This window comes from Peribacillus sp. NPDC046944, assembly GCF_050272735.1.
Classification (GTDB): domain Bacteria; phylum Bacillota; class Bacilli; order Bacillales; family DSM-1321; genus Peribacillus.
Window position 1 is genome coordinate 115,344 of the sequence record NZ_JBNNML010000005.1, and the last position, 57,671, is coordinate 173,014.

Genomic DNA, 57,671 nt, shown 5'->3' on the forward strand with positions numbered 1-57,671 from the left:
ATCTTGTATAAAAATAAGGCGTATAGATTTTTGTAAAATTCTTTCTTTTCTGTTTGATTTAATTTTTCTTTATTGTTTTGTTTAATATAAGGATATAGTTTATTTGCTTTTTGAGCTATGTAGATATTTTCTATAATTCTAAATAATATTTGAATTGCTAATGTTAAGATGTAACTATTAGAAATTAACAATATTATAATTTGAAATAAATTAGATAAAATAATAAAAACACTATGAATTTTAGAGATTATGTGATTCTTCTGATCAGCAATAATGATCGACTGTTTATAAATAAAATAATAGGATGAAACAGAATTAACTAAAAATAATAAATAAATAATATTTATATGATCCACGAATTCTTCACCATTTATAAAATAAGGTATAAATGGAAAAATTATTATCCCTAACAAAAATACAACTAACCCAATGATTCTATATGCCCTTTGATATAAATTCATTAAAGCCTTGATTTTCTGTAAATCATTGTTCGCTAAAGGCTTATACAGACTATAAATCATTGCAGTGTCAAACCCTAAGTTTGCTAGAGAAAGCATAATTAGTATGCTTGAAAATAGACCTTCAACTCCTATATATTCAATACCAAGGGTATATATAAATACCGTTCTTACTACAAAACCCATAAAGACACTAATGAGTTGGCCTGACAAACCGAAAAACATATTCATAATACTATTTTTTATTCTCATAATTTTAGTAACTCAATAACCACTTTCAAAGATTTTATCTATTTTGGTACTGATTTTTCTTTTTAATATAGGAAAAAATTTTGTAATCCTATATTTTAATAAGGAGTTTTTTCGTTCTGTTACAAAATTATAAGATAAAAACCAATCAAATCTATATTCTGAAGAGATATTATTATGATTTTCTTTAATTCGTTGTTTAATTGTATTCCAATACATAATATTTATTTTTGTAAAAAATTTTATATTATCATATAAGAACTTTTCCACATGATATGACAGGTTATTTGGAATATTAAACCCAAAGTCTTTTGGGTTTTTTCCTTCTGCAACAATTCCTAAGATAGTTCTTAAACATTTTTCACAATTACAGCAATTCTCTTCATTTTTAAAACACACTCTAATATTAATAGTCTCTTCTATATTTGAAAAATAGTCGACCACAACTTTTGTTTTATCTTGCCTTGTAAGTTCAAAGGCATCATGAAATACTTTGCCTGAGGCAAACCTTATTTTATTATCAGTCGTGGGGTCAGATGCACAAGGAACTTCTAAACCTATAGAATTTGAACTTGCAATATATATATATTCTACCTTTAGTTTGAAAGCTATTGGGATTGCAGATGATATTATTGCCAAACTATGATGTAATCCATGCCACCATGAATCACCTAATTTTTTTGAAAAATCTTTGTCAATATTTCTTGCGTTAATAAAATTCCCGTAATTTGATTGAACCAATATATTTTCCAAGCCATATTTCTCAGCAAATTCTACTGCATTTTCTTTATCAGCCTGCCACACGTCACTATACTCTATATCACTTTCATGCCATCCAAACTCTGTAATTAATAATGGATTTTTATCTTTAACCCTAATAAATGTTGTAATTGCATCAAGACCACCACTAAATAAAGAAGCTACCTTATGAATTGGCTCATATGAGTTATCAATAATTTTCTCAACTATGATTTTTCCTTGAAAATTTATATTCGGAAACATTTTCTGATATGCTTCTTTCAAATTGTTTAAACATTCATAAAAAGATTTATCTAATTCATTTATCTCTACAGTAGAATTAGTGATCCAGGCAAGGGGGATAACATTCGATAAAAAAGGAATGGTAAGTATACTCTCTGGAATGTCGGTTATATCATAATTATATTCAATAAATAAGTTATTATTAGCATTAAAAAATTTTTTTAAATTTTTAGTAGTATCGAAAAAATAATCCACTCTATTATTTTTAACTATAATTTTATCCAGCACAATGCTTTTCATTAATGTCACACTTCCTTCTTCAGTTTTCGAATTGTTTTAACCATGCATTTACCCGCTTATAATTCACATTCACTTTAGTAATAATTTGGGAGTTGATCATATTCTCTAGTTGATTAAAATTATCTCTATGAATGGTATTTATATTATAAGTTTCGGCCATTCCTTGAGCTCTTTCATCGATAGAAATAATAATAGAACGTTTTTTGTTTCTCATAGCAAATATTCCACCATGTAAACGTGTTCCAATATAGTCAATTTCTTTATCTAGTATTTTTTCATACTCTTCCACTGTTGGTGGGATAATTTTTATTTTTTCAATATTATTAAAAACCTTAAAATATTCTAAATCTTTTGCATCTTGGACCCAAAAATAAATATTTTTATAATTTTTATTTAGAATGTCTATTAATAATTGATCTTTCTCAATATCTCTAGAATGATGTGTAAGAGTAAAAACTACTTCATTAGCTTTTGAAGTAGGAATGTCATTGCAAAATTCAGGTGTGAGTAACCATAAGGAGGCACAGCCTGTATTTATAGCTTTAAATCCCATATCTTCTACAATTTTTTTAGTTCTTTCATCTCTCACACTATGAATATATTTATGCGACAACACTTTAGAATATAATACTTTTGTATAAGTATTTACCTTAGTACCTTTCCCAGCGCCCACCCCTACTAAAATACTCCCTTTTAAAGGGTGATAATTAAATATATTTATATTCCACTGCGGAAAATGTGTGACCATATTCATAGTTAATAAATTTGAACCACCAACAAACTTATATTTTGCTTCACTGTATATTTTCACTCTACTCGATCGTCTAGCCACTTGGTACCAATGAAAAGGTGATACATGTGTAGGAAGTGTTAAAGTAAATCTATTGTTTGTTATTCCTAATAATTGATGTCTAATACATTTCATAATTATGTCATCACCTTTATTAAGAGACCCTACCGATGTGTCTAGTAATAGTACATTATCCATATTGAAAATCCTCACTTTATTATTATATTTTCATCTTTAAAACCTTTATTTTTATTTACTAATGAGTAATAAAATACTAAAATTACCTTTTATGCTGTCTTATTCAATCCAATATAATTTATAAGGGTTTGATCCCCAATTAACCCTCGCAAATTTAACTGTTTGTTAGTCTAGATAGTTTGCTTAATTAACTTCTTTTTTATTAAGCTAGAAGAATTGGTATAGGCATTATTATATGGTCTTGTGTTATTTATTTACTTCAACCGTTAATAATTTCATATAATTTTTCTAATTCATTTTGGTTATTATAATTATTTCTTTGACAGTTTTTACTTAGACAAATTCTTTGATCAAAATCCTTGTATAATACCTCTATATTTTTAGCCAATCCTTCCACTGTTAAATCGCATATAATACCATCTTTTCCATTTTCAATTTGACTCTTGGAGGAAGGGTAGTTGGTTATTATAATTGGTTTCCCTAATATTTTTGCTTCGGTTACGGTAACTGCTTTACCTTCATAGCGTGATGGTTGTACGTACAAATCACATGCTTTTATATAAGGATATGGATTTGTTTTTTTACCTAATAAAAAAAAACTTTCGGTTAGGTTATTTTCATTAATTAACTTTTTAAGTTCTCCCTCGTATCCTCCATAGCCAACTACATACCACTTTATATCAGTAAAACCATTATCATGTAATTGCTTCAAAGCTCTAACAGCCATATCAAACCCTTTTACATAAGATAATCTTCCGACTGAAAGAATATTAAAGGTTTCTTCTTTTTTATTCTTGAATTCTATACTTTCCTCAGACATACTTTTTATGAATTCAGGAGAAGTAATATTTTCAATGAGAATTAGTTTATTCTTTAAGGAAGGATACTTAGTCAAGAATGACTTGGTTGTTTCATCAGAAACCGATGCGATATAATCGAACCTTTTCCATATGTTTAAATCTAGTTTATTGTCTATTTCTAATTTGCTAAAGTCAGTATGAATCCAGGCTATTTTTTTTATTGCAACTACCTTTTGTGCTAGAACGTCATGTGGCCAGGCATAACTAATAGCAAAATCATAGATTTTTTTAAATTTTGGCATTCCATATAAAGAATACTTAGTTGCAAGCTGCATTTGAATATATCCAGGTCCTTCTTCTAACTTTTCTTTTTTTGCTTTAATATTTGCTACACCCTTACTTACTAATCTGACTAAAGAGCTATAAAGGTGGCCTTCTTTTATACTTTGTCTAATAGATTTTCTAAACACTGTGTATGGTCCTATTTCTGGTAGTATATTCACTTCCTTAGGAATCAAACTTAGAAACTCTCCTTTATGATGAAGAATAAACAAATCTACATTGTAATCATCATAGTTGAAAATTTCTAACATATTAATTAAGCTTCTTTCCATACCGCCAATTTCCATATCATAAATAGATATCAAAATATTTTTTTTCATATAATCCCTCATTTGAAATATATTAACCTACAACCTTTTTGTTACGTTGAATATACTCATTTTCTCTTTTATTCAAAAATAAGGTATTTTCCGGAATATTCCCTTTCACTACACTTCCAGCTGCAATGACGGCATTATCACCAATAAAAGTATTCCTTAAAATCACCACATTAGACCCAATCCACACATTTTTTCCAATAATGACTTCACCAGTTATTAGATGACTGTCATCTATATATTTATAATTGTGATCATGGTCATTAATACTTACATTAGGCCCAATTTTAGTCTTAGTTCCTATTAAAATACTATTCACACAATTAATATTGCAATTATCGTTTATAAAAACTTTATCTTCTATAACTAACCTTCCATCGAAATCAAGACGAAGGCTGGCATTTTTTCTAATAAATACAAACTTACCTATAATGACTTTTGCCCCTTTATTAAAAATCTCTATTTTACTATTTGCCTGTAAAGTAAAAATAGTTGATTTAATATTTCTGAAGAACAAAATTTTATAAAAAAAACCTCTAGAGTAACCAATCATGTATGTGATATACATAATGATGGTATAGTATAGTCCTCTTTCACGACGTTCAGCGGATAACACCTTTATAACCTTTTTTAAAGTTTGTATCATCCAACATATCTCCTTAAAAATTCTGATATAGTTGCCTTAGTTTTGCAATGTTATTTCCACCTATCACACGAGATAACATTTTCTTTAATTTACTTTTGAATCGTACTCTAGCAGGCAGCCAACTTTTATAAAAATGATGCATGGCATACGTTTCACCTGTTATTAATGTTCTGCAATTAATATAATCATATGGTGAAAAGTAGGTTTGGGGATAAAATACACCCATATCCTGAAGTTCTTGGTACTCTCCATTTTTGATTAAACCTAGATTTTCTATTAATTTAGTGACAATTGCTACATTTGTTAACTGATCTAAGCTACCATCTTCTTTTATGAAACTTTTCTTCTCGTAGGAATCAAGAAACATTTTTATTAACTCATTCTCTTTAGTTGCACCAATCGTACTTGTCGCAATATAATTTTCCTGTTCAAATCCCCAAAATGAATCATGATGAAGTAGATCATCAAAAGATTTAAAGATTTCTACGTCAGTATCTAAGTAAATACCACCCATATGATATAAGGTATGAACACGAACATAATCACTGACAAAAGCAAATTTCTGTGTTGTGTATGCTTCTTGTACATAGGTATTTATATTAAGGTTAAAATTATCTTCATTCCATTCAATAATTTCATATTCAGAAAGGTGTTTTCTCCAACTGTCCATACATTTATTTACAATATCAGGCTTATCTTTTCCACCGAACCAACAATAGTGGATGACTTTCGGAATTTTATTATTTGAATTCATAAATTAATCCCTCTTATTTTGCCATTTAATAAACTCTATTAACGGTTTGTACTCTTTTATTTGGTCTTTTTTAAGACCATTTTTTTTAAGTTCTTCTACAAAATCTATCCATTCTTTTTCTAAGTAGCATGGATTAACCTTGGTAGTCTCTTGTTTTAGTAGTGTTACGAAATCAACATTTAAAACGTTCGCAATTTTCTCCATAACTTGCAATGAGGGATTTTTATTAAGGCTACGTTCTATATTACTTAGATAAGACTTCGAGATTTTTGCCTGTTGAGCAAGTTCCGATAAGGTATAACCTCTTTTCTTTCTTAACTCTGCAATATTTTTTCCAATCATATGTTTACCTCTTCACTGTTTTTTTCATTTACCAATTGGAGTAATGGATTAATGGAGTGTAACCATTCTTTATGTTAATAGTTTTTTTATTGAATGAATGACTCTCAGTTGATCGTCACGGGTCATATTGGACCCGGATGGCAGACAGATTCCCGTCTTGAAAAGTTGTTCAGAAACACTTGTTTCTCTAGTATGAGGATAGTAATTGTAAGTCTGAAAAAGAGGCTGCAAATGAAGGGGTTTCCAGACATGTCTTGCTTCAATATTTTCTCCTTCAAGAACATCAAGTAGTTTTGGTATAGGAATTCTTATTTCTTTTTCATTCATTGTCAAAGCTGTCAACCACCGATTAGATTGGGTATTTTCTAATTCGGGCATAAATGTAATTCCAGGTAGATAAGCCAGTTCTTGATAATATAAATCGTATATTTCTCTTCTGGCTTTAACTCTATCTGTTAACACCTCTAATTGACTTCTTCCAATTCCAGCAAGAATGTTACTCATCCGATAATTGTAACCTAGTTCACTATGCTGATAATGAGGTGCTGTATCTCTTGCTTGAGTGGCTAAAAACCGAGCTCGTTCCATTGCTGAAGTATTATTAGAAACAATCATTCCCCCGCCAGAAGTTGTAATGATTTTATTTCCGTTAAATGAATAAATACCTAAGTCTCCAAATGTGCCACTGGCTTTTCCTTTATAAGTGGCACCAAGTGACTCTGCTGCATCTTCAATTATTGGAACTCCATACTGATTACAGATTGATAGCAATTCATCCATATTGGCGGGTTGACCATATAGATTCACAATAATTACAGCCTTAGGAAGATTCCTTGAATAAGCAGCTTCTTTAAATGCTTTTTCTAAGGCAAGTGGTGACATATTCCAAGTTTCTGGCTCTGAATCAATGAAAATAGGTTCTGCATTCTGATAAAGAATTGGATTTGCAGTTGCAACGAATGTAAGACTTGAACAAAAAACCGTATCTCCTTTCTCCACATTTAATAAAGAAAGAGCCAAATGGATTGCTGCAGTTCCAGAACTAACTGCAACGGCTTCTTTCACTCCTACATATTCTGCTACTTCTTTTTCGAAAGCATCAATATTGGGTCCTGTAGGTGCAATCCAATTTGTTTCAAAAGCTTCATTAATATATTTCCATTCATTCCCACTCATGTGAGGTGACGATAAAAGGATTTTTTTCTCGTTCATTACTACACCTCCATAAAACTACAAATTTCCCCACATAATAATTCTCTTAATTTAGATATAGAAGTAATTTTATAATGAGCTTCATACTCAGTATCTACACTTAAATTTTTATATATTCCTTGTTCTGTTTGTATTTGTATTGTCAACCAACCAAGTTTTTTTGCTGAAATAAAATCCTTGGTTGCATTATCGCCAACATATAGCAGGTGAGGTCCATCTAATTTAAAATGCTCCATTACTTTTAAATATGGAACATTACTTGGTTTCCAATTCTCACGTCCATACTGATCACTATAAATTAAAACATCAAAATATTTATCCAATTCTAATGCCTTTACTTTTTTTTCTTGAGTAGTTAAAAAGCCATCAGTAATTAAACCCATTTTATATTTTCTATTTAACCATTTAATAATATTTATAGTTTCATCTGAAAGTGAAATATTTGGAGTGTGATTTCGGTATACAAAAACTAAGTTTTGAATATCAAGTTCACTATAACCAACATTAAGAAATTCTAGAGTTTTATTAAATAGATTATTTCTTACTCCTTTATTAAAAAGTAAGATCGCTATCTCATAAAAACCTTTTATATTATTAAAACTTAAATGATTATCAACTGCTTTAAGTCCACTCTTCACAAAATCATATTCCGGGTACAAAGTATCATCCATATCAAATATAACTGCACCTATCATTAAATTTTATCCCTATTTAGAAAAATAGCATCATCATATCTCAACATTAAAAGACCGTCATTCCAACTATCCATATTAATAGAAGAATCCGTATTAGTTAATGTTTCAATAATAAATTTAGGGAAATTAGCACCAGCTTCAATTGATAATGGTGAACCTCCACCGAAGCGAGGGTTTATTTCTATAAACTTTATATCTCCATGATTTGTATAGAAACATTGCAACGTAATACATCCAATTACGCCAGGTAATTTATTTATAACATCCTTTGCAGCATTCATTAGGAGTTTATTTTTTACAGTTAACCCCTTACTGACTTCACCAGCACGAGTCTCTATCCTAAGTCTAGGTACAGCTGTTAGATATTCCCCATTAAAATCAACAAATACATCTATTGTATATTCATTTCCAGATAAAAATTCTTGTAAAATTGGTTGAGATATATAGTCCTTAAAAAAATTCAGTTCTTTTCGATTATTAATTTTATATACTCCTATACTGGAGCTACCTTTTGCTGGTTTAATTAAGTATGGAAATACTGAATTTTCGTCTAATAGGACATCTTCAATATTGTATTCTTTAGGGCATTCAATATTATTTTCTTTAAAAAAGCGAGTTGTTTTACTCTTATCAAAACAAATTTCGTTTACTTTAAGAGATGAGGCTAATATAGTTACACCTAATTTCTCAAATTCCTTTTTATGTTTAGAAATTATACAAAGTTCTGAATCTATTAATGGGATTAATAGATTTACTTCGTTTTGTATACAGATTTCTTTTAGTTTAGAAATATAACTTTTAGCATAGACAGGAGGAACAATTTCATGATGATGAGAAACAAAAGCGGCTGGAGATGTACTTTTAACGTCACATGTTATTATCTTCCCAGCATTATTTAGTTCTTTAAGCTCTTTTTTAAAATGCTCAATTAAAGAAACCCTTCTTCCACTACTTGTAAACAGAATATTAATTTTTTTTGTTTTCACTTTTGATTTCTCCCTTGAAAATTGGCATAGTAACATTAACATCTTGATTTATTCCATCAGACATTAATACTTTTTTTATAGTGATAAAAAGTATTTCAATATCTAAACAAAAAGTATTATGATCTACATACCAAACATCCAATTTGAATTTTTCTTCCCATGTTATTGCGTTTCGCCCATTTATCTGTGCCCATCCAGTAATACCAGGGCGAACATGATGTCGTTTAGCTTGATCTTCTGTATATAACGGAAGGTATTCCATTAAAAGCGGCCGTGGCCCTACTAAACTTAGATCTCCTTTAACAACATTGACTAGCTGAGGCAATTCATCTAGGCTGAACTTTCTTAGTGAGTTACCAAATGAAGTTAATCTCAAGTGATCCGGAAGAAGTTTCCCTTGATTATCCTTTTGATTATTCATGGAACGAAACTTGTAAAGATAAAATGGAGTTCCGTTTAGACCTGGTCTCATCTGTTTAAAAAGAATAGGTGATCCAAGTCTAATCTTTATTAATGCACCAATAATTAAGATTAGTGGGCTTAAGCATAGTAATAAAATGATTGATATGAATAAATCAAACATTCTCTTCATATTTTCACTTCCAACGGATTTATTTACGGTTTGAAACAACTAATTGTTGTTTGATTTCTTCTATTAAATTAGAAATCTTCATGTTTTCTGATTCCGTACCCAATTTGTATGCATGTAATAATAGGTTTTTGAACTTCTCCTTATTTAGTTCTTCTTGTTCCATTCTTTTCACCATATTTCTATTTATTTTGTATTAAAAAATCCTCACTTTTTTCCAAGCGAGGATTTTTCGTATCTTTGTTCTTTTTGTACCCATTGGGATTTCGAGATTGCCATCTCCAAGAATCTCGACACATATCACTGATGTTTTTCTTTGCAGTCCATTTCAACTCTTTTTCTGCTTTTGTAGGATCAGCATAGCAGACTGCAGCATCTCCTGGTCTAGGGAGTGTAATTTTAAATGGAATGTTAACTCCAGTTGTCGATTCAAATGCTGATAAGACTTCTAAGACGCTGTAACCTTTTCCAGTACCAAGGTTATAGATGTTTACTCCAGAAGCTTTTATAGTTTTATCAAGTGCAAAAACATGTCCTTGTGCAAGATCGACTACATGTATATAGTCTCTGACACCCGTACCATCGATAGTTGGATAATCTTCCCCAAAAACTTGAAGTTCTTTTAATTCTCCTACGGCTACTTTAGTGATATAAGGCATCAGATTATTAGGAATTCCACTAGGATCTTCACCTATCTCTCCACTTTCATGAGCACCAATCGGATTGAAGTACCTTAGAATTGAAATGCTCCATGCAGCATCTGAAATATATAAATCCTGAAGTATTTCTTCAATCATTAACTTGGTTCTTCCATATGGGTTCAATGCTTGTAAAGGAAAATCTTCTGAAATAGGTACACACTCTGGCATCCCATAAACAGTAGCAGAAGAACTAAATACAAGTTTTTTTACTTTGTATTTTTGCATGAGTTCACAAAGAATAATGGTAGACGTAATATTGTTTTTAAAATATTTGAGAGGATGATCGACTGATTCTCCTACTGCTTTAAGTCCAGCGAAGTGGATAACGGCATCTATTTTATTTTCTATAAACACCTTTTCGAAAAGATCTCGATTTAAAAGGTCGACTTGATAGATCTTTATTCTTTTCCCTGTTATTTTACAAACGCGCTTTAAGGATTCGGGTTTACTATTAGAAAAATTATCAACCACAATAATATCATAGCCCTCATTCAAGAGCTCTACACATGTATGGCTTCCTATGAATCCAGCTCCGCCGGTGACAAGAATGGTCAAAGCATACACCTCCATTATGAATTGGTTTAAAATAATCTACTTAATACATCACTTTCGTACAAAATATTCAAACTAATAACATTTTCATAATAATAAAAAATAAAAAACAAAAGAAGTATTAAATAATATAAAAGTTTTCGGTCTTTTTCACTGAAAAGCTCAATGATCCAAGAAATTAGAATCAGTTGATATAAATTAAAGTAAATAGAAACCCTTGCAAATATCCATTGTTGTGTTGAAATGATCATAAAGACTAAGCCTAACAAAGCCATATTTACTATATAGTCACTTTTGGGAAATATTTCTCTAAGTCTTTCCTTTCCCAAGTAGGCAATCAGTAATGGTGCAGCACTTACAGCTACTCTTATTAAATTAGCTCCCCCTTCATCAAATTCAGAATAATCACTGTATTGTGTATCTTCTAGAGCCGAAAATAATATAGAGGAAAATTGTCCAAAACTAAGAACGATAAGGACAGATAAAAATAACCATGCAAATGTTATTTTAGTCCATGCCTTAGATCTAACAAAAAAATAAATTGGAAGAAGGATGAGTGCGCTTTGGTGAAAAGTCGACGCAAATAGAACAATCATTGCATATCTCGGGAAATCTCCATTTAATAAGTACTTTGTGGCAGTAAAGAATATGGCCGCTGCTAGTACTTGGCGTATTCCATTCATCGATACTAAATGTAGTCCACCTGTAATATATACAAATGTACTTAGTTCAAAAAGTCGTGAATATTTATATAAAACTATAATAATTAGGACATTAGTTATTAAAGCTGTAGTAAATATCATGATCTGTGGATCATCAGAAACCTTTTTTAATAGCATCTGTAAAATTCCAAAGCCGATATCCTTTTGTGATGAAATATACTCCCAATTAAAATCATTTTTTATATAAGAATTCTTATAAGTAAAAGTATCTCCAATATTTGTTCTAAGTCCTGAGATGAAAACTAAACATACAATAGCACCGAGAACCAAGACCTTATTTGGTTTATAAATTTGTACGCCAGTTGTAGTTATAAGTGAATACGTAGAAAAGTACCTACCAAAATATGAAAAAATTAATACTATGGCGAGATTAATCCAAAGTATGGTCATATAATAATTCCTTTCAATATTTCCTGATTCTTCAATTAGACTGACCTAGTTTTACTAATTATGAGGACATATAATAGGAAGCCTAAAGGAAAGGCAAAAAAAGTAAGAATCTTCTTAGGTGTTTCCATAAATAGTTTCCAATTCTTCATAAGAAGATTGCTGGATACATAATGTGTTGCTTGCTTAAATTTATAGATTCTTCCTCCAAAAGGTAATTTCATAAGTTCTTTTCGAAAAAACGAAAATCCCATTGGATTTTTGCGATACTGGTTAAACATATTTAGTGAAGAACCGTCTGGAAGGTATTCAACATGACAAAGAACTTCATTCATAATTAATAATGGCTGTATTTGATCGATTAAAATATATTTGTAACTTAGAGGACAGTATTTTTCACCTGGAAATAATGGATAAGGAGGAGTTATCTTTGTTAATTCAGTTCTGAAAACTAATTTTTTATCCCCTTTTATCTGATGTTTTTCATATAGTTCTGTAAGAGTGGAGGCTTTAATCGTAGAAGGAAGGAAGGTACCAATAATTTCGCCTCTTTGATTTGCATCCAAACCTACTATTCCTGCATAGTTCGAATTCCCATTTTCTTTCCAAAATTTAATGATTTTTTCAACAGCATTATCCGACAAGTAATCATCCGAGTCTATACAAACATTCAGTTCCGTTTTTATTAAATCATAGGCTGTGTTATGTGCTCCATGCATACCTTGATTTTCCTGAAAGTAATACTGGATAGGAACTATATTTTCTTCTTTCCAATCGGCTACTAATTTCTTAGTATTATCTATGGATCCATCGTCAATGATCAACCAAATGAAGTCTTTACAAGTCTGTTTTTTTAAACTTTCGTAACATAGATGAAGTGTATAGGCTCTGTTATATGTTGGGGTGAAAATTGTAAGGATAGGGGACAAAAAATATCACCTCCGAAATTATTTTGCTTGATAATCTTTAGAGTAGTAATCTGAAAGCCATTCAGCCATGTACTTAGCATCATAGCCATTCTCTCTCAAGTCATTCAACGTATTTGCATGTTCATAATTGAGAGATAAAATTATATTCGCCCATTCAGACTGATGACTTCTAAGACTGACAAAATGAACTCTTCCAGTGACATCAGTTTCTTTTGTAATTGTATCTGATACTACACATCTTAATCCTGCAGCTTGACCCTCAACCAGGACAACCGGTAGTCCTTCGAATAATGAAGGAAATAGAAATAAATCCATTGCTTGCATCAAATCGGGAATATCGTCCCGAACTCCAAGAAATTTCACTTTTGATGATAACCCCAGATTCATTACTTTCTTTTCAATTTCGCTTCTTAAATGTCCATCTCCTATAAGCAAAAGAATCGATTCAGGAAGTTTATCATTCACAGATTTAAAAATATCTATAAGAAAGTTGTGATTTTTTTGTTTATTAAATCGACCGACGTGGCCTATGACCAGTTCATCTTTTATACCTAATTGGCTTCTTACATTATTTCTTGTAATTTGATTAAACGAAAACTCATCAGCATTTACTGCATTATTTAAAATAATAACATCATTCGTATTCTTCCCGAATAGCCATTTTCCTGCTTTTTCTGAGCATGCAAAGTAGTGATTCGGGGAATCTTTCATTAATAATCTAGCATATATACGAAATGGGAATTTAAAATCCATTCCTAAATCACTTAAATGGCTGTGAGCAATTCTTATAGGTATTCCAATTTTCTTTGCAGACCTTAATACAAAACTGCTATTCTCATTTATGTGTGAATGAACAATATGAAATTCAGGATGTTTTAAAAAAAATTGATCAAGCGACTTGAAGTATTTGCGGTAATTTCCTGGTTTTATCTGAGGCATGTGAAAGATCTGCCCTCCAAGCTTCAATATTTCTTCATCATAATGGCCTTTTTCTGTACGATGTACCATAAAATCAAACTGTATTTTACTACGGTCCATTTTTCTGTAGTAATTCATCAGCATGGTTTCAAGGCCACCTCTATTCATTATTGTTACAACTTGAAGAATACGTTTCGGTTCCAAAAAATTCACTCCTACTTTACAATCTTTCGTAGCTTTTCAATTATTAATAATTGAAGATAAAAACTAATTGAGGATTGTGTTTTTGCACAAAAATAAAACGCCTTCCAAACAATTGAAAAATGAGTTAACTCAAATTGTTTGAATGAACGCTGGATTCGACTATCATTAAGGATTAAGTTTAATTTTTCAATTTTTTTAAAAGAAGAGTCTTTATTACCTTTACAGACTGTGTTTAATCCAAGTCCTAATGTACCAAGACAGATACGATTATTAAGTGCAGAAAAAAAGTCTTCATTCATTTTTCCATTTTCAAGAAATATGTTAATTTTGCTGTATAGAGTAAACCATTGATTCATTAGATTTGGTTTATAATTTGATGTTTCAGATGAATCATTATTTCTCCAATAATGGTAATATGGAACATTTAAAAAGACAAAAGATTCCGCATAATAAAATGCTTCAATATTAAACAGTGAATCCTCATTTGTTCCTATTTCTTTTAAATCCGTAAAGTTAAGTTTATGCTGGAACAATAGGTCAGCTCGATATAACTTAGACCATACAGTTCCCCATGCATCGAGTAATTCAGGATTAGAAATCTCTTCATTAATTGGACCTATCAGTCTCCTCATTATATTATCTTTTATATCATTCCCACTATAGTGAACTTTTTGGGGCATATTAAATATCTTTTCCTTAGAATGAGACCCAAACTCTCTAATATAGGAACACATAACGATATTCGCACAATGTTCAATTGCTTCATTATACATATTTTCATACATACAATGATCTATCCAATCATCAGGATCTACAAACCCAATAAACTCTCCTGTGGCATTATTTATACCTAAGTTACGAGCTGAAGACACTCCACCATTCAATTTATTAATTACCTTTATGCGTTTATCTTTTTTTTCATACTCCTTAATAACACGATAACTTGAATCGGTAGAGCCATCGTTTACGGCGATAATTTCTATTTCTTTTATGGTTTGATTTAGTAAACTATCGATGCACCTATTCAAATATTTTTCCACATTATATATAGGCACGATAATACTTATCTTTGGTCTCATTAGAATCCTCCACCATATACCTTAAGTAAATTTCACTCAATTCTGTACCAACTCTGTTAAGATCATATCCTTTGATAATCATCTCACTTTTCCTGCCCATCTCTTTACGAAGATCATTTAAGTGAAACATTTCAATTATTTTTTGACTGAATAATTCAACATTTCCAGTCGGGACCACAAAACCATTTTCTTTATTGCGGATTAGTTCAAGATGTCCCCTGTTAACATTGCCAACGACAGGTAACCCACATGCCATTGCTTCCATAATATTAACCGGTAATCCTTCTCTCAAGCTAGATGCTACAGCAAGATCACTTATCTTCAGTAACACATCAATATCATTCCGAAAACCTAGAAAGTCGACATTTTCACTTATACCTAGAGTCTCTGCTAGTTTCCGGCATTCATCTAACAAAGGACCTGCTCCAGCCAGTAGAAGTCGCGCATTTGGTACCTCACCCTTTATTAAGGAAAAAGAACGCAATAGTAATTGTTGGTTTTTATTTTTATTAAATTCGGCCGCGTAGAACATAAGAAAATCATCATCACGATACCCTTTCTCTAATCTAAGTACAGATCTGTAAAAAGGAGAAACTGGATGAAAACGTTCTGTATCAACTCCAACACCATGAACATGTTTAATCTCTTGTGCTTTGAAGTTTCTTTTCCTTGCAAGTTGAAAATCCTCTTCATTGATCGTAATCAAACAATCTGTTAGTTTTGCCAAGTATTTTTCAATAGGATAGTAGAGCAGCCAGTTTATTAAAGGAGAACCTTTACAAAAATGGAAGCCGTGTGCCGTATAGATCATCTTTGTTCCTTTTTCTCTTGCTTTACGTCCAGCAAGCCTAGCAAGTACTCCTCCCATTGGGGTGTGACAATGAACAAGTTGAAAGTTGTTACTTTCAATGAGCTTTTCTAGATCTTTGTAGGCTTTAAGGTTATCAATTTTAATAGGAGACCTTTGAATGGGTAATATATGCTTTTTATCAACAAAAGGAAGAACTAAATCACCATGTGCAGCTGTATGAACTTCATATCCTTGCTCTTTAAACCATTTAAAGTAAGGTAGGTGAAACGCTTCAAAATGATAATCCTTTGTTGCACAAAACAGGACTTTCTTCTCCATGAGTCACCGTCCTTTCTGTATCCTTTTCAAGTTTTTCATTTAATTAACTCTCGATTCAATACTGTTGTTAAGTAATTCAATAAATTTTCTCTTAATTCCCCACGTTGTAGAGCCATTTCAATAGTTGTTTGGATAAAGCCCATCTTTTCACCGACATCATATCTGATGCCTTCAAAATCATACGCATAAACACTTTCATATTCATTCAAGCGGCTGATTGCATCTGTTAACTGAATCTCGTCACCAGCACCAGGTTTTTGGTCTCCAAGAATTTTGAAAATTCCAGGATTCAAAATATATCTTCCCATAATAGCTAAGTTGGAAGGTGCATCTTCTTGTTTTGGCTTTTCAACTAGACTTGTAACATTGTATAAACGGTTTCCAATCTCATTGGCTTCAATAATTCCATATCTGGATACTTCCTCAGTAGGAACTTTTTGTACTCCAAGTATTGATGCCTCAGATATTGCATACTGTTCAATCATCTGTTGTAGACACGGTTTCTTCGCATCTACAATATCATCACCTAGCAAGACGGCAAATGGTTCGTCACCTATAAACTTACGCGCACACCAGACAGCATGTCCTAATCCTTTAGGTTCTTTTTGCCGAATATAATGGATATCAACTAACTTAGAAGGTTTCTGAACTTCCTTTAATAATTCGAACTTTCCCTTTTCGAAAAGGTTTTGTTCCAATTCAAAGGAATGATCGAAATGATCTTCTATTGCTCGTTTCCCCTTCCCAGTCACAATAATGATATCTTCGATACCTGATTCGATTGCTTCTTCTACGATATATTGTATGGTAGGTTTATCAACAATTGGCAGCATTTCTTTTGGCATAGCCTTTGTTGCCGGAAGAAATCTAGTTCCTAATCCTGCAGCCGGTATGATGGCTTTTCTAATTTTCAAGACGATTCCCCCTTAGTTTGAGATTGGTACCAGCGAAGGTGTGGTGACACGCTCATTGGCCAAATCAACAAGTTTTTTTCGTAATGATTCTTTTTCCATATCTGAATAATTATTTATGATATCCTCAATTTCTTTAGAATAAAGTTTGCCTGTCTTGCCTACATATATATTGGGGTAGATTTGCTGTTCATGAATTTCTTCTTTATTTAATAATTCTTCAAATAGCTTCTCTCCCGGTCGCATTCCAGTAAATTCTATTGATATATCTTCTTCCGAATGCCCGGAAAGCTTGATCAAGTTTTTAGCCAAGTCGACTATCTTCACAGGATGTCCCATATCTAGCACGAAAATTTCGCCCCCTTTTGCAAGAGCCCCCGCTTGGATGACCAGTCTAGATGCCTCTGGGATTGTCATGAAATAACGAATCATATCAGGATGAGTTACAGTAATGGGCCCACCTTTTTCGATTTGCTTGGTGAATAAGGGGATGACACTTCCACGGCTACCCAATACATTCCCAAAACGAACTGCAACAAATTTAGTGTCACTGTCCTTATTCATTTGCTGAATCGTCATCTCCGCGAGTCTTTTGGTAGATCCCATTACACTTGTAGGATTAACGGCTTTATCACTTGAAATCATCACAAAGGTTTTTACTCCACTCCAACTGGCTGCATTGGCTGCATTCATCGTCCCAATCAGATTATTTTTGACTGCTTCTTCCGGATTTCGTTCCATCAGGGGTACGTGTTTATGTGCAGCTGCATGATAGACGACATCTGGTTGATATGTAGCCATGACTGATAGCATTTTTTTATAATCCTGAAGATCAGCAATTTCTGTTATAAATTCTATTTTAGAGTTTTGATAGGTCTCTTTTAATTCCATTTCTATTGTATAAATACTGTTTTCTCCATGCCCAAGGAGAATTAATTTTGAAGGGTTAAACTTTGCAATTTGGCGACAGATTTCTGAACCAATAGAACCGCCAGCCCCAGTGACTAAGATGACCTTTTCGGTTACATATTCTGAAATTCCGTCGATATCCAGCTCCACCGGCTCTCTTCCAAGAAGATCCTGTACCTGTACATCTCTAAATTTGTTTACAGATACTTTTCCTGTCAGCAAGTCTTCTAACATAGGTAGGATTTGAGTTTTAGCATTTGTTTTTGCACATTCTTGAAATATTCGATTCATTTCCTGTTTTTTTAACGAGGGAATGGCAATAATAATATGTTCAATATTTAAGGCTTCAACTTTTCTTGCAATTTTGCTTACTCCTCCAACTACTGGAATTCCTAAAATATCGAGTTTTTGTTTTCGAGAGTTATCATCAATAAATGCTACAGGTAATAAATCCACCTCATTATTTTTTAGTAATTGCCTTGCAACCATCGTGCCAGCTGATCCTGCTCCTACAATTAACGTTCTTTTTTTATTTTCATCTTTAAGTAAATACTGATCTCTATACATTCTCCAGAAAAATCTAGAACCACCTATCAACAACATATGAAGTAGCCAAGTTACCGCTAATAAACGGTTAAAAACGTCTTGAAAAAGAAGTGCCTGCACAAGTCCTGTTATAAAAATTGATGCCGTAACCGTCTTGAAAATAATGACTAATTCACCTATGCTTGCATACTCCCAAGCTTTTTTGTATAAGTTAAAAGAAATGGCAAATAAATGATGACTGAGTAAGAGTGTAATAGAACTGAGTACTATTGGAATCGTAAAAACATAAATACTAGCATTTACTAAAAAACGACCTAAGAAAATAGCTGATATGACAATACATGAATCTATTAATATAAATAATGATAGTCTTTGCTTATACGTCATATGAATTCACCTCACTTTTTCCTTTTTATCGATAAAGTACTAATGAATGCAGTCCTTACTTAAAAACTGCATTCATTAGTACTTTAATAGAAATATAGGGCATTTAACCCCACCTCACTCCACACTCTTGACGACTAGCGTCTAAGGTTTTTCAACCCACAGCATGATCGAGTGCCTCCGTTTATATTGGCAAGGAGACATCACCAAAATTTTATTTAATTGTTAAAACATTCGTTAGTTCTTAATAAAGAACATACAGGATAAAAAAATTTCTAATTTTGTTTAAAGGATTTTCTTAACCATATTGATAAATCGATTTTGTGGATTTTCATTTAAGATTACTCCAACAACCTTATCTTCAACAAACTCAAGGATTCTTTTCGTCGCTAGGGCATTTTTAAATTCCGTTTTTCCATAATTGAATACGAGGACAATTCCGTTACAATAATTTGCTAGAATTTTTGTGTCTGTGACCTCTAAGATTGCCGGAGAATCTATAAGTACTACATCATAAACCTTTTCACACTGAGTTAAAAAATCCTGCATTACTTTCAATCCAATAATCTCCCCTGGATTGAATGGTATAGGGCCACTTGTTAATACATCTAAACTTCCCATCCCTGTTTTATATACAGTATCTTCCAGTGATGGTTGTAACGACTCGGATAAAATGCTAGTCAATCCTACTTTATTTGAAGTCTTAAAAATTGAGTGGATGGAAGGACTTCTTAAGTTAGCATCTATTAGTAAAACCTTTTCTTTATTTTGTGCCATTGAAACTGCTAGATTTGCTGCAGTCGTTGATTTACCTTCTCCAGAATTTGGGGAAGTAACCATAATGATATTCCTTTTTATTGAAATAGAAGAAAATTTAATATTCGTTCGAATCGTTCTATATTGTTCGGAGATTAGTGAATCTGGGCTTGAATAAGCTATCAAATTTCTTTTTTTTAGTTTATGACCTGATTTTTGTTGAATTATCGACATTTTTTCCGCCTCACAATTCTACCTTTCCGTTTTTTGATTGTTTAGCTTGCTGACTTTCCTTGGATTTTTGTATATTCTTTTTATTAACATTTGAATTCTTTTTATTCATCTTGGAAATACGTCCTATAACTGGGAATCCTATAATATCCTCTATTTCTTGCTCGCTACGGACTGTATAATCCAGGGAATTTAATAGGAATGTTAGACCAATGCCAATAACTAATCCAACAATGCTACTCTTAATAATTGTCCCATTCCTGTCCCCATTAATTTGCGAGAAGTTTACTTTAGCTGGTGACAAATCTCTTATTTTTTTAAAGTTCACGATATTAGGCGCTTCCTCTTTAAATACTTGAGCCGTCTTATTGGCTATCTCGGCAGCCATATAAGGATCAGATGATATTACGCTTATACTTACAACTTCAGAATCTTCTACACTTGTAACGGTTATTGCTCCAGCTAAAGCCTCTGGAGACATTGGTAATTCCATCTCATTAATGACTTTTTGTAAAACCGTAGAATCTTTTATAATAACTTGAAGTGTTTTCATTTTATCTTGATTAGCCTCTATGATAATTCTAGTGGATGACTGATATAGAGGTGTAGTTGATAAGGTTTTAAGATAGCCTGCGAGAGTGAACAATAGTACTACAATAATAACAATCCATAATCGCCTACCAATGATTTCAAATAATTGTTTTACATTTATCTCTTTTGCTGATTTTTGATTTTCATAGATTGCATTGTATTTGTTTGACATAGAACCACCTTTTTTAATATTTTGTAAGGACTATATCGCTATTTTAGTTCGTTATAGAGAACAAGTCAACAAAACGTTACAAAAATATTAAAGTTTTAACATATTATTCTAATCTTTTTCAAGAAATAACTTCTAATTGATATCCTAATAGTTGGTTAAATAATCCTCTATTTTGGGCAAGTTCATGGAATCCTCCTTGTTGAATGATTTCACCTTGATCTAAAACAAGTACTTGATCAGCATTTGAAATGGTTGATAGACGATGTGCAATCACGACTATAGTCATATGACCTTTTAAGCTCTCTAGTGCTTTTTGAATTTTAGTTTCATTCTCGGTATCCAATGCACTTGTAGCTTCATCTAATATAAGAATTGCTGGTTTACGTAAAATGGCCCTAGCAAGGACAATTCTTTGGCGTTCACCACCTGATAGCCGTACTCCTCTATCTCCAATTTCGGTATCCATACCATACGGAAGTTGTTTTACAAAATCCGCAGCTGCGGAAAAGTGTAATGCCTCCCAGATTTGTTCTTCACTTGCATCAGGTTTCATTAATAATAGATTTTCCCTAATAGTAGCATTAAACAAAAACGGATCTTGAGAAATATAACTAATAGATTTTCTTAAGGATAATAAATTGTCGGAAGTAAGAGCTGCATGATCTATAAGGATTTCTCCTTTTTCAGGACGGTTTAAACCCAATATCATATCAATCAATGTACTTTTCCCCGCACCAGACCTACCTACAACAGCGGTCATTTGATTAGAGGGAATAAATAGATTAATATCTTTGAGCGCATATAAATCTTCTTTTGAATTATAACGATATGATACATGAGAAAATTCCAAACCCTTTTCGATTTTTAATGGTTTTATACTTTGATAATTACTCGTATTGATTTCTTTGGCCTCTGAACTTTGATTTTTGAGCTTTATTAGCGCCTTAAATGAAGGAATAACACTTACTAAATACTCCATATTAGATTGAATACCAGTGATTCTAGGCCATAATCTTGAAAAAATAACTAAAATCATTAGCATTTGTGCAGGTTGTGATTCGAAGTAACTAAAAGAAAAGAAAACTAAAAATGCTATGAGGAAAGCTGATACCAATTTATAAACCAAACTTGATAGAGTGTTTAGTTTTGTGAAATTGACATAATTCTTCTCCATTTTTTCACTTAAATTAAGAAAACTAGTTAATTGAGATTGTTCCATTGTATTGCTTTTTATATCTTTGATCCCATTAAAATGATCAGTTATTGTCCCTAAGTAATTTTGAGAAATTTGAAGGGTCTCTTCTCCTAAGGTTTGGGACTTCTTCAAAAAGGTTCTTGAGAAAACCATCAGTACTAACCCAAATAGGAGAATTAAACTAGTCATTTGATAGGATAACCAAAAGGCTAAACCAATTTGAATCATCGTAAATATTAACGAAGAAATAAATTGAAAAAATAAGCTAATTCCTCCACTCACACGAAACACTTCAGTAGTCATTAAATTGATAAGATCCGATTTTCGCTTATTTAGATAGAAAAACCAATTGGCCTGAATTAGGTTCCTATAAGTTTCCTCTCTTAAATACCTTGTAAAACTCTGTTGAATCCTAACATTTAAAATTAATTGTTGGCGTTGAAAGTAACCTTGGCCAATTATTAAAACGATAAAAACACTTAAGATAATAAGTAAGCTTATCATTTCAGGAATACCATCGAATAAATTAGAAGCCCATGATAATCTTGAATTTTCTCCTAGTTCTACAACACCAATGAGACCAAGTAAAGGTACTAATAAAAAAATGCCAATCCCTTCAAAAACACTAATTAAAAGCATGGCTATCATATTGACATATAAGATTTTACCTGCATATGAATGTATTTGTTTTGCGAAATATAGGAGTTCTTTCATTCCTTTGCCCTCCTAGAATAGGCACTTTTCTTTGTTATCCTCCATACTGTTAAGAAAGGACGTAAAGGAAAATATAAAAAATGAAGGTTCTTTGGCAATGGCAATGTCTCTAAATCAGTCGGGTAAGGATACATTATACTTAAGATATACAATGTTTTTTGTTGAAAGGACTGCAGAGAATATAAGTGTTTTTTATGGAAACGTGCAATATCATCAGGTAAGGGTTCTGTATGTAGGTTTACCATTCTTTCCAGATAGAATATAGATTCTTGAGCTAATGTTTGTGCCCGCGTCCCTCTTATCATAGATTCCATTTCTTTTTTTACTGATACACCCAACAGTTGAGAGGATAGAATGATTGCTTGACCACCTAAGTGTAGGCAATGATATTTTTTAAGTAATTTTGATAAAACCGACCAGTTTAATTCTTGGTCTAACAAGTGTTTAATGTCTAATAACCAACGAAGTCGTGACCAACCATGACGTGCTCCATGTGTTATCAAAAAAAAGCATAAGTCCTCTTTCCCTAACAAATTAATTGGAGAATTTGTGATTAGGTTAGTCCTTTTCCTTTCCCATAATTCATTAAAACATGGTTCCATTCCTGGTCCTGGATTTAATCTCCAATGTACTTCAATTTTCGTATTAGTTTCTTGATGAAAAAAGGCTATATGATGATGTCTCCATTTCCAGTCACCTAATACAGATTGAAAATAGTCATCTTTTACATATCCCATGCTAATAAGTAAATTCTCTACTTTACCAAGGTCTTCAAGCGGAACTAGAAAATCTAAATCACTTGATGTCCGAAGCGAAATATCACCATATAGCTCTAAACCTAACAGTGGTCCCTTTAAAAAGAGGGTGCGAATCTGATTGTTCCTTAAAGCATGACTTATATTTATCATGGTGGCAGTTAATTGCAACATATGAATAGTATTTTCTTGATATTTTGCCTGTAAGGTTTTTAAAACGAATGGTGGAACTTGTTCTTCTATCTTTTTCAACTTAGGATATAGTACAGGAAAAAGGCGATGATGCCATGTAAGATTTAAAAAAAGATCCCAATCAATCTCTTTTTTATTAAACCTTTTTAAAATGTCTTTATTATTTTCTATTTTCACAAGTTCAAGTAACAAACTTAATTCTTCAGGTATATTGGCTACATTAAGAGCATTACCCATTTTATTCACCTTCAGCCTTTTTATTCCTATTTTCCTTTGCAAAAGAAGCTACAACCGTAAATTTATTCATCGTTTCCGATCCTGATATATAATATGGACCACTACGCAACCATGCATGAGCAACTAAATTCCCTGTTTTTTCTTTAGCTGTCCCTAAATACAGAGTACTTTCAATCCTTCTTTTTTCAAGCATTTTCATTCCAGCAATTGCTTTTACAAGACATTCACTTTCCCAAAATGTATACGTACTCATAAGATGAATCGCTGCTGATACATTTTGTAAAGTTTGTTTATCAGATGTCTTAGTCGAACACGATGTTTCAGACATACTTTTTCCTAGAGTAGGAGCAACTCTTGAAAAATTCAACATTTTTAAATATCTTCCCCACGCTAAGTAACAGAATGCCTCTATAAGCATAACTTGCATTTGACCATCCAACTTAAAGAACGTTCTGAATTTATTGAATAAAATCATATTTCCCTCCTATGACTCTACATCTTAAATCTATGGAGCTTCCACTTGAACTAATCCTTCTTTTAATAATTGATTTAAAAAAATGGTTACTTGTTGCTCACATTCAGATTTATCTATTTCATATTGAGATTGAAGGGTTAAAATTAGTTTTTGAATGGAAATAGGTTTGCTCAATAATTCCCAAATTTCTCCTCCGATTTCTCCTAGATTATAATACTTTCCATTTTTAATACTCAGCATTACCTTTTCTCCAGCCATGTCACTCACTAGATTCCCAGGGACCTGTTGTATTACATATTCTTCCTTAATAGCCGCACTATTAATCATATACTTTTTCCTCCCTATTCAATGTTTCTAATAGTAAATCTGTTATATCCTCTACAGTAAAATGAGAAGTTGGTCTACCTAATTGATACAAATGTATCTGATCGATAATTTTAGCCGTAATACTAAAATGCCATTCTATTAAATCCAAATCTGCAAGAAAAAAGTTACGATATGTATGTGTTAACAATGTATTGAGTTTCTGTAAATTTCCTTGTAATGAATGTAATTTTATTTCATCAGTTTCTATTTTGACCAATTCAATGACTCCTGCAAGTGGAATAGATTCTGAAGCGAAATGAGATTTGACAGGAACAGTGAATTTTGTTTCCCTTTGAATAATTGGCTGAAAATTATCCGATTCCATTCCAAAATAATCTAAGCTTTCTTGCCATAATTTCTGTTGAGGATAAGCTGGTGTTACAACAGGAACATTTTCACTATTTAAGCTGACTGGAACCACGTCATCAGTAAGTAATTGATATCCCCTTCTTATAAAGGCAGATGCAAGGGTTGACTTTCCTGCTCCAGAATCACCTATAATCGCATAAGCTTTTCCATCTATTACAACAGCACTACCATGCAAAGGGAGAATTTTCCTTTGCAATAATATTGCACCCATACAAGTACCAAGTGTATATAATCGAATTTCATCTTCTTTAATAGGATCTAGAGGTGAAATAATAATCTTATTTCCACCTTGAATTAAAAAGATTGCCGTACCGGGAACAAAAAACATGACTGAATTTCTTTGAATGATAAATCCGTCGTTAATTAAATCTTCTTGTTCAGACCAAAGACTATATAACTCATCTTTTTCAATTACAATATCAATTTTCGGATTCAATTGTTCACTTTTATTTAATTCTGGAAATGAAATCTCACTAGAAAAAGTAAATCCGAATGCCTCATATATATTCATATCTTGCATGTAAATGTTCCCCCATTAGTTAAAGTAACTTTATTATGATATAAGGAGACCCCTATATAATCATACATATAGGGGATAACGATATATCATGATAATTTAACTTTTACTTCTTCATTAACTAAATGTTAGTTTGCCTCTTGGTGTGTCCGAAGGAAAAGTTGCGTCTGTAAAGTCCCCATCTTTTCCTAACATAGTCATATTGACATCAAGTAGTTCCAGTTTTGGTTTTTTCCATTCTTTTTTCATATTTTCACCCCCCCTCGGGTATTTTTTTTAGAAATCGATTAATAATTAGACTACGCATTAAAAGCTTGAGATTTGGGTCAATAGCTTGTTCAGGTTTAACCCCTGACTTAACCTTTGATAATCCATCTTGAATCACTTGAGCATCGACATATTTTAAAAGGCTTTTATCTGTATTCAATTGTTCCAGTTCAGTTTTATACGTTTCCCACTGAGGAATCATTCGATGCATCCAATCTACCCCTTGTACACCGCGAATAGTTTGATTTAGTCTCACATTATCTGGTAAGTAGTTTACAGTTGATCTCCGAATTAGAGCCCTATCTAATCCATTTTGAACATATTGATGCTCTGGTAGAGACAAACAAAACCGAACTACACGTATATCATTAGAGGGATCCCTCTTCCATAATGAATAACGTAATGATAGTTTCGTAGAAAGTGTATTTCCAGCATTCCAGTTAAAGACATCATCAAAATGTCTTTTTCTCATCTGATATATATTATCTGAGGAAGACATTTGTCCTCTTTGATTGATCCCTTGTTCACTGAATTTTTTATAAATTCCAGTATTCTCCGCAAATTCAGGATTAATAAGTTGAGGGTAACTAAAACTATTCGAGCTTTTATCTGGAAATATACGATCAATCATAGGAAAACCTATTCTTGCGATTAGAGGTAAATTTCTTAATCTAGCTCCACCTGCTTTTTTGCTATATTGGTTTAGTTCTTGAAAAAGCCGAACCCATTTAACCTTTTTTAATAGAATGGAGTAATAATCTAAAGCCGAACCCCAGGAAATAGTAAAATTCCCTCTATCACCATTTAGTAATACACCCACTCCTTCCTCATTGGCTTTTTCAAACATGCCTTTTAACCAAAAGGAATTTTCGAAAAATTTATAAGGCATTTCCATTATTTCAAGAAAATCGTCAATTTCAGAAAATGAATCTTTCCCTTGAAAGTTATAATAATGATCTTTAATTCCTCCTACAAACTCTACAGTTGATTTAATATATGGTCTCTCATCTGCTACATAATATCGTGGAGTGAAATCTTCAAAATCATCTGGAGGAATGTAACTAAAGGTATGTAGTTCTTTGTTCTGTTTTCTTAATGGTTGAGCAGCAAAACTAACAACGGCTCCTGAATCGAGACCACCACTTAGTTGAGAACCTACTTTCTTATGTGTCCTTAACCGTGATGTAACCGCCTCTTGAAAGATACTTTGAAATGCCTCGATATACTCTTCATTTGATTTTAATTTAAGTAATTCAACATCTGTTAAATACGAATACCTTTTAAAAGTTATTTTATTGTTTTCTATTGAAATGGTATGAGAAGGAGGTACTTGGTTAATAGTTAAATAAGGGGTAATAGAAGAATCTACAGCATCAATCATACCAGATATCACCAAATACTCAGCCAACCATTCCTCATTCAAGTTCGTCTCCACATAAGGTAATGCAAGTAGTGGTTCTATTGTTGTTGAAAATGCTAATTTATCTTCATTCTTGAAATAATATAGAGTCCGACTTCCTGAAAAGTCTCTTGCTCCGAAAAGCTTGCGTTGTTTTTGATCCCAAATCATAAAAGCGAAATCACCCACTAAATACTTTGGTGTTTCATCTCCCCATTTATGGTAGGCTAGCAGGATTAACTGGCTATCGGTCATATATGGTCGATCCGATTTCTCTACCTGTAAGCGATTGAACAATTGATCTCGATTATCAATGATCGCATCAGCTGTTATCGCAAGTTGTCTAGCATAATCATAGAATGGCAGAGTTTCATTCACCGATTCAGGAGTGATCCACTGATTGTGGCAACCAAGGAAGATTTTTTCATCATTCCAAACTTGAATGCTATCGGCCGGGAACTTACGAAATGAATTCATTAATAGCTCTCCATGCTGGAGATCGATTGGTTCTTGATTTAAATGATAGAGTCCCGCGATTGCACTCATGTTCTCTTCCTCCCAGCGATGATTAAAAAGCTTATTAAAGTCCTTTATTAACTACCTATCATAAAAAAAGATGTAAGATTCCTTTTTCGTTCTTTATAAAGAACTTCTATATGTACAAAGTAACATCTCTCTCTATTAAATGTCAATAACTTGTAAATTGATTTGTGCAATAATTAAATTTTTCCTTCTATTTCGACATTTACTTTATTTATCATGTATATATTTGGGTATAAAATTATTTAATATGTAGTCTTACAGAGATGAATTCACCAAGAGATAATAAGAACTCAAACCATTAAATTTTTTTACAAATTCTCTTTACTTTCATTGAATAAAGAAAAAGGCCATCTTATGAATTCCTCTTGAACTTGAACAATTTATATTTAATTTGGTTATCTTCACACCTGAGATTTTGCTAACAATCACAGAATAGCAGTCTTACCGCACTCTTCTCAACAAGGTGGGACCCATCCTTGAAGTCCTATACTCCAATACAAACATTTTTCGCCCCCCATTACATTTTAATACTCAATTCATCCCCATATTCCCAGTTATAAACCATTTACTTGGCATAATATAATATGTAATATTACTAAGGGTGTAAATATGGCTTTTTCCTTTAATCCTTTCATCCGTCTCTAGACTTATTTTTATCAAACTGTATTCTAGAATTTTTTATTCTCATAAAGGAGGGTGCATTTATTTGCATAACCTTTTACATTTTACTCAATCGATCGATACGGATATGACTCAATATATCACTGTTTACGGTAAACAAATTTATGTCATTTTATTCATCATCATTTTCGCGAAGACGGCTTATATTGTTCTGACTTTCTTGCCTGGGGATGCGACTTTGTTTGCCAGCGGTACGATTGCTGCGATCGGACACTTGAGTTTCCCTACACTTTTGTTCCTTTTCTTCCTTGCAACTGTTGCGGGGGACGCCCAGAATTATTTTATCGGGAACCTGATTGGGAAATCCACGAACAAAGAAAAGAAATACTCAGTATTTAAGTACATCCCAAATAAATCTATTGAAAAGACCCATCGATTTTTAACCAGTTATGGAAAATACGCGATTATGTTCTCCCGATTCGTTCCTTTACTTAGCACAACCTTACCTTTCATTAGTGGGTTCACACGCTATTCGTTCAAACGATTTATCGGACATAATATGGTCGGAGCGATGGTCTGGACGATCACTTGGGTATGTGCGGGTTACCTACTCGGCAACCTTACATGGGTAGGTAGTCATTTATTCCTCTCATTGCTCGGCATTACTCTTATCAGCTTTATCCCTCCATTCATCGCGTTTACCATTGAATATGCGAAAAAGAAAACAGCTGCCGCAAAAGTCCTTGAAATCTGACTTTTGCCGGCAGCCGTTTTGGCTTCAATTACTATTGTAAAGTTAACAAGTTATTCTTACCCAAGGTGCTAGTCTTACTTGGGTACCGGAACATTTGCCCCGTAAAAAATTTCATCCATTTCCGTTTGAAGCCTTTCGATAATTTCATCACGTTCAGCTGGTTTTAGTTTTTCCTCTGAATAACCAAATAGATAATTGTTTAGTTCGAATCTTTTCAGTTTACATTTAGTATGAAAGATATTTTCTTGGTACACATTCACATCGATCATATCGTATAATCCCTTTACTTCATCAGGGATATAATTTTGAATGGAATTTATATCATGATCGATGAACAATTTGCGACCATTTGTATCTCTGGTAAATCCTCGAACCCGATAATCTATCGTGATGATATCGGTGTCAAAAGAATGAATCAGGTAATTAAGTGCTTTTAATGGAGAAATTTCCCCACACGTAGATACGTCAATATCAGCCCTGAATGTGCTGATTCCCTCATTGGGATGAAACTCAGGGTATGTATGAACCGTAATGTGGCTCTTATCCAATTGCATGACAACATTGTTCGGCAAAGGTCCAGGCGTTTCCTTATAGGTATCGGTGGGTACTTCTACGACGGGCCCCTCAGAAATAAGCATCGTCACGCTTGCTCCCTGTGGTATGTAATCCTGTTTGGCTGTATTCAAAACATGAGCTCCAATTAAATCCGATACATTCTTCAATATGCTAGAGAGTCTTTCCGCATTGTATTGTTCATCAATATATTCTAAGTATGCTTCACGTTCCTCTTTTGTTTTCGTATAACAAATATCATACATATTAAAACTTAATGATTTAGTAAGATTGTTGAAGCCATGAAGTTCAATTCTTTGCTCAGGTGTAAGTTTCATGAACGATTCCCCTTAATTTTTTTACCAACCATATTTATAGTTACCCATTATTTGAGAATAAAAACTTTTAATTATCGTAGAGGAGTTTACCTATATATAACTTCTAAATTAAACTAAAATAGGTAATTGGAATTAAATGTATTTTTGATCGTTGTTTATATCTTAATAACTATTTAGATTTTAAATTGATATATTCTAGCGAGGTTGTTTTTGGAATAAATATTTAAGATATTTTAATATTCTATAAAAAAGGTAGTTTTATTAATTTTTTTCTGGAAAATAGTTTTTTCAGGAAAAAATCCATCCCTGTTTAATCGGAATGGATTCTTTACAGTTATAAGTTTCAAAGCCCGTCATTTAATAGTCACTATCATCTTCATTGCCATCTTCATTACCTTCGTTATCCTCATAATTCTCGTAGTCTTCATCCTCATCTTCATAGTCATATTCTTCATCTTCGTCTTCATAACCATCTTCGTCGGAATAATCTTCGCCATCCTCAGCCAAGTCTTCGTCTTCATAGTCCGAATAATAATCTTCATCCATATCTTCACTATCATCTTTGTCTATAATTTCCTCTTCATAGTCTTCAAAGTCTTCGTACTCATCGTAGTCTTCAAAGTCTTCCTCTGATTCTGACCATTCATCTGGGATATCATAATAACTGTCTTCTTCATCATTATAATCGCCCCCCTCGAAATACCACTCACCATCTGATTCGTCTTCGTAATAATAACTGCCGGATTCATTGTAAAACAAATCGCTAATTTCCTGCTCTGAGAGTGGTTGAGCGATCCAGCCTTCGATTAACAGGAATATATCCTTTATTGGTATGCTGAACCCTACGGATTCATCCGTTATTAACCTTGCTGAATTAATGGCCACAGCCTTTCCTGTTTCCATGGAAACAAGAGGTCCACCGCTACTACCTGGAGCAATATGAGCTGACATTTGATAAATATTATCATATGAACGCTCTCCAATAAAGAAACTGCGATCCACTCCAGTTATGGTCCCAAGCGTTGCTGTATTCTCAAGGCCCAATGGACTGCCAAGTGCGACTACTTCCTGACCAATCTTGGCCACTCCTGTTTTTTCAACATCAATTGGCTTTATCCCGGCTAATTTGGGAACTCTAATAATGGCTACATCTGTATCGGTGGAATAACCGATAACCTTTCCATTATACTCTGTGCCACCTTTATCTTTAATACTTGCTTCAAGATACCCTTCCACAACATGTGCATTTGTCAAGACATCACCTTTGTCATTAATTAAAAATCCAGAACCTTGGCTGTCCCCGGCAAAAATGGTATACACTTTTTTCTGAGATTCCTCGATGATCTGCGTGACACTTTGTTTTGTATCTTCTTTCATCTTCTCAACTGGCTTTGATGCAACCACCCTTGTTACTTCTTTCTTTTTCCCCGTTTCATTTTTATCTTTTTTGGTTTCTACTACAGTAGGTATAGTGGCTGTTTTTTTATTGTCCGCTTCATCCCAATAATATTTGATGGTAAACACAAAAGTTAATGTGCTTAAAATACTTAATATAACTAAGAATGGTATTAATTTAGATTTCTTTTTCTTATTCCCACAACTAGGACAATAGCGACCATCGCTTGATAGTTTCTTACCACATGTTGAACAAAACAAAATATCACCTATTCCTCTAAGACTTTATACCTATTATATTGAAAAATAAGGAACTTGTATATCAAAATTCATAAAAATAAAAACGAGCCTCATATAATTGGCCCGCTTTCGTTTTTTTATCTTATCAATCAAACTGCTAATATAGTTCTCTCTCATTAGCAAGTTCCTCAATTTCATTGGACTGGTACACATGGTTTCCTGAATTAACGGATTTTGCCGCAATACTCATGGCAGTAGCCACCGTTTCTACATGTATGGCGCGATATGGGCGAAGAGGTCCCACTAACAAAAATTTAAAAATCGAACTCAGTTTACCGGATATCTTTTCACCGATACGGAGTTCTTTTCGTTCTCCGATTAGTAACGAAGGTCTGAAAATATGTAAAGAATTCAATTTTAATTGTTTTAGTATTTCTTCCATATCTCCCTTTACTCGACTGTAAAAGAAACTTGATTTAGAGTCAGCACCGATAGCACTTATAACTAACACATTCTCTACATTTGCCGCTTTTGCCAATTTTCCCGCCTCTACAACGTAATCATAATCAACTTTCCGAAAAGCTTCTTTAGATTTCGCTTTTTTAATCGTAGTGCCTAAACATATGAACACATCATTGACATGAAACAAATCTGCAAATTCTTTCATATTATCAAAATCGACAATATGCACTTTACAGACGGAATCTTTATATTCTAGTTCTCTTCTCGTAAATAGATGTATGGTTTGATAATCCTTACTAGTACATAACCTTTTCAATAGTTGGGTGCCTACAACCCCAGTTGCACCTAAAACTAACGCAGTTTTTTTAGTCATGATTTCCTTCTTTCTCGTATAGGCTGCTCAATAGCAACCGAACTGTTAAATTAGAAAGGATTAGGACAAGTGATTCACTTGATTATAATCGGCTATAACCCATGAATTCAGTTCAAACTTGATTGTACTCAGGCAAGCATTTGATAATCTGGTTTCAGTTGATACAATCTTTTCATTCGACATCATACGTAAAATCATATGAATGACCGCCCCATGTGCAACTAAAATTACTTTCTTATCAGGATATTCTGCTTCAATATCCTGTAGGCCTTTCATAAGGCGTTCTCGTAAACTTTCCTGGTCTTCCTGATTAGGGTATTCTTTATTAAAAAATGTGGATTCCCTCTCATCAGCTGTCATTCCTTCAGCGTCCCCAAAATTCTTTTCAATGAATTCCTCTTTAATAATAATTGGGGAATCAATTATTTCACCTATAATATTGGCTGTAGCCCTTGCTCTTTTTAGAGGACTAGTAAAAATTACATCCCACTTGTCTTTGAATAAAAACTCTCCACACTTCCTGGCCTGCCTCTTCCCATTTTCATTAAGTGGTATGTCTGTTTGTCCCTGTAACCGTCCTTCTACATTCCAATCTGTTTCTCCATGGCGTACTATACAAATCGTTGTAATAACCTTCAACCCTTTCGTTTTAGAGTGGTGAACTTTTCACAGTTTTAAATTTCCTTTGCATGCTTTTGCAAGTGAACATGAAGTCGAACAACAAGTGAAAGCGAGACACCTCTTCTTCACATGTGATAAATAGTTAGAACAATAATACCAAATTTAAGATCGATTTAGTACCTAGAACTACTACCTAAAAAAGTGATAGGATGTGCATGCCCATGTTCATGCATAATATTTCCATAGCTTTATTGGGTCCCATATGTTTAGATTATGGAAGATGTTTCATATAAAATAGTTTATGGACTTAATTAAAATGGAGAGGTGCCCAATTGAAGGAAATATTATTAATCTTATTATTACAACTTATTTATGTTCCCATCTATACATTACGTACCATATTCTTAGTCAAAAACTTAACCTCTTTGGCCTCTATTTTAGGCATAGCCGAGATGTTAGTTTATGTATTTGGACTATCCCTTGTATTTGGTGGAGACCAAAGCATATTGGCCATGGTTGTATATGCAGTTGGTTTTGGAATAGGTATCATATTCGGGACGAAAATTGAGCAAAAACTTGCTATTGGTTTTATCAATGTTACCGTTAATACACAGACGAAAAACACCCAATTGATGGACACATTAAGGAACAACGGCTTTGGTGTTACTCTCTATACAGGCGAAGGAAGGGATAGTAACCGTTATCGGATGGAAATATTAACAAAACGTAACCGAGAACAAGAATTAATTGCTACAATTGAAAAATTCGAACCTAAAGCTTTCATCATTTCTTATGAACCGAGGTATTTTAAAGGTGGATTTTTACTGGATCGTTTAAAGAATAGGGGAAGCATGAATAGATAAATAATACGAAGGCCCATCTAATTCAAGATGGGCCTTCGTATTATTTAATTTTGGACTTTCTTGTTTTTACAGATTTGCTAGCAGGTTGCTTCTTGATCCATTTTATATATTTTTTCAAAGCTTCATCATCTTTTAACAAAATAACGGTATATAATCTTATGGCTAACTCCCGGTTTGAATATAAGGCATGAATTTGCTTGTGGCACGATTTACAAAGAAAAGCGGTTGGTAACTGACTGCCTCCTTCCTCCCTGGGCGTTAGATGGTGCACAGTCAGTTCTATCTCACTTCGAGAACAAAGCTCACACGTCCCTTGCATGGTTCCACCTCATCCATTAATGGTTCAATATTTTACCTTCTTCCACAATATGAAACATCAAATGTTCCATGTGATGAATTGGACCATACTCTTGCTCTTCTTCCTCCATCCCTTGCAAATAAAGAACCATGAATTCATAACAATCATTTCTTGAAAATGAATAACAATCACTAGGATCATTGTTTTCTTCAGGATATAGAAGGATGAGATGGGAAAGGAGTCCGTCTCCATTTTTGGTCAAAAAAGACAAAGCTACCTACATCTTTTTCAAGTTCGAATAACCTTCGGAAACCACTTGCCCCTGCTTCAATAAATTCACTGGCTGTAAGCTTTTGTACTTGCATGCTATCTATATGATTTTCTTGATGGAAGCTTGCAATAAACGTTCTCATCACGTCACCCCCCGTTAAACTGGATAACGGATAGTATATTCCCATACCATCAGATTTATCCTACTTAAAAGGCCGTTTCCAAGACAATTGGACAATGATCGCTACCCATTATATTTGAATGAATGCTAGCATCTTTTAAATCTACAGCCAACCGCTCCGAAACAATAAAATAATCAATCCGCCAGCCAATATTTCTTTCTCTTACCTTGCTCATATAAGACCACCAAGAGTATGAACCTTCTTTGTTTGGATAAAAATGACGAAAAGTATCAATGAAACCCGATTCTAACAAGTTAGTCATTTTACCTCTTTCCTCCAGGGTGAAGCCGGAGTTTCCAACATTCGTTTTGGGGTTTCTTAAGTCTATCTCGGAGTATGCTACATTAAGGTCCCCACAATAAATGACTGGTTTATTCATATCCAAGGCTTTTAGATATTCTATCATTTCATCTTCCCATTCCAAACGATAGTCCAGTCTCGTTAAATCTCGTTTGGCATTAGGCGTATACACGTTTACCATATAAAATTTTTCAAATTCAAGAGTTATTATTCTTCCTTCAGGCTCTTCATCTCGGTCACCAACTCCATATTTAACCGAAATAGGTTTTTCCTTCGTGAATATCGCCGTTCCTGAATACCCTTTTTTCAAAGCATAATTCCAATATTGATAATAGCCTTCTAAATCAAGTGTGATTTGCCCTTCTTGAAGCTTTGTTTCCTGCAGACAAAAAATATCGGCATCCACATCTTTAAAGTAATCTAAAAATCCCTTTTTTACACACGCTCTTATGCCATTTACGTTCCAAGATACCAATTTCATTTTTTATTCTATTCTCCTTATATCTATCTGTTTTGACTTCCAATCCTACTATACTATGATTTCTTAATGCATGCCCATCATAGAATATTGGAAAATAGTCGGGCAAATGATTCTTTTGAACGTTCCAATAGTGTCCTATTTTTATAGGTTAATGGATCAATCCTTTCACAATCTTTTATATCTTCTTGAAAATGAGTGGCTAAATCAGCAATGGAACTATTACCCATCAAGAAGACATTTACCTCAAAGTTTAAATGAAAGCTTCGCATGTCCATATTTGCCGTACCTATCGAAGCCATGTCTCCATCCACAATGATTATTTTTTGGTGTAGGAAACCTTTTTTATAGGAGTATATTTCTACGCCAAATTGTAGAAGCTCACCAAAATAGGAGCGGCTCCCATACTGGGTTAAGAACCCGTCATTTACAGCAGGAACCATAAGACGAACTTGTATCCCTTTTAAAGCAGCATTCTTCATCGCAGCTTTAATTGCTTGATTGGGGACAAAGTATGGACTTGCTATCCAAACTGATTTGGTTGCAGTCGTTATGAGGGAAAAATAATAATCGCTCATGATTCCCTGCTGGGTATCGGGTCCACTCGCAACAACTTGGACAGCTCCATCTCCCTTTTCAAATTTATTCATTTTTGGTCGTTCTTCTAAGACATCTTCTCCACTTACATATTCCCAATCCATCAGGAATACGGTATGGAGCATATAAACAGCTTCCCCTTTAAGAACCATGTGTGTATCACGCCAAAATCCAATGTTTTTATTTTTTCCAAGATATTCTTCCCCTACATTCAGTCCGCCAACAAAACCAATCTCTCCATCTATGATGATTATTTTCCGGTGATTTCTAAAATTGAATTTTTGATTAAAAAATCCGTGCTTTAACGGTGAAAATGGAAATATCTTCACACCTGCCTCTTTCATTCTATTGATTTCTTTATTTGCTAGACTTAAGCTTCCTGCTGCATCAAAGATAAATAATACCTCTACCCCTTCCTTTGCTTTTTCAATGAGGATATCGATGATTTCCTTACCAAGCCTGTCAGAACGAAAAATATAATATTCTATATGTATAAACTTTTCCGCCTTTTTTAACTGTTGAATGATTTCTGTAAATGTTTCATTCCCATTTTTCAATACTTTCGTTTCTGAAGATGTACTGATGGTTGTTTCTGAAGCATTCTTTGCAAAATCCGCAAAAGATTGCTGATGATTATTCAGAAACGATAAATCAGGAGCTGATATGTCATTGACAAGGTTCTTCCATTCTTCTCTATCTTTTCTTCTTTTAGATTGAAATAAATATCCTTTTAGATAAAGTTGACCTGAAAACAAATAGAAAATAAATCCGAAAACAGGAAAACAAAAAAGAACATACATCCATAAAAGTGTATCATGGGCAAATCTATTTTCTAGCATAAGTGAGATCATCGTAATAAGCATAACCAAGATATATAATCCCATAAAAAATAGCTTCACATTGAAGCTAGCATAGCTAAATAAAACCATATAAACAGATGCGATTAAAATAAATAAAAACACAATTTCCATTCTTCTTCTACTTTTCATTTTTCATTCTCCTATAAATAATTTATATCTATACATACCCATGAAGTATGATAAAAGAAACAAAAACACTTACGAAAATTAATCGTAAGTGTTTTATACTGTCTTATTTTTTGATTGTTAATAAGCTTTCATATAAATCTATATATTCGGAAGATGAGGAATCCCAACTGAAATCTTCATTCATGGCATTTTCAGTCAACTGCTTCCATCTTTTTGGTTGGAATTTATACATTCCTACCGCTTGTTCAATAGTATGAAGCATATCATGAGCATTATAGTTCGTAAAACTAAAACCATTACCTTCGCCTGTAAATTGATTGTAAGGGATGACCGTATCACGAAGGCCACCAGTCTCTCTCACCATCGGCAAAGCACCATAGCGCATTGCTATGAGCTGACCGATTCCACATGGTTCGAATTGTGACGGCATCAAGAAAATATCAGAGCCCGCATAAATCCTCCTGGCCATTCCTTCATCAAAATATGTGTTGGTTGATACTTGATTAGGATATTGCTCAGCCAAATTACGGAAAGCCCATTCATATTTTTCTTCGCCCGTTCCAAGTAATACGAATTGAATGCCTTGACCCATCATTTCATGGAAGACATGCAGGATAAGGTCTATCCCTTTTTGGTCAACCAATCGTGTCACCATTGATATAACTGGAACCTCATCATTGACTGGCAAATTCAATATTTCCTGTAATTCGCGCTTGTTTTTCATTTTCCCTTCATATGTGGAAAAAGGCACGGGTAGATATTCATCTGAAGCAGGATTATAGGATTCATTATCGATCCCATTTATGATGCCTTTAAGATCCCCGTTCCGTTTACGCAGATAGCCATCCAGTTGCTCTCCATAATAGGGAGTCTGTATCTCTTCTGCATAACTTGGACTTACGGTTGTAATATAGTTAGAGAAGGCCAGACCCGCTTTAAGATAACTCACATTACCGTGAAATTCAAGACCATCCATATTGAAATACAATTCACTTAAATCCAACAATTCCGCTAGGACAGTTTTAGGGTAGACACCTTGATAGAGTAAATTATGTATGGTGAATACCGTTTTAATATTTTCATATAATGGATGTTTTTGATAATGTGCTTTCAACAAGACACTCACAAGACCTGTTTGCCAATCATGACAGTGGATGATTTCTGGGTGATCGTCTAAAAAAGGTATGGATTCTAATATGGCACGGGAAAAAAATGCAAACCTTTCACCGTCATCAAAATATCCATAACTTCCGTGTCTTTTAAAATAATATTCATTATCAAGAAAATAATATGTAATCCCATTGGCAACCAACTTTTCAATTCCACAGAATTGTTGGCGCCAGCCTACAGGGACCTCGATACTGGTCACGTGTGTCATTTCCTGTTTAATTTGAAAAGGAAGGTCTTTAAACTTTGGAAGAATTACACTTACATTGATTCCCTGTTTTTTAAGTGCTTTTGGAAGTGCGCCTATCACGTCTCCAAGTCCTCCGGTTTTTATGAAAGGAGCGCATTCTGAAGCGGCAAATAGAACATTCATAGCTGTACCTCCATTAAATAACTTCTGCTTTCTTTATTACAGTTGGTTGTTGTAGGCCAATTACTTCTTTATCCCGTGTAATTCTAACTTCTTTATCCGTTATAATATTTTCTACGACTGCCCCTTCTTCTATCTCACCTTTTTGCATGATGATGCTGTTCTTTACGACTGCCCCTTTTTTCACCTTGACTCCTCTGAATAGAATACTGTTTTCAACTGTACCTTCAATATTACACCCATTGGCAATCAATGAATTAGTAACCTTGGAGGATTGTGTGTATTTAGCCGGAGCCTCGTTTTTAATTTTTGTATAGACATCCCATGTATCCCCAAAGAAAGTCCGAATGACGGCAGGATTCAAGAAATCCATATTACTCGAATGAAAACTTTCAATAGAATGTATGAACGGCATTTCTCCAGTGAAATGATAGCCTTTAACCGTAAAACGATGAAGATTGGCTTTAACCGCATCTTTCAAGAAATCGTATTCCCCATTGGCAACACAGCTCTTAATCAAATTGACCAAAAGGCTTTTACTGATAATGAAGGTTTCTAGACAAACATGGTCTCCCGGTTGAGGTATGGTAAAAAAGCTAATGTCGGTGATGGCGCCATCCGAATTCACTGAACATTTGTGGTAGATGGGTTTTTCAATGGACTCTCCCACATAATCTTTATAGACGACAGTGATATCCGCTTTCTCTTTTTTATGGTAAGCAAGCACTTCGTTAAAGTCCAATTTACAAACATGGCATCCAGGAGATATGATGACGGTGTCGGCATCTGCCCGTTCAAAAAAGCTGAGATGGTCATAAAATTGTTTCATGTCTCCAGTGACCGTTTCATCAGGATGTATAGGTGGCAAAATGAATAATCCACCTGAACGCCGGTCTAAGTTCCATTCTTTCCCTGATCCTAAGTGGTCCATAACAGAGAGGTATTTTTCCTTTGGAAAGACAGCGACCTTTGAAACATCCGCATGGATAAAGTTCGACATTGTGAAGTCGATTAGACGGTATCGTCCGCCAAATGGCACAGATGCCACATTACGGTGAGCAGTCAATTCTTTTAAATGTTGTTTTTCATTAATTAAATTGATGATTCCTAACACATTTTCCATTGCAGCTCCCCCTTGATCAATTAAGAGTTATCTTTTTTTTATTTGAATCAGTAATGGTCTGATTTTCTCCAATTAAGGTAATGTCAGAAGTCACGGTTGAATTACCTACCACTGCTCCGTCTTCAATCACGCAATTACTTGCTATGATACTTCTTTCAATGTGGACATTATTGCCAATGGTGACATTCGGCATTATGACCGAGTCTTTTATGGTTGAGCCAAATCCAACCTTGACATTATAGGATAAGACGGAATGGTCAATGTTCCCATAAATCATGCAGCCTTCATTCACGAGCGATTGTGTGACTTCCGCTTCTCTCGAAATATATTGTGGCGGATGATTAGCATTTCGGGCGAAAATTTTCCATTGCGGGTCATCTAACTGGAAATTAGGGTTTTCTTCCAATAAGTCCATATGGGCTTGCCATAGGCTCTCAACCGTTCCAACATCCTTCCAATATTCATTAAATCGATAAGCATACAATTTCTTTCTATCTTCCAGCATCTTTGGAATGATATTGCTGCCAAAATCATTGGAAGAATTCACATCTTTTTCATCATTTATAAGATATTTTCTTAATGTTTTCCAGTTGAAAAGGTATACACCCATTGACGCCAGATTACTCTTCGGGTATTTTGGCTTTTCATCAAATTGAGTGACCCTATCACCTTCATTCGTATTCATAATGCCGAAGCGGCTTGCTTCCTGCCAAGGTACTTGAATCACTGCTATAGTTGCCTCAGCAGATTTTTCGATATGATAGTCCAGCATTTTGCTATAGTCCATTTTATAAATATGGTCGCCTGAGAGGATTAACACATGCTCAGGATCATAGTTATCGATATACTGAATATTTTGATAAACAGCATTAGCTGTACCCTTATACCATTCCCCACCCTCTTTTCCTTGATAAGGGGGAAGGACAGAAACGCCACCCACATCTAAATCCAAGTCCCATGCTTTTCCGTTTCCGACATAATCATTAAGTATCAATGGCTGATATTGAGTCAGGACCCCAACCGTATCGATACCGGAATGAGTGCAGTTACTTAATGGAAAATCTATGATTCTATATTTACCACCGAAAGGAACTGCAGGTTTTGCCAATCCAATAGTTAATTCACCTAACCTTGAGCCTTGACCTCCTGCCAATAACATCGCAATCCACTTTTTTGCTCCCATTATTCGTTCACTCTCCCAGCCCTTTTTTTTGTTTGCTTCATAAAAATTGAAACCCCTAATGGAGGAACTGTAATATTCATACTGTATCTTTGGTTATGATAAGGTTCTTTTTTAACATGAAGAGGTTCTTGATTGATTTGTCCAGACCCTCCAAAGGTAAGGTCATCACTGTTAAATACCTCCATATACTTCCCTAGAGATGGGACACCAATTTTATGCTGATAGTGTGTCTGTTCTGAAAAATTACAAACCACGATACAATAATCTCCTTTTCGCTTACCTTTTCTCATAAATGTAAGAATGCTCTGGGAACGATTATTGGGATCTATCCATTCGAAACCATCCTGTACGTGGTCCTGTCGCCATAAAGATGAATGTTCTCGATAAAATTGTTGCAGGGTTCGAAAATAAAGAGCTAACTTTGTATGGGACTCATACTCCAAAAGAAACCAATCCAACTGTTCATCATCTTTCCATTCAATAAACTGTCCAAATTCCCCGCCCATAAAGAGAAGCTTTTTTCCTGGGTGCGTCATGAAATACCCGAGGAGCAAGCGCAAATTAGCAAACTTCTGCCAATAGTCTCCCGGCATCTTATTCAATAAAGACTTCTTTCCATGAACCACATCATCATGAGAGAAAGGCAAGACGAAATTTTCTGAAAATGCATAATGAAATGAGAAGGTTAAGAGGTTATGATGACTAGGTCTATCACTTGTTTCCAATTGCATATATCGGAGGATATCATTTGACCATCCCATATTCCATTTATAATTAAAGCCTAGACCTCCTATATCAGTTGGAGAAGTAATAAGGGGTCTATCTGTTGCTTCTTCAGCCATCATTAAGGCATTAGGATACTTATCAAAAATCACTTCATTCAATTTTTGTAAGAACCGAATCGCTTCTAGGTTCTCTTCCCCGCCATATTGGTTTTTAAGTTTTACTGGCAAGGGATTATCATGATTCAAATAAATCATGGAAGAAACGGCATCCACACGTACACCATCAATATGGTATACATCCATCCAGAACATCACATTTGATATGAGAAAACTAATAACCTCTGGTTTCGTAAAATCAAAATTAAATGTTCCCCATATTGGTCGATTAGCTCGATCAAATTCAATTGGTTCATAGAGTGGAGTACCATCAAAACAGCTAAGACCATGGGAATCCTTACAAAAGTGTGCGGGAACCCAGTCTAATATGACACCTATCCCTTTTTGGTGGCAAAGGTTCACCAAGTATTTAAAATCATTTGGAGATCCAAAGCGGCTATTTACTGAATAATAACCGGTCACCTGATATCCCCATGATTTATCGAAAGGGTGTTCCATTATGGCCATCAGTTCAATATGGGTAAATCCATTATCAACCACATACTCTACTAAGCTATCAGCCAACTCTCGATAGGTATAAAACTCGGACATCGCTGTCTGTCTCCATGTACCAGGGTGCACTTCATAAATGGACATGGGTTTTTGATAAACATTTCCCTTTTTCCTATCACTCAGCCATTTCGAGTCAGCCCAATCGAAGCTATTCAAACCATGGACAATGGAGGCTGTATCTGGTCTCTTTTCAGAATAAAAAGCATAAGGATCTGCCTTTAGAAATTGCTTATTTCCCGGTGAATGTATTTCGTATTTATACAAATCACCTTCTTTTAATCCAGGTATAAATAATACCCAGATACCGGAATTATCGATACGTTCCATAAAATGATCTGTACCGTCCCAATTATTAAAGTTTCCCACTACTGAAACTTTCTTGGCATGAGGTGCCCAAACCGCAAATCTTACACCTTCTATACCTGATGATGTTAGAATATGCGCCCCAAGCATTTTATAACTTTCATAAAGCGTACCTTCATGAAATAAATATAAATCAAAGTCACTTGGATAACTATCTTCTAGTTGGCCAATCATTGTCTTCATTTATCCGCCTCCATCAACATGAACAATATAAACTCGATAGCATATTCGTATCAATAAGTACCAGTTAATATATATATTCGTTAAAAATGGCATTTATCCTTCAAACAGAGGCGATATATTGTAATAAATGCCCTTTTCGCACTACCTTTAAACATTTTAATGGAAGAATACCCAATAAATGTAATAAAGTACTTCCCCCAAAATAAATGTAAGCCCTTCCCTTGATGGGAAGAGCTTATTTTCATGCTCTAAATGACTTATTTAATTTTTTCATTCTGCATCATATTTGTTTTCTCCAAAAATAAATATGATAAAGAAACTGACCAAGCTAACGGGGTATTTCCGTTAGGGACGTCTCTTCCTCCAATATATAATTCGGGCACCTCCCAATTTAAAGGAATGATTTTTTTTGTTTTATCAATATAATCCATCGCCTTGTTCACCATACCTAGTTCAAGGTAGCAAAGTCCAATCCAAGGGAGCCCGAAGCACCATTCGGCTTCTTGCCCTTCATTATAATAAAGATCCTTCTCATAACGTATACAACCGTAAGTCCTTTCAAGACGACTCGTAACATTCTCTAAAATTTTCAGGGCAGTATTGCGATCAACTAGACGGTATGGATAAATTAATGATAAAAGGGCAAGATCGGTTTCCTTCGTATAGCTTTCTCGTGGAAGCAGGAAACGAAGAGCTTCCTCTCCCTTCTTAATTAATTCTTCCTTAACTGTCACAAGCATTTTTACGGAAGTTAAACCGGCTACACAAGCTCCAATACTTGAAGCATGTATTTCAATATTCTCTTCCCACATCCCATTATCTCCGGCCTGCCAATATTGAAGACACTCAAGATAATCGACTAACTTTTGCACAATTTCCAAGTCATGTTCATCTCGTATGACCTTTTGTCCATTCCGGTAACCTTCGCCAACCCCCCATAAAAAAGCACCAATTGAATCATTCTGGGCATGGCCCCATTCAACTGGAAGTTCTTTTAAATCAGTGGAGTACCGAGCATGAATATATTCAAAAAGATATTGAGGTTTTTTTTCGGTATGAATGTCTATTTTCCATTCATACATACGAAATATATCAAATAATGCATGATAGGCATTCATATATCGATCGGATGAATCAGTTAAAAAAGGTAACACTGTGTAAACTACATCCCTAACCCATACATAATTATAATCTTCAGAAAGACTTGCTGTATATGCCCCATTAGAAAGACGCATACGATCAAGGACTTCTAAGGCTCCATTTATATTCATTACTTAAACACCTCCGTAGCAATTTGCTTATTTCCATTATTAACAGCCATTCAATTATTAAACATTCATCCAATCTTTAAAGCGCTTACAATACGAATTCTTTTATTATAGAATATGTAAGCCCGCGCGTTTTTGATAATCAAGCTTCCTAAACCTTATAAGTTAAGATAAATCCCCACCCAATTATCACGCACCAAAAAAACCAGTGAGGCGAACCTCACTAGTTATATCGACTCATTCACTAAAAAGTTAGTACTTATTAAAACTTTTTTAAAAGAATATTCTTAATGCCATTAATGAAAGAACTCCTCCAAGTACGGTAATTAGTAAGCTTCGTGTGAAAATGGCTATTGCAAATGTAGGCAGTGCAGCAGCTAGGCTCAATAAATTTTCCCTTATAGAAAACGATTGGTCCACTAAAAAAAGTTCCTGAGCAAGTAGGGCAGCCATGACAGCAACAGGAACATGTTTCAGCCAATTGATGCCCCACTCAGGAATATGCATTTTGCTAAGTAACACTAATGGTAAGACTCTAGGGATGACAGTAACGATGGCGGCCCCTAAGATCACATAGAAAATATATGCGTTTATTTCCACCTTTCAATCACCACCCCTATGGTTGATGCTAATATTGTTGCAACGATGACACCTGTGCTTCCAGAAAAAACAAAGCTTGAAGCCACTACAATTATGATGGCACTGAGAGCTACCAAACAGTCAAGAAAATACTTTTTATGGCTTAAAATCTGCAAAACAAGAAGCCCAATAAACATTGCAGGCAATGCAAAGTCCATGCCATATTTCTCGGGATTGGGAATCCATTGCCCTAAAAAGCCCCCTGCCATGTTTGCCACGAACCAATTAAAGTAGGCGGCAACATTCAGACCTAACATCCATTTAAAATTGATGGCTCTATTTAGCTTTGCATGATTAATGGCAACGCCAAAAGTCTCATCTGTTAACAAGGCACCTGTTAGTATATTTTGCTTCGTTGTTTGATGACGGAAATATGGTGCCAATGCCGCACTTAGTAAAAGATGGCGGCTGTTGATGAAAAAGATCGTAAAAACAATGGCAGAGATCGGATGACTTGCCGCAATCATGCCTGACGCTATAAATTGACCGGATCCTGCATATAATAAGAGGGAAATAAGGGCAATTTCCACCATGCTTAAGCCCGATGTTTTTTCGACTACCCCAGCCGCAAAGCCGATACTTAGATATCCCAGTAAAGTAGGGATACAGTCCTTCACCCCTTCCCAGAAACTTTGCCCTTCATTGACATCTGTATAGATACGCTCTTCTCCCAAACTATCCTGCCTCATAAGTCTCCGCCCTTATTATGTATTTTCACTTCTTCAAAAGCTCCGGCAATTCTCGATAGATTTCAATAATATCCTCTATCCTCATCCTAACCAAACCGCTTGAAGATGGGGCTACAAATTCCATCGTTTCCTTCGACAAAGGATCTTTCTGTAAGCCCCATGGTACGTCTCGTTTCTGCCGATACTCTTGATATACTCCCTTACCGACGAAACAAACAAGCCTAGGCTTGAAAAGCTTTATCTTTGCAAGTAGTTGTTTTCTTCCCTCTTTGTATTCTTCTTTAGTGATATCGGCAGCCCCTTTTGTCGGTCTAGAAACAATATTAGTAAATCCAAAACCCAACCCTAATAAAGCGAAGTCTTCAGAAGGATCGTATTTTCTTTCGGTTAATCCAGCTTCGAAGAGAATCTTCCAGAAGCGATTATTTGGATTGGCATAATGATGTCCTGTCTGTCCTGAACGGATACTAGGATTGAAGCCAACAAACAGGATATCCAAATTTTCCGCTAGGTGATCGGGTATGCTGTACATTTTAAAACTCCTTTTATAACGTTAAGTTATCTCTTTTATATTATTGTACAAAACTGTAAAATATTTAACTACCTTTTCAGATGTTTTTATCTCGATAATAAATCCATGATGACTTAAAAAGGCAAAACTCTTTATAGATCGACCTATAAAAAAACAGCCATCCATTCAGATGACTGATTCTTTAAGAAGATTACTGGTCAATCTTGACACATAAATCATGGAATGGTTTAATCATTTTCTTTATTGTCGTGTTTGTTTTTTCGTTCCTGACACGTCTCATCTTGCTTACACTCTTTCTCCTTTTTTTTCTTGAGTGTAGCGTTGAACTTGTTATTGACTGTGAAGATATACCCGGGAATGATCTCTAATGAAAATGAATCGCCAGCCCGAAACCGTGCTAGAACTTTGCCTAGACTTGAGCCTGTTGAGTCTTTTGAAAAAATGGACATTGATGTACCCCTTTCTTATTTAGCCTCAACAATAGTATATGGATACCTTGTCTCATCCGATTGGACTTATTATAGTAAGAAAACTTCTTAAAAGGGAAGAAACTAAATTCCTCGTATAAATGAACTGATTAAATTTTAGAATGAGATTTTCATGGAATGCAAAATACAACCCTATGGTTGTTTAAGAGCCAATTCGCTTAGGCTGAATAAGTTCCTAGCTTTTTTGCTAAAGACAGTTTTGTGATAGATTCCAGCCTAAAAAGGCATGTATTTCATTTCCCCTGGAAACCATGCAATAGACCATATTCTTGTCTACAATACCAAGGTTGATAGACGAGGCCACTGAAACAGCGGTGGTTCCAATTCTGATAAGGGACGGATAACATGCTAAACTGAAGCAACTGCTGGAGTAATTCAAAACATCAATTGGAGTGAAGATGAACTTTCCCATTACCGTTCCAAGTGAACCATCTATTCATTCTTGAAAAACTGATGAAAGCTAACACGATGAACTTTCCCATGACTTCCTCCCCATTTTCCTAGATTAATACACTGACCTTACATACACCATTCATGTATAGTCAAAAGAGGCACCTTGCAATGATAAATTATCATTGCAAGGTGCCTTCCTTTTCTCTGATGAGCGCATTCTATTAATCAATTTCCACTGGCATAAGACTCACTAAAAAACGATATCTTTCCTTAACGGAATGCTTATACAACACGTCGATTGAATTTTTTAACAACCTGGATTTTTCTGTTTTTGAAAATGAACTGCTTTTTATATGCTGTCTTGCTTCGAATAGGAATTCGAGATAATCCTCATACGATTCATCATATACTTCCTGTAAATCATTACGGATCTGTTTAGCTAGCTGAGGGCTTGCCCCATTTGTGGAAACACTGATTGAAAGCTTTCCTCTATGTAAAGTTGCCGGAATGTGGAAGTTTGCCATCTCGTGATTACTGATGACATTGACGAGTTGATTTTCATGAGCATTTTTGTAGATTTCTTCATTAACCTTGGATGAGTTGGTTGCGGCAATGATTAAAAAGGCTTCTTGATAATCCGCTGCTTCCACCTCTTTACGAACAACATGAACGGCTCCTTGTTCTTGAAGTTGCTGGAACCCTTCACAAATCTCAGGACTTATCACAGTGACAATAGCTCCTGCTTTTATTAAAGGGTTAGCTTTAAAAAAGGCTATTTTACCGCCGCCGATAATGACGCACTTTTTATTTTCGAGATTAAGCGTAATCGGATACATAAGCACTCTCCCCAGATAATTCCTGAATTCTATCTGATATTGCTTGTTCAATCTTAGGATGATAGCCAAGATAAGGACAAAGGACAAATTTCTTGTCGCTGTTTCTCTGGACTTCCGATATTGCCCTTTCCATCGATTGCATTAAAAGACCAGTAAACAATAGATAAGGGATTACGAAAATTTGGTTTACGGGAGTCGAATTCGCTTTTAACAGTGCTTCTCCAAAGCTTGGTGACGCCGCTGTCAAATAACAGTCCTTCACTCTAGTGTTTGGTATCCTGTTTTGAAGTGAATTGGCTATATGGCCTAAGTCTCTTTTTACATCAGGATCACTGCTTCCCCGCCCAACCAATAAAACAAGTGAATTTTCCGTTATCTTTTCTTTTGTTTCTACCAAACGTTCCTCTAAGATATCCACCATTCTCTCACTGACCCCTATTGGCCTACCATATTTCATTTCCACATCAGGAAATTGGTTTTTCATTTTACGTAAAACCTGTGGAATATCATGTTTACCGTGCGCAGCAGTTAATAAGAGAATCGGGATCGCTTTAATTTTTGTTGCTCCCCTGTATACACAAGCTGCATATGCTTCTTCTATGGTCGGGCTTTCCAATTCCAGAAAGCAATACTCTTGAATAACATTGGGGTGTCGTTTCATACAAATTCGAATAAAATCGATAGCTTGCGCGGAAGCCTCTTTAACGCGACTACCATGACATATGTAAAGAATCGCTTCCATTAAAAGGCCTCGTTAGCCAATAACTTTTCGACTTCCCTTGGTTCGAACCAATTAATTTTCCCACTTAAGTTAACTACTTCTCCAACGACGATCATACAGGGATTTGAGATTCCTTCGTTTTGGACAGTTTTTAGTATAGTGCCTAATGTACCGATAGCCGTCTTTTGTGTATCCAATGTCCCCCAATGGATTAATGCTACAGGTGTGTCTGGGCTTTTCCCATGTTCCAAGAGTTTTCCTTGAATATACGGAAGGTTCTTAATACCCATGTATATCGCCAATGTATCGATGCCTTTAGCAAGCGATTCCCATTTGATGTTATCGTCTTCACCCTTTTTACGATGACCGGTTACAATGGCAAATGATGATGCATGGTCTCTATGGGTAACCGGAATACCTGCATAGGCCGATGCGGCTATGCCAGCTGTAATGCCCGGTACTATTTCAAAGCGTATTCCATTTTCGACAAGAGCCTCTGCTTCCTCTCCGCCTCTACCGAACACAAAGGGATCTCCGCCCTTTAATCGGGTGACCACCTTACCCTTTTTTGCATATTTGACGAGAAAACGATTGATTGTTTCTTGTTGCAAGAGATGGTAATCCGGCAGTTTTCCACAATTAATCAATTCTACGCCATCTTTGGCATGAGTCAACAACTCTTTGTTTACAAGGCGGTCATATAAAATAACATCAGCTTCCTGAATACATCTTAACCCTTTTACTGTAATTAAATCTGGATCTCCGGGACCGGCTCCTACTAGATATACTTTCCCCATTTTGCAATCCGCCTTTCCTCAGAGTACTGTTTCGAAATTCGATAAAACGAAACCTGCTCCATTTTTAATTTGTTTCTTTTCATATAATGATACGTCATTAACCATCGGCATTTTCAAAAACCGTTTTTCCAGCTCGATATCGACAAGCTGGAAAGCCATTTCATCTGAATCTGCAACAATGACGACATGACATAATTCATTCTTAATTGTAACTTCAAAGCGATAAAGATTCATCATTTTTTTACCTCTTTTTAAACAGCAATCATGCTCGCTAAGACATTATCCAGTTTATTCTGTAATTCCGACGTTCCAACCCGTTCAACAAATTCAAGAAAACTTTCCGAGGGAAGTTTTTTGTCTTTAAAATAAAGAATTAGCTCTTTCAAGACATGATAAAGTTGTCCCGCTTCCACTTTTCCTTTTAGTTTTTCATTGAATTTTCCGCCAGCATTTAATGTTCCGCCCACGTATATTTCGAAAGCCTCAACCATCTTTTTATCTTGGTTTTTCATTTTTATCCCTTGTAATCCTATATCAGCAATCGCTCGCTGGCCACAGTTATTAGGGCAGCCAACCATATGCAGCCTTACCGGTACATCTAGATCAATTTCCTTATCCAATGTTTCGGCAATGGTTTTCATCCTGTTTTTCGTTTCAACAAGTGCTAGGTTACAATATTCTATACCTGTACAGGAAACGGAGTAACCGAGAAATTTCTTGGGCTCGTATGGAAATCTTTCAAAGATTGTTTCCTGTTTTAAGGCTTCCAGATTTCCATCCGATACATTCGGAATAATCAGGTTTTGTGAATTACAATTCCTGATTTCCCCATTTCCATATCTTTTAGCTATTTCGGCGAACTCGATAACCTCTTCGGGCGTTAGTCGACCAACTGGGATATTGACACCCACATAGTTGAGTCCTTCCTGTTTTTGTTTATGTATGCCGTAAAAATAACCAGCATTCCATTCCTTCAACGCACTTTCTCCCTTGTCAGGTAGCGGCCCAGTGTATTCCAGTACTTTTTCCGTGAATTGTTCAGGGCCCCAATCAGCAACAAGAAACTTCAAACGTGAACGGTGGCGTTTTTCCCGGTATCCGAAATCACGAAAAATCGTTGTGATCGCTGCAGCCACTTCTACCGTTTTCTCAGGTAAAACGAATAAATCCAGTTCTTGTGCCAGCATAGGGACTGAGGATAGACCCCCACCAACTTTCACATGAAAGCCGACTTCTTCTTTCCCATCTATGACCTTTGTTGCCGGATTAAAGGAAACGCAATTGATTTCGGCGTTTGAAGCATTATGTATATTAGCACTGACTGACATTTTATATTTACGTGGAAGGTTCGAAAAGTCTTCATTCATTCTGAAGTATTCAAATACATCCGTAAGGACTTCCCGCGTATCGAATAACTCATCTGGATCGATTCCAGCTAGAGCGTTGCCGATAATATTCCGTGTTATGTCTCCGCAAGCACCCGCTGTTGTCAATCCTACCTGATCTAGACGATTTAATATATCAGGGACCTGCTCTATCGTCAACCAATGAAATTGTATAGCTTGCCGTGTAGTGATGTCATAGACATCGCGGCCATAATCCTTAGCAATATTTGCAAGGGTGATCTGTTGGTCGTATGTGAGAATCCCTCCTGGAATCACAACACGCATCATCCAATAACCAGCTTCTTTAGGACGTTGTAAGTAAAGACCTGCCCATTTGAACACATCCCATTCTTCTTTAGGGATGGAGTCGAATCCATTTGCCGCGTAATGAGGAATATCGTCAAAAATCTTCAAAGCATCTTTTTCCAGTTTCCGAATTTCCATTTTGTTTTTGGCAAGCGCTGGATTGTCCGCCCAAATCTTCTCGTACACCATTTCTTTTCCCCCTAGGTTAAATCGCTCTCTTTGTTGTCAAATAGTCTATAACCTGTTCGACGCACTCTTCTACACTAAACTGACTGGATTCCAATACGATTTCCGGATGTTCCGGTTCTTCATATGGAGAATCGATTCCAGTGAAATTTTTAATGATACCTTTACGCGCCTTGTCGTAAAGGCCTTTTGGATCACGGACTTCACATTCTTCAAGTGGACATTTTATGTACACTTCAATAAACTCGCCTTCTCCAAGCAGGTCCCGAACAATTTGACGATCTGCACGAAAAGGTGATATAAATGCCGTTAATACGAATTGACCACTGTCCACGAAGAGCTTGGATACCTCTCCAATCCGTCTAATATTTTCTGTGCGATCTTTTTCTGAGAAGCCTAAATCCTTGTTAAGTCCATGACGGATATTATCCCCATCCAAAACATAATTTCGGATATTCCGATTATACAACTCTTTTGCAACAGCATTGGCGATCGTTGATTTCCCAGAACCTGAAAGCCCGGTAAACCATATCACCGTGCTCTCATGACCGTTTTGCTTCCGTCTAAGTTCCTTCGTTACCGATGCATCATGCCAAGTTACATTAGTACTTTTACTCATGAGGATCCTCCTTCTAAAACTTACAATAATTAGTTATATACCTCGTTCTTCTTAAGCCCTTCTATCAATACTTCGATTACTTCTTTGCGGCTGAAAGTCGCTGGTGGAATTTCCCCATTCCGTAACATTTCCCTAACCTTCGTCCCAGAGAGGATGACGTGATCTTCTTTACCATGCGGACATGTTTTTGCAGAAGCCATATTCCCACATGTTTTACAATAGAAGCTATGTTCAAAGAATAATAATGTTATCCCTAACTCATCAGAAGTGAAGTTCCCGAAGATTTTTTGTGCGTCATACGTACCGTAATAATCGCCCACACCTGCATGGTCGCGTCCGACAATGAAGTGAGTACAACCGTAGTTTTTACGAACCATTGCATGAAAAATCGCTTCTCTAGGTCCTGCATATCGCATGGCTGCTGGGAATACCGCAAGTGAGACACGGTCCTTTGGATAATACTTTTCAAGTAATACTTTATAGCTTTCCATCCGAACGTCAGCAGGAATGTCATCGGACTTCGTGGCACCAACTAATGGGTTTAAGAATAATCCATCCACTATCTCCAATGCTGTTTTTTGAATATATTCATGGGCACGGTGAACGGGGTTTCTTGTTTGGAAACCGACAACCGTTTTCCACCCTTTTTCTTCAAATGTTTTTCGGGTATCAACTGGGTCTAAATAATGATCCTCGAATAATGGACGCTCGATCCGTTTAATAAGCTTGATTTTACCACCTACATATACATCGCCACGATTATATAGATTTTTTACACCTGGGTGATTCTCTTCATCCGTTTGATAAACTAAAGTTGCCTCCACTTGCTTATCAGGTGTAAATATATCGGAAACGGCAAGGACTCCATAAGTTTGGCCCTCATGAGTTAACTTTACTTCTTCTCCGATTGTAAGAGCGTTTGCCACATCAGCGGAAAGTGGTAATGTAATAGGAATACTCCAGACATGCCCGCTGCTAAGCCTCATATCCTTTACTACTGTTTGATAGTCTTCTTTTGAAAAGAATCCCTCAATGGGGCTGTATGCTCCAGTCCCTATAAGTTCCAAGTCGCTTAATGAGATTTCATCAATTTCAACGGATTGTTCTATTTTAGTTAAATCATAGTCTGGTTCAAAGCGATTGATTAATGTTCCTCCGTGCGGCAAGCTAATGGTCATGCTGATTTCCCCCTGAATTTTTTATAATTATGATAAATGTAATCCGCATTCTGTTTTTTGGGCACCTTGCCATCGTCCTGAACGAAGATCATCAGCATTAATGGCAGGTGCTGTACATGTTTTACAGCCAATACTTGGATATCCATTATCATGAAGTACATTATATGGTAAGCCATTTTTATGCGCATAACGCCATACATCTTTCCATGTCCAATGAATGAGCGGACAAATTTTGATAGATTTGAATTTGTTGTCCTTGTTTATATATTCAGTCAATGCACGGGTTTCCGATTGCTCCCTGCGCAGTCCCGAGAGCCAAGCCGTCGCTGTTGATAATACTTCAGTGAGCGGCGTAATTTTGCGGATGTTACAGCATTGATTTGAGTCATGAAGCCATAATTCATCACCAAATTCAGCGGCTTGTTCTTCCAATGTCATTTCCGGTTTCTTCATTACAATGGAAAGCCGTGGGTAACGATTTTTCACTTGTTCGATTAATTGGTAAGTCTCAGCGAAATGAACATCCGTATCCAAGAATACGATTTTGGCGGAAGGATTAACCTTTGCCAGCAAATCTGTCAGTACAATTCCTTCAATCCCAAAACTACAGGCATAAATGAGTTTATCTCCGTACTCTGAATTTGCCCATTCCAATACTTCTAAAGCGCCTTTTGTATCGCTATCTTCCGGGAACGAAGGTAATGTTGCTGTATCAATATTTTCATAGTCCACTAGCTCTGCCAACTCTATACCCCCTTTTAAGAATCACCCTATGGTACAGCAGATATCTTTGAAAGCCTTTGAAACACCATTTCTTATAATGAAAAAGGCGGCTTTAACCAATAGTTTCCTATTTATATCAGCTAAATCCACCTCTAGTTTTCTAGTCAGCAGTCCATTTATTTAATTCTCAATTTTTCGTTTCTTTCCATTTGTATAACCTTACCGTCCTGAACGATAAGGGTTATGGATCCATATTTCATAGTTTTTAGCATTTCTTGCAGCCTTTCAAATATTTCCCCCAGCTGATTTTCCTTTTCCAAGGCTATTCCTCCTTTAAGAAAACTCGTCGACTAGCTTGTCGTAAGATGATCAGCTTGTAAATGAATTCCCCCAAATTAATAAAATCAATCAGAAAAATCCTTCCATGCCAAGATGGAAAGATTGATAAGGTAATCTTATTTACCTTATCTTCCAAAATGATGACATTTTGTTGGATGTAGCACCTTGCATTCATGATGCAGGTTGCTGGACTTCAAAGGGCCAAATCCCTCCGTCGCTCTTGATAAGTTTTATTATTTTAAATATTAACACATATCAAATCATTGTCAATGGAGTTTTCATATAAATTAACTTGGTTTAATATTTTGGTTTAACTTCAATTATTATACACAAATAGTTCAAGTTTGTTACAGTGATTTGTTAAGCCAGTAAAAAAGGTTCATTCATCCTGAACAAGCTTGAATAAACCTTTAAAGTAGCCTATAACTTAACTCGTTGATGGGAAGGGTCAAGATAAAAAGAAGAAATCATCAATTTCTTCTTTTTTGTATGGCTTCTACAAATTCCTTTACTTGACTCTTTGTACGATCAAGTAATTCCATTTCCTTAATCGGATGTTTTGGATTCTGCTTATCGATTTCTTTATCCACAAAGTATAACCCCTGCATCGGTTCCCCTTTTAATATTGATATAAGAGGTTTCAGCGCATAATCTATAGCCAATAAATGCCTGTTGCTTCCCCCAACCATTATGGGCAAAACTGGCTTATCCTTAAACGCGCCCTCGGGTAATAAATCAATTAGAGCTTTCAACACTCCTGTATAAGATGCCTTATAGACAGGTGAACCAATAATGATACCAGTAGCTTGCTTAATCTTTTCTGAAAGTCTTAGAATATCCTCGCTATCATAACGACCTTGGAATAAGTCGTTTGCAGAAAACTCGGTAATAGAATGATAGTCCGTTGTAAATCCTTCTTTTTCCACCAACGTTTGGATATATTTTAATGAAATATCTGTTCTTGATGGTATAGCAGGGCTGCCTGATAAAATTATAATTTCGCTCATATATATTCCTCCTGTATGTAAAATCTGCAAAGGATCTGGGTCCTTTCCAGTTAAGCAACTTCAATTAATTATCTTAATTATCAGAAAAATAAAAGTCAAGTAACTTGATTGGAATTTATATTTTTGAAACACTAATAAGAATTGTATTATGCCATTGACTAAAAATCCTGCCCCGTTAGGGCAGGATTTTTAAAGCTTTTCAACTCTATTGATTGAGTCTTTCACCATTTTTAAAAAAAGTTGTATAAATCGTTGATCACCGGTCAGTTCTGGATGAAACGAACTGACAAGAACCTGTTCTTGTCTAGCCGCCACTACTTTCCCGTCATAACTTGCTAATATCTCCACATCTTCACCTACGCCAACGGCAAAAGGTGCTCTGATAAAGACACCCATGAAAGGTTCTTCCATTCCTTGAACTATAAGGGGTGCTTGAAAACTTTCCCTCTGACGACCAAAACCATTTCTATTCACTGTAATATTGATAAAACCAAGATGGGGATGTTCCAAACTAACCATTTCCTTTGCCACTAATACCATCCCTGCGCAAGTACCGAAAATCGGTTTTTTTTGTTCGAAAAATGCCGTAATCGGCTCCATGAAACCATAATGGTCCATTAGTTTTCTCATAGTGGTGCTTTCTCCACCCGGAATGATTAGGCCATCGATATCCTTTAACTGTTCTGGGTTCTTAACTAATATCGCATGCTCACTGGCTTCCTTGATTTGGTTCATATGTTCATCTACAGCACCCTGCAAACCTAAAACACCTATGGTTACCATGTTTACCATCCACGCTCCTGCATTCTCTCAGCTGGGGCCAACTTAGAAATATCAATTCCTTTCATCGCGCTTCCCAATTCTTTAGACAACTTGCCTATTAAATCATAATCGGTGAAGTATGTAGTTGCTTGTACGATGGCAGCAGCGAATCTATCGGGATTTTCCGATTTGAAGATTCCTGAGCCCACAAATACACCGTCTGCCCCAAGTTCCATCATCAGGGCGGCATCTGCAGGAGTCGCAATTCCACCTGCTGCAAAGTTTACTACAGGTAATTTCCCTGTGCGCCGGATTTCCTTCAGAACTTCATAAGAAGCACCAATATTTTTTGCTTCAGTCATTAATTCATCCTCGCTCAGCATGCATACTTTACGAATTTGAGATTGAACTTTTCTCATATGCCGTACAGCTTCCACAATGTTCCCTGTCCCAGGTTCTCCCTTCGTCCGAAGCATCGAGGCCCCTTCGCCGATACGTCGGGAGGCTTCCCCTAAATCCCGGCAACCACATACAAAAGGTACTATATAATCGCTTTTCAAAATATGATATTCTTCATCGGCTGGAGTCAGTACTTCACTTTCATCAATGTAATCCACTCCCATGGATTCCAAGATTCTCGCTTCCACAATATGACCGATCCTTGCTTTAGCCATCACTGGGATCGAAACAGCTTTCATCACTTCCTCCACGATCCTTGGATCGGCCATCCTTGCCACACCGCCTGCAGCACGAATATCTGATGGTACCCTCTCAAGAGCCATGACAGCCACCGCCCCCGCCGCTTCAGCAATTCTTGCTTGCTCTGCATTTATGACATCCATGATTACGCCACCCTTTTGCATCTGCGCCATTCCTCTTTTGACTGTGTCGGTTCCTACAAGCTTTTCCATTCTTCTTCCCCCTAATATTTGCATAATTAAGATTTGTTCATTAGTATAAGAAATAGTTGACCACATTGAAAGTGTCAGTTTTAATGAAAATGATAGGGTCAGATAGAAACCACGAAAAGGTCGGTAAAAAAAATGGATATGCTAGCATGTAATTTAAACCGTATGGATGAAGTGCCATTATATGAACAGTTATATTCACACATAAAAACGGAAATTGTAAATGGCCGGCTCCCTTTTGGTACAAAGTTGCCTTCAAAACGGAAACTAGCGGAATTTCTCCACATCAGTCAAAATACTGTCGAGACAGCATATGAGCAATTATGTGCAGAAGGCTATGTTGAAGTCATCCCAAGAAAAGGGTATTACATTCAAACTTCCGAGGATTTGGAATACACACAACCTGTGAATGCTCCAGTCGAAAAGACGGTCAATAACAAGAAAGATTTCCTGTTTCATTTTCACCCCAGCCAGATAGATACAGAAAATTTTCCTTTTGAAAAATGGCGTAAATATACAAAAAACACTATAGACATATCAAATCAAGAACTCCTTTTACTAGGAGACCCTCAAGGCGAATATGAGTTACGTTGTGAAATTGCCCATTACCTGTACCATTCTCGCGGAGTCCGGTGTGTGCCCGAGCAAATCATTATCGGTGCAGGGCTGGAGATTATACTGCAACAACTGATACTACTGTTTGATAAAAAAACAGTATATGGTGTCGAAGACCCCGGATACCATTTAATTTTACGGCTTCTGAAAGGCTATCCAAATGATGTGTATCCACTAGAAGTGGATGAAGAAGGCGTGAAGGTGGATAGAATCGATCAATCCAATATTGACGTCCTTTATATAACCCCTTCTCATCACTTTCCCTATGGAACGGTTTTGTCCGTTAACCGACGTACTCGCTTGTTGAACTGGGCTCAAGAGACGGAAAACCGCTATATCATTGAAGACGATTATG

The 57,671-nt window shown here is 35.2% G+C and carries 61 protein-coding genes and 1 riboswitch (2 of these 62 cut by a window edge); of the genes, 3 read left to right on the forward strand and 58 right to left on the reverse strand.

The window, feature by feature from the left end:
* The 29 genes from ACQKIC_RS11020 to ACQKIC_RS11160 all read right to left on the reverse strand — a co-directional run.
* On the reverse strand, window positions 1–710 hold the beginning of the coding sequence (locus ACQKIC_RS11020) for a lipopolysaccharide biosynthesis protein (protein WP_427591290.1). 853 nt of this gene lie to the left of the window's left edge; only the first 710 of its 1,563 coding nucleotides appear in the window; its start codon is at window positions 708–710; its stop codon lies off the left edge, out of view.
* Window positions 711–722: 12 nt separating this feature from the next.
* A complete protein-coding gene (locus ACQKIC_RS11025; RefSeq protein WP_427591289.1) occupies window positions 723–1,988 on the reverse strand; it encodes a peptidase in 1,266 nt (421 codons plus the stop codon).
* Between the two features lie 19 nt (window positions 1,989–2,007).
* A complete protein-coding gene (locus ACQKIC_RS11030) occupies window positions 2,008–2,976 on the reverse strand; it encodes a polysaccharide pyruvyl transferase family protein (RefSeq protein ID WP_427591288.1) in 969 nt (322 codons plus the stop codon).
* A 259-nt stretch (window positions 2,977–3,235) separates the two neighbouring features.
* The gene (locus ACQKIC_RS11035; RefSeq protein ID WP_427591287.1) at window positions 3,236–4,438 is read right to left on the reverse strand and encodes a glycosyltransferase; all 1,203 of its coding nucleotides are present in this window, start codon (window positions 4,436–4,438) and stop codon (window positions 3,236–3,238) included.
* Window positions 4,439–4,460: 22 nt separating this feature from the next.
* A complete protein-coding gene (locus tag ACQKIC_RS11040) occupies window positions 4,461–5,081 on the reverse strand; it encodes an acyltransferase (protein ID WP_427591286.1) in 621 nt (206 codons plus the stop codon).
* Between the two features lie 13 nt (window positions 5,082–5,094).
* Window positions 5,095–5,835: a glycosyltransferase family 32 protein gene (locus tag ACQKIC_RS11045; RefSeq protein ID WP_427591285.1), complete on the reverse strand. Its 741-nt coding sequence runs from the start codon at window positions 5,833–5,835 to the stop codon at window positions 5,095–5,097.
* 3 nt (window positions 5,836–5,838) lie between these two features.
* Window positions 5,839–6,177: a helix-turn-helix domain-containing protein gene (locus ACQKIC_RS11050; RefSeq protein WP_427591284.1), complete on the reverse strand. Its 339-nt coding sequence runs from the start codon at window positions 6,175–6,177 to the stop codon at window positions 5,839–5,841.
* A 69-nt stretch (window positions 6,178–6,246) separates the two neighbouring features.
* Window positions 6,247–7,389: a DegT/DnrJ/EryC1/StrS family aminotransferase gene (locus tag ACQKIC_RS11055; protein WP_427591283.1), complete on the reverse strand. Its 1,143-nt coding sequence runs from the start codon at window positions 7,387–7,389 to the stop codon at window positions 6,247–6,249.
* Window positions 7,390–7,391: 2 nt separating this feature from the next.
* Window positions 7,392–8,084 carry an HAD family hydrolase gene (locus tag ACQKIC_RS11060; protein WP_427591282.1) on the reverse strand — a complete coding sequence of 231 codons (693 nt, stop codon included), beginning with the start codon at window positions 8,082–8,084 and terminating at the stop codon, window positions 7,392–7,394.
* Window positions 8,084–9,070, reverse strand: coding sequence for an ATP-grasp domain-containing protein (locus ACQKIC_RS11065; protein WP_427591281.1), 987 nt, complete (start codon window positions 9,068–9,070; stop codon window positions 8,084–8,086). The genes ACQKIC_RS11060 and ACQKIC_RS11065 overlap by 1 nt, the downstream gene beginning before the upstream one ends.
* A complete protein-coding gene (locus ACQKIC_RS11070) occupies window positions 9,051–9,662 on the reverse strand; it encodes a sugar transferase (protein WP_427591280.1) in 612 nt (203 codons plus the stop codon). The genes ACQKIC_RS11065 and ACQKIC_RS11070 overlap by 20 nt, the downstream gene beginning before the upstream one ends.
* Before the next feature lie 19 nt (window positions 9,663–9,681).
* Window positions 9,682–9,837 (reverse strand): hypothetical protein, encoded by a 156-nt coding sequence (locus ACQKIC_RS11075; protein ID WP_427668631.1) that lies wholly within the window; start codon window positions 9,835–9,837, stop codon window positions 9,682–9,684.
* Between the two features lie 4 nt (window positions 9,838–9,841).
* A complete protein-coding gene (galE, locus tag ACQKIC_RS11080) occupies window positions 9,842–10,915 on the reverse strand; it encodes a UDP-glucose 4-epimerase GalE (protein ID WP_427591278.1) in 1,074 nt (357 codons plus the stop codon).
* 26 nt (window positions 10,916–10,941) lie between these two features.
* Window positions 10,942–12,024, reverse strand: coding sequence for an EpsG family protein (locus ACQKIC_RS11085; protein WP_427591277.1), 1,083 nt, complete (start codon window positions 12,022–12,024; stop codon window positions 10,942–10,944).
* A gap of 35 nt (window positions 12,025–12,059) precedes the next feature.
* Complete coding sequence (locus ACQKIC_RS11090) at window positions 12,060–12,950, reverse strand: glycosyltransferase family 2 protein (protein ID WP_427591276.1); 891 nt, start codon at window positions 12,948–12,950, stop codon at window positions 12,060–12,062.
* An 18-nt stretch (window positions 12,951–12,968) separates the two neighbouring features.
* Window positions 12,969–14,072: a glycosyltransferase family 1 protein gene (locus tag ACQKIC_RS11095; protein WP_427591275.1), complete on the reverse strand. Its 1,104-nt coding sequence runs from the start codon at window positions 14,070–14,072 to the stop codon at window positions 12,969–12,971.
* A gap of 11 nt (window positions 14,073–14,083) precedes the next feature.
* Window positions 14,084–15,151: a glycosyltransferase family 2 protein gene (locus tag ACQKIC_RS11100; protein WP_427591274.1), complete on the reverse strand. Its 1,068-nt coding sequence runs from the start codon at window positions 15,149–15,151 to the stop codon at window positions 14,084–14,086.
* The gene (locus ACQKIC_RS11105; RefSeq protein WP_427591273.1) at window positions 15,114–16,280 is read right to left on the reverse strand and encodes a glycosyltransferase family 4 protein; all 1,167 of its coding nucleotides are present in this window, start codon (window positions 16,278–16,280) and stop codon (window positions 15,114–15,116) included. Before ACQKIC_RS11105 ends, ACQKIC_RS11100 begins: the two co-directional genes overlap by 38 nt.
* Window positions 16,281–16,315: 35 nt before the next feature.
* Window positions 16,316–17,194, reverse strand: a complete 879-nt coding sequence (gene galU / locus ACQKIC_RS11110) for a UTP--glucose-1-phosphate uridylyltransferase GalU (protein WP_427591272.1) — start codon at window positions 17,192–17,194, stop codon at window positions 16,316–16,318.
* A gap of 12 nt (window positions 17,195–17,206) precedes the next feature.
* Window positions 17,207–19,033 carry a polysaccharide biosynthesis protein gene (locus ACQKIC_RS11115; RefSeq protein ID WP_427591271.1) on the reverse strand — a complete coding sequence of 609 codons (1,827 nt, stop codon included), beginning with the start codon at window positions 19,031–19,033 and terminating at the stop codon, window positions 17,207–17,209.
* A gap of 282 nt (window positions 19,034–19,315) precedes the next feature.
* Window positions 19,316–20,020, reverse strand: coding sequence for a CpsD/CapB family tyrosine-protein kinase (locus ACQKIC_RS11120; RefSeq protein WP_427591270.1), 705 nt, complete (start codon window positions 20,018–20,020; stop codon window positions 19,316–19,318).
* A 10-nt stretch (window positions 20,021–20,030) separates the two neighbouring features.
* Window positions 20,031–20,780, reverse strand: a complete 750-nt coding sequence (locus tag ACQKIC_RS11125; protein ID WP_427591269.1) for a YveK family protein — start codon at window positions 20,778–20,780, stop codon at window positions 20,031–20,033.
* A 118-nt stretch (window positions 20,781–20,898) separates the two neighbouring features.
* On the reverse strand, window positions 20,899–22,689 hold the full coding sequence (locus ACQKIC_RS11130) for an ABC transporter ATP-binding protein (RefSeq protein WP_427591268.1): 1,791 nt from the start codon (window positions 22,687–22,689) through the stop codon (window positions 20,899–20,901).
* Complete coding sequence (locus ACQKIC_RS11135) at window positions 22,686–23,873, reverse strand: nucleotidyltransferase domain-containing protein (protein ID WP_427591267.1); 1,188 nt, start codon at window positions 23,871–23,873, stop codon at window positions 22,686–22,688. The genes ACQKIC_RS11130 and ACQKIC_RS11135 overlap by 4 nt, the downstream gene beginning before the upstream one ends.
* 1 nt (window position 23,874) lies before the next feature.
* A complete protein-coding gene (locus tag ACQKIC_RS11140; RefSeq protein ID WP_427591266.1) occupies window positions 23,875–24,348 on the reverse strand; it encodes a lasso peptide biosynthesis B2 protein in 474 nt (157 codons plus the stop codon).
* Between the two features lie 30 nt (window positions 24,349–24,378).
* Entirely contained in the window at window positions 24,379–24,675 is a 297-nt protein-coding gene (locus tag ACQKIC_RS11145; RefSeq protein ID WP_427591265.1) for a lasso peptide biosynthesis PqqD family chaperone, read from the reverse strand.
* Window positions 24,668–25,603, reverse strand: a complete 936-nt coding sequence (locus tag ACQKIC_RS11150; RefSeq protein WP_427591264.1) for an HPr kinase/phosphorylase — start codon at window positions 25,601–25,603, stop codon at window positions 24,668–24,670. Before ACQKIC_RS11150 ends, ACQKIC_RS11145 begins: the two co-directional genes overlap by 8 nt.
* Before the next feature lie 114 nt (window positions 25,604–25,717).
* Window positions 25,718–25,849 carry a paeninodin family lasso peptide gene (locus tag ACQKIC_RS11155; RefSeq protein WP_427591263.1) on the reverse strand — a complete coding sequence of 44 codons (132 nt, stop codon included), beginning with the start codon at window positions 25,847–25,849 and terminating at the stop codon, window positions 25,718–25,720.
* 4 nt (window positions 25,850–25,853) lie between these two features.
* Window positions 25,854–27,812: a lasso peptide isopeptide bond-forming cyclase gene (locus ACQKIC_RS11160; protein ID WP_427591262.1), complete on the reverse strand. Its 1,959-nt coding sequence runs from the start codon at window positions 27,810–27,812 to the stop codon at window positions 25,854–25,856.
* Window positions 27,813–28,515: 703 nt separating this feature from the next.
* Here ACQKIC_RS11160 and ACQKIC_RS11165 point away from each other — a divergent pair.
* Window positions 28,516–29,184, forward strand: coding sequence for a VTT domain-containing protein (locus ACQKIC_RS11165; protein ID WP_427591261.1), 669 nt, complete (start codon window positions 28,516–28,518; stop codon window positions 29,182–29,184).
* Window positions 29,185–29,258: 74 nt separating this feature from the next.
* Here the strand turns inward: ACQKIC_RS11165 and speD are convergent, their stop codons facing one another.
* From speD to ACQKIC_RS11185, 4 genes are all read right to left on the reverse strand, one after another.
* Window positions 29,259–30,074 carry an adenosylmethionine decarboxylase gene (speD, locus tag ACQKIC_RS11170; RefSeq protein ID WP_427591260.1) on the reverse strand — a complete coding sequence of 272 codons (816 nt, stop codon included), beginning with the start codon at window positions 30,072–30,074 and terminating at the stop codon, window positions 29,259–29,261.
* A 357-nt stretch (window positions 30,075–30,431) separates the two neighbouring features.
* On the reverse strand, window positions 30,432–31,730 hold the full coding sequence (locus ACQKIC_RS11175) for a trypsin-like peptidase domain-containing protein (protein ID WP_427668633.1): 1,299 nt from the start codon (window positions 31,728–31,730) through the stop codon (window positions 30,432–30,434).
* A gap of 136 nt (window positions 31,731–31,866) precedes the next feature.
* The gene (locus tag ACQKIC_RS11180) at window positions 31,867–32,544 is read right to left on the reverse strand and encodes an oxidoreductase (RefSeq protein WP_402958851.1); all 678 of its coding nucleotides are present in this window, start codon (window positions 32,542–32,544) and stop codon (window positions 31,867–31,869) included.
* A gap of 60 nt (window positions 32,545–32,604) precedes the next feature.
* Window positions 32,605–33,183 (reverse strand): histidine phosphatase family protein, encoded by a 579-nt coding sequence (locus tag ACQKIC_RS11185; RefSeq protein WP_402958848.1) that lies wholly within the window; start codon window positions 33,181–33,183, stop codon window positions 32,605–32,607.
* A 314-nt stretch (window positions 33,184–33,497) separates the two neighbouring features.
* Here ACQKIC_RS11185 and ACQKIC_RS11190 point away from each other — a divergent pair, with 314 nt between their 5' ends.
* Complete coding sequence (locus tag ACQKIC_RS11190; protein WP_402958845.1) at window positions 33,498–34,028, forward strand: DUF2179 domain-containing protein; 531 nt, start codon at window positions 33,498–33,500, stop codon at window positions 34,026–34,028.
* 40 nt (window positions 34,029–34,068) lie between these two features.
* Here the strand turns inward: ACQKIC_RS11190 and ACQKIC_RS11195 are convergent, their stop codons facing one another.
* The 25 genes from ACQKIC_RS11195 to pdxS all read right to left on the reverse strand — a co-directional run bounded on the left by ACQKIC_RS11195 (window position 34,069) and on the right by pdxS (window position 56,704).
* The gene (locus ACQKIC_RS11195; protein ID WP_402958839.1) at window positions 34,069–34,347 is read right to left on the reverse strand and encodes an HNH endonuclease; all 279 of its coding nucleotides are present in this window, start codon (window positions 34,345–34,347) and stop codon (window positions 34,069–34,071) included.
* 188 nt (window positions 34,348–34,535) lie between these two features.
* A complete protein-coding gene (locus ACQKIC_RS11200) occupies window positions 34,536–34,739 on the reverse strand; it encodes a hypothetical protein (RefSeq protein ID WP_402958837.1) in 204 nt (67 codons plus the stop codon).
* 64 nt (window positions 34,740–34,803) lie between these two features.
* Window positions 34,804–35,559: an exodeoxyribonuclease III gene (locus ACQKIC_RS11205; protein WP_402873103.1), complete on the reverse strand. Its 756-nt coding sequence runs from the start codon at window positions 35,557–35,559 to the stop codon at window positions 34,804–34,806.
* A gap of 77 nt (window positions 35,560–35,636) precedes the next feature.
* Window positions 35,637–37,142 carry a cardiolipin synthase gene (gene cls, locus ACQKIC_RS11210; RefSeq protein ID WP_402873106.1) on the reverse strand — a complete coding sequence of 502 codons (1,506 nt, stop codon included), beginning with the start codon at window positions 37,140–37,142 and terminating at the stop codon, window positions 35,637–35,639.
* A 103-nt stretch (window positions 37,143–37,245) separates the two neighbouring features.
* Window positions 37,246–38,682 (reverse strand): glycogen synthase GlgA, encoded by a 1,437-nt coding sequence (gene glgA, locus ACQKIC_RS11215; RefSeq protein WP_427591258.1) that lies wholly within the window; start codon window positions 38,680–38,682, stop codon window positions 37,246–37,248.
* A 13-nt stretch (window positions 38,683–38,695) separates the two neighbouring features.
* Window positions 38,696–39,802 (reverse strand): glucose-1-phosphate adenylyltransferase subunit GlgD, encoded by a 1,107-nt coding sequence (gene glgD / locus ACQKIC_RS11220; protein ID WP_402873112.1) that lies wholly within the window; start codon window positions 39,800–39,802, stop codon window positions 38,696–38,698.
* 16 nt (window positions 39,803–39,818) lie between these two features.
* A complete protein-coding gene (locus ACQKIC_RS11225; protein WP_402873115.1) occupies window positions 39,819–40,985 on the reverse strand; it encodes a glucose-1-phosphate adenylyltransferase in 1,167 nt (388 codons plus the stop codon).
* Window positions 40,985–42,925, reverse strand: coding sequence for a 1,4-alpha-glucan branching protein GlgB (glgB, locus tag ACQKIC_RS11230; protein WP_402958830.1), 1,941 nt, complete (start codon window positions 42,923–42,925; stop codon window positions 40,985–40,987). Before glgB ends, ACQKIC_RS11225 begins: the two co-directional genes overlap by 1 nt.
* A gap of 257 nt (window positions 42,926–43,182) precedes the next feature.
* The gene (locus tag ACQKIC_RS11235; protein WP_427591257.1) at window positions 43,183–44,196 is read right to left on the reverse strand and encodes a glycoside hydrolase family 15 protein; all 1,014 of its coding nucleotides are present in this window, start codon (window positions 44,194–44,196) and stop codon (window positions 43,183–43,185) included.
* 270 nt (window positions 44,197–44,466) lie between these two features.
* The gene (locus ACQKIC_RS11240) at window positions 44,467–44,793 is read right to left on the reverse strand and encodes an AzlD domain-containing protein (RefSeq protein WP_427591256.1); all 327 of its coding nucleotides are present in this window, start codon (window positions 44,791–44,793) and stop codon (window positions 44,467–44,469) included.
* The gene (locus ACQKIC_RS11245) at window positions 44,784–45,521 is read right to left on the reverse strand and encodes an AzlC family ABC transporter permease (protein ID WP_402988600.1); all 738 of its coding nucleotides are present in this window, start codon (window positions 45,519–45,521) and stop codon (window positions 44,784–44,786) included. The genes ACQKIC_RS11240 and ACQKIC_RS11245 overlap by 10 nt, the downstream gene beginning before the upstream one ends.
* A gap of 25 nt (window positions 45,522–45,546) precedes the next feature.
* Window positions 45,547–46,053: a mismatch-specific DNA-glycosylase gene (locus tag ACQKIC_RS11250; protein WP_427591255.1), complete on the reverse strand. Its 507-nt coding sequence runs from the start codon at window positions 46,051–46,053 to the stop codon at window positions 45,547–45,549.
* Between the two features lie 227 nt (window positions 46,054–46,280).
* Window positions 46,281–46,502: a hypothetical protein gene (locus ACQKIC_RS11255; protein WP_427591254.1), complete on the reverse strand. Its 222-nt coding sequence runs from the start codon at window positions 46,500–46,502 to the stop codon at window positions 46,281–46,283.
* A 653-nt stretch (window positions 46,503–47,155) separates the two neighbouring features.
* Window positions 47,156–47,770 carry an NAD(P)-binding protein gene (locus ACQKIC_RS11260; protein ID WP_402873135.1) on the reverse strand — a complete coding sequence of 205 codons (615 nt, stop codon included), beginning with the start codon at window positions 47,768–47,770 and terminating at the stop codon, window positions 47,156–47,158.
* Complete coding sequence (locus ACQKIC_RS11265) at window positions 47,751–48,512, reverse strand: sirohydrochlorin chelatase (protein WP_427591253.1); 762 nt, start codon at window positions 48,510–48,512, stop codon at window positions 47,751–47,753. The genes ACQKIC_RS11260 and ACQKIC_RS11265 overlap by 20 nt, the downstream gene beginning before the upstream one ends.
* Window positions 48,512–49,288 carry a uroporphyrinogen-III C-methyltransferase gene (gene cobA, locus ACQKIC_RS11270; protein ID WP_402873141.1) on the reverse strand — a complete coding sequence of 259 codons (777 nt, stop codon included), beginning with the start codon at window positions 49,286–49,288 and terminating at the stop codon, window positions 48,512–48,514. Before cobA ends, ACQKIC_RS11265 begins: the two co-directional genes overlap by 1 nt.
* An 18-nt stretch (window positions 49,289–49,306) precedes the next feature.
* On the reverse strand, window positions 49,307–49,525 hold the full coding sequence (locus tag ACQKIC_RS11275) for a DUF3906 family protein (RefSeq protein ID WP_427591252.1): 219 nt from the start codon (window positions 49,523–49,525) through the stop codon (window positions 49,307–49,309).
* Between the two features lie 14 nt (window positions 49,526–49,539).
* On the reverse strand, window positions 49,540–51,168 hold the full coding sequence (locus ACQKIC_RS11280; RefSeq protein WP_407406887.1) for a nitrite/sulfite reductase: 1,629 nt from the start codon (window positions 51,166–51,168) through the stop codon (window positions 49,540–49,542).
* 16 nt (window positions 51,169–51,184) lie between these two features.
* Window positions 51,185–51,784: an adenylyl-sulfate kinase gene (gene cysC / locus ACQKIC_RS11285; protein WP_402958809.1), complete on the reverse strand. Its 600-nt coding sequence runs from the start codon at window positions 51,782–51,784 to the stop codon at window positions 51,185–51,187.
* 29 nt (window positions 51,785–51,813) lie between these two features.
* A complete protein-coding gene (sat, locus tag ACQKIC_RS11290) occupies window positions 51,814–52,962 on the reverse strand; it encodes a sulfate adenylyltransferase (protein WP_427591251.1) in 1,149 nt (382 codons plus the stop codon).
* Between the two features lie 27 nt (window positions 52,963–52,989).
* A complete protein-coding gene (locus ACQKIC_RS11295; RefSeq protein WP_402873237.1) occupies window positions 52,990–53,694 on the reverse strand; it encodes a phosphoadenylyl-sulfate reductase in 705 nt (234 codons plus the stop codon).
* A gap of 167 nt (window positions 53,695–53,861) precedes the next feature.
* Window positions 53,862–53,978, reverse strand: coding sequence for a YezD family protein (locus ACQKIC_RS11300; protein WP_402873240.1), 117 nt, complete (start codon window positions 53,976–53,978; stop codon window positions 53,862–53,864).
* Between the two features lie 168 nt (window positions 53,979–54,146).
* Window positions 54,147–54,254: riboswitch (SAM riboswitch) on the reverse strand.
* A 240-nt stretch (window positions 54,255–54,494) separates the two neighbouring features.
* Window positions 54,495–55,031 carry an NADPH-dependent FMN reductase gene (gene ssuE / locus ACQKIC_RS11305; protein WP_427591250.1) on the reverse strand — a complete coding sequence of 179 codons (537 nt, stop codon included), beginning with the start codon at window positions 55,029–55,031 and terminating at the stop codon, window positions 54,495–54,497.
* Window positions 55,032–55,220: 189 nt separating this feature from the next.
* Window positions 55,221–55,814: a pyridoxal 5'-phosphate synthase glutaminase subunit PdxT gene (pdxT, locus tag ACQKIC_RS11310; RefSeq protein ID WP_427591249.1), complete on the reverse strand. Its 594-nt coding sequence runs from the start codon at window positions 55,812–55,814 to the stop codon at window positions 55,221–55,223.
* 2 nt (window positions 55,815–55,816) lie between these two features.
* The gene (pdxS, locus tag ACQKIC_RS11315) at window positions 55,817–56,704 is read right to left on the reverse strand and encodes a pyridoxal 5'-phosphate synthase lyase subunit PdxS (protein WP_402868597.1); all 888 of its coding nucleotides are present in this window, start codon (window positions 56,702–56,704) and stop codon (window positions 55,817–55,819) included.
* A gap of 132 nt (window positions 56,705–56,836) precedes the next feature.
* On the opposite strand from pdxS, the gene ACQKIC_RS11320 reads away from it, so the two are divergent.
* Window positions 56,837–57,671 carry the 5' portion of a PLP-dependent aminotransferase family protein gene (locus ACQKIC_RS11320; protein ID WP_427591248.1) on the forward strand. Its footprint extends 593 nt past the window's final position, so the window shows 835 of its 1,428 coding nt (coding positions 1–835); it begins with the start codon at window positions 56,837–56,839; the stop codon falls past the right edge of the window.

What these genes read in the sequence shown, in the direction of transcription:
- ACQKIC_RS11245 (WP_402988600.1), bottom strand. Translation starts at nt 45,521, where the DNA reads ATGAGGCAGGATAGTTTGGGAGAAGAGCGTATCTATACAGATGTCAAT.
- cysC (WP_402958809.1), bottom strand. Translation starts at nt 51,784, where the DNA reads ATGAGTAAAAGTACTAATGTAACTTGGCATGATGCATCGGTAACGAAG.
- ACQKIC_RS11055 (WP_427591283.1), bottom strand. Translation starts at nt 7,389, where the DNA reads ATGAACGAGAAAAAAATCCTTTTATCGTCACCTCACATGAGTGGGAAT.
- ACQKIC_RS11155 (WP_427591263.1), bottom strand. Translation starts at nt 25,849, where the DNA reads ATGAAAAAAGAATGGAAAAAACCAAAACTGGAACTACTTGATGTCAAT.
- ACQKIC_RS11105 (WP_427591273.1), bottom strand. Translation starts at nt 16,280, where the DNA reads ATGGAGAAGAAAGTCCTGTTTTGTGCAACAAAGGATTATCATTTTGAA.
- ACQKIC_RS11070 (WP_427591280.1), bottom strand. Translation starts at nt 9,662, where the DNA reads ATGAAGAGAATGTTTGATTTATTCATATCAATCATTTTATTACTATGC.
- ACQKIC_RS11145 (WP_427591265.1), bottom strand. Translation starts at nt 24,675, where the DNA reads ATGATTAATAGTGCGGCTATTAAGGAAGAATATGTAATACAACAGGTC.
- glgB (WP_402958830.1), bottom strand. Translation starts at nt 42,925, where the DNA reads ATGAAGACAATGATTGGCCAACTAGAAGATAGTTATCCAAGTGACTTT.
- ACQKIC_RS11125 (WP_427591269.1), bottom strand. Translation starts at nt 20,780, where the DNA reads ATGTCAAACAAATACAATGCAATCTATGAAAATCAAAAATCAGCAAAA.
- ACQKIC_RS11160 (WP_427591262.1), bottom strand. Translation starts at nt 27,812, where the DNA reads ATGAGTGCAATCGCGGGACTCTATCATTTAAATCAAGAACCAATCGAT.
- ACQKIC_RS11035 (WP_427591287.1), bottom strand. Translation starts at nt 4,438, where the DNA reads ATGAAAAAAAATATTTTGATATCTATTTATGATATGGAAATTGGCGGT.
- ACQKIC_RS11205 (WP_402873103.1), bottom strand. Translation starts at nt 35,559, where the DNA reads ATGAAATTGGTATCTTGGAACGTAAATGGCATAAGAGCGTGTGTAAAA.
- ACQKIC_RS11250 (WP_427591255.1), bottom strand. Translation starts at nt 46,053, where the DNA reads ATGTACAGCATACCCGATCACCTAGCGGAAAATTTGGATATCCTGTTT.
- pdxS (WP_402868597.1), bottom strand. Translation starts at nt 56,704, where the DNA reads ATGGAAAAGCTTGTAGGAACCGACACAGTCAAAAGAGGAATGGCGCAG.
- ACQKIC_RS11280 (WP_407406887.1), bottom strand. Translation starts at nt 51,168, where the DNA reads ATGGTGTACGAGAAGATTTGGGCGGACAATCCAGCGCTTGCCAAAAAC.
- ACQKIC_RS11195 (WP_402958839.1), bottom strand. Translation starts at nt 34,347, where the DNA reads ATGCAAGGGACGTGTGAGCTTTGTTCTCGAAGTGAGATAGAACTGACT.
- ACQKIC_RS11050 (WP_427591284.1), bottom strand. Translation starts at nt 6,177, where the DNA reads ATGATTGGAAAAAATATTGCAGAGTTAAGAAAGAAAAGAGGTTATACC.
- ACQKIC_RS11115 (WP_427591271.1), bottom strand. Translation starts at nt 19,033, where the DNA reads ATGACGTATAAGCAAAGACTATCATTATTTATATTAATAGATTCATGT.
- ACQKIC_RS11135 (WP_427591267.1), bottom strand. Translation starts at nt 23,873, where the DNA reads ATGGGTAATGCTCTTAATGTAGCCAATATACCTGAAGAATTAAGTTTG.
- glgD (WP_402873112.1), bottom strand. Translation starts at nt 39,802, where the DNA reads ATGGAAAATGTGTTAGGAATCATCAATTTAATTAATGAAAAACAACAT.
- ACQKIC_RS11150 (WP_427591264.1), bottom strand. Translation starts at nt 25,603, where the DNA reads ATGCAAGATATGAATATATATGAGGCATTCGGATTTACTTTTTCTAGT.
- glgA (WP_427591258.1), bottom strand. Translation starts at nt 38,682, where the DNA reads ATGAATGTTCTATTTGCCGCTTCAGAATGCGCTCCTTTCATAAAAACC.
- ACQKIC_RS11225 (WP_402873115.1), bottom strand. Translation starts at nt 40,985, where the DNA reads ATGGGAGCAAAAAAGTGGATTGCGATGTTATTGGCAGGAGGTCAAGGC.
- cobA (WP_402873141.1), bottom strand. Translation starts at nt 49,288, where the DNA reads ATGGGGAAAGTATATCTAGTAGGAGCCGGTCCCGGAGATCCAGATTTA.
- ACQKIC_RS11060 (WP_427591282.1), bottom strand. Translation starts at nt 8,084, where the DNA reads ATGATAGGTGCAGTTATATTTGATATGGATGATACTTTGTACCCGGAA.
- ACQKIC_RS11040 (WP_427591286.1), bottom strand. Translation starts at nt 5,081, where the DNA reads ATGATACAAACTTTAAAAAAGGTTATAAAGGTGTTATCCGCTGAACGT.
- ACQKIC_RS11180 (WP_402958851.1), bottom strand. Translation starts at nt 32,544, where the DNA reads ATGACTAAAAAAACTGCGTTAGTTTTAGGTGCAACTGGGGTTGTAGGC.
- sat (WP_427591251.1), bottom strand. Translation starts at nt 52,962, where the DNA reads ATGACCATTAGCTTGCCGCACGGAGGAACATTAATCAATCGCTTTGAA.
- ACQKIC_RS11075 (WP_427668631.1), bottom strand. Translation starts at nt 9,837, where the DNA reads ATGGTGAAAAGAATGGAACAAGAAGAACTAAATAAGGAGAAGTTCAAA.
- ACQKIC_RS11130 (WP_427591268.1), bottom strand. Translation starts at nt 22,689, where the DNA reads ATGAAAGAACTCCTATATTTCGCAAAACAAATACATTCATATGCAGGT.
- ACQKIC_RS11260 (WP_402873135.1), bottom strand. Translation starts at nt 47,770, where the DNA reads ATGTATCCGATTACGCTTAATCTCGAAAATAAAAAGTGCGTCATTATC.
- ACQKIC_RS11265 (WP_427591253.1), bottom strand. Translation starts at nt 48,512, where the DNA reads ATGGAAGCGATTCTTTACATATGTCATGGTAGTCGCGTTAAAGAGGCT.
- ACQKIC_RS11045 (WP_427591285.1), bottom strand. Translation starts at nt 5,835, where the DNA reads ATGAATTCAAATAATAAAATTCCGAAAGTCATCCACTATTGTTGGTTC.
- ACQKIC_RS11200 (WP_402958837.1), bottom strand. Translation starts at nt 34,739, where the DNA reads ATGAGAACGTTTATTGCAAGCTTCCATCAAGAAAATCATATAGATAGC.
- ACQKIC_RS11140 (WP_427591266.1), bottom strand. Translation starts at nt 24,348, where the DNA reads ATGATTTTATTCAATAAATTCAGAACGTTCTTTAAGTTGGATGGTCAA.
- ACQKIC_RS11255 (WP_427591254.1), bottom strand. Translation starts at nt 46,502, where the DNA reads ATGTCCATTTTTTCAAAAGACTCAACAGGCTCAAGTCTAGGCAAAGTT.
- ACQKIC_RS11085 (WP_427591277.1), bottom strand. Translation starts at nt 12,024, where the DNA reads ATGACCATACTTTGGATTAATCTCGCCATAGTATTAATTTTTTCATAT.
- pdxT (WP_427591249.1), bottom strand. Translation starts at nt 55,814, where the DNA reads ATGGTAACCATAGGTGTTTTAGGTTTGCAGGGTGCTGTAGATGAACAT.
- speD (WP_427591260.1), bottom strand. Translation starts at nt 30,074, where the DNA reads ATGAAACTTACACCTGAGCAAAGAATTGAACTTCATGGCTTCAACAAT.
- ACQKIC_RS11235 (WP_427591257.1), bottom strand. Translation starts at nt 44,196, where the DNA reads ATGAATATAAATGGAGCCTTAGAAGTCCTTGATCGTATGCGTCTTTCT.
- ACQKIC_RS11275 (WP_427591252.1), bottom strand. Translation starts at nt 49,525, where the DNA reads ATGATGAATCTTTATCGCTTTGAAGTTACAATTAAGAATGAATTATGT.
- ACQKIC_RS11100 (WP_427591274.1), bottom strand. Translation starts at nt 15,151, where the DNA reads ATGAGACCAAAGATAAGTATTATCGTGCCTATATATAATGTGGAAAAA.
- ACQKIC_RS11120 (WP_427591270.1), bottom strand. Translation starts at nt 20,020, where the DNA reads ATGTCGATAATTCAACAAAAATCAGGTCATAAACTAAAAAAAAGAAAT.
- ACQKIC_RS11025 (WP_427591289.1), bottom strand. Translation starts at nt 1,988, where the DNA reads ATGAAAAGCATTGTGCTGGATAAAATTATAGTTAAAAATAATAGAGTG.
- cls (WP_402873106.1), bottom strand. Translation starts at nt 37,142, where the DNA reads ATGAAAAGTAGAAGAAGAATGGAAATTGTGTTTTTATTTATTTTAATC.
- ssuE (WP_427591250.1), bottom strand. Translation starts at nt 55,031, where the DNA reads ATGAGCGAAATTATAATTTTATCAGGCAGCCCTGCTATACCATCAAGA.
- ACQKIC_RS11030 (WP_427591288.1), bottom strand. Translation starts at nt 2,976, where the DNA reads ATGGATAATGTACTATTACTAGACACATCGGTAGGGTCTCTTAATAAA.